Below are 54,374 nucleotides of genomic sequence, written 5' to 3' on the forward strand. Positions count from 1 at the left end.
ATTGGTCAGTCAGACATGGATTATGGATGACGCTGGTGATGCACATGTTTTTGCTAATAGTTTATTTGTTTCATTTTCTAACTTAGGCATCACGATTGGATCGGCATTTGCCGGGTGGTTTATATATAAGATTGGCATCGAAAACTTATTTATGGTGAGTTTTATGTTCACTGCTTTAGCATTAGTCAGTATTTTGATTAAAGTTAAATTATATAAATCCCCCTTAAAAGAGTTAGTTTAAACCTGTTTTTCTTAGCGATTCAGTTTTAAGATATAAATGCGTTTGTATTGAAGGATAAACTTTCAACAAATTGTAAGGCAACTAATTCCTTGTACGACTTAGTGATGGTCATTTTGATGACTTAATCAGAGTAAGTTAATAGCGTAAGCTACGACCAGAGTATGAAAATGGGTGTTAATCACTGAGCGGCAGCTAATTTGTGATGGATTAACAACGTTTTTATATACAATACTTTCGTATATCCATTGAGTGAGCTAACTATGAAATCGTCAAATAATCTGCAAGGTAAAGTGGCTTTTGTACAAGGTGGTAGCCGTGGTATCGGTGCCGCCATCGTTAAGCGTTTAGCGAGTGACGGCGCCGCGGTTGCCTTCACTTATGTGTCATCTGAAGCCCAATCACAATTGCTTGTTGACGAAGTTATCACCCATGGCGGTCAAGCCATTGCCATTAAGGCCGACAGCACTGAGCCAGAGGCGATCCGTCGTGCCATTCGCGAGACCAAAGCGCACTTCGGTGGTTTAGATATAGTGGTCAATAATGCGGGCACGCTGATTTGGGATAGCATCGAAAATCTGACGTTAGAAGACTGGGAACGAACAATTAACACTAATGTGCGCAGTGTGTTTGTGGCCAGTCAAGAAGCGGCGCTGCACATGAATGACGGCGGCCGCATCATCAATATCGGTAGCACCAACGCCGAGCGTATTCCGTTTGTAGGTGGTGCGATTTACGGCATGAGTAAATCGGCCTTAGTCGGTTTAGCCAAAGGGCTCGCGCGGGATTTAGGCCCACGTGCAATTACGGTGAACAACATTCAGCCTGGCCCTGTGGATACCGATATGAACCCTGATAACGGCGATTCATCTGAGCCCGTTAAGGCGATGGGCGCCCTAGGGCGTTTTGGTAAAGCCGAAGAGATTGCTAGTTTTGTCGCCTTTATCGCGGGTCCTGAAGCGGGCTATATCACAGGGGCGAGTCTGATGATTGATGGTGGGTTTTCTGTATAAGCTTTGTCTGTATCCATTTTTCAGGCAAGACAAATTAATTTGCTTGTTGAAGAACTATTGTTACAATCCGCCGGTCTTATCTTCAGCTATCTGTTGAAAGACACTCATTTTTATCTTTATTATCAAAGAATAAGACGAATGGAAATCCAAATTTCTAAGTTATCGACTAAGCAAACAGGCAACCTATGGGGTGTTATGGTGTTTACCATTCTGACCTTGTTCTGTTTGACTCAAAATAGTGGAATACTTAACTTGTTGCTCAAGGAGTCGAGCGCGCAAGCGATGTCGGCTGCGTCTTTTTCTGGAGCTGGTTTTAGCGCCAACTCAGTTTTAAACTCAAGTTCAGCTTTAAACAGCAGCTCAGCTTCAAGCAATATGGCGAGTCACGTCGATGCCCAAGTGGCGGGTACTGAGCTGGTCAAAAGCGAGCCTAAAAAATGTGAATTGTCTGAGAAATCGATCCGAACCTGTATCGATGCTCCGAGTTCCATTCCATTTCTTATCCTGTTGTTCCTGCTGCCATTACTTCCCCGCGCCTCCCGCGTGATAACACTGTTACCCATACAAGGTTATCAGGCTAAACCTAGGCGAATACATCTCACTCTCTGTCGCTTTCAAGAATAGAAATAATTTACTTATCAAACTGATAGGTGAGTTTATTCTGGCGCCCATTCTCTAGCTCAATAGTTGGCTTTTCTTACCCGTTTACCGGTAGAAAGGACCATTACCCAGCTGCAGAACGTCTGATTTTACACATCCTATCCCAGATCAAATTTCTTGAATTAAGCCTGCTATCACACTGATTTTTCTTAAGCCATCACGCCCTTTGTAATGGGGGCAGAGTTAAGCAGTAAAGCAAGCATTTACAGGGCATAACGAACGGTTCATGCCAATGGGGACAAAATGAGTACATTAAAATCCATGTTAACCAGATTCTGGATACTCGCCTTGATAGTGACGAGCCCGTCGCTCATGGCGGCATCGACAGGATGGTTAGTTAACGATAATCACCCGCCAGCCAAAGTACGTTTTATGCTGACGGGCGAAGTTGATCCCGCAACGAACACTTTGCCCGCTGTGCTTGAAGTACAACTTGAGGGCGATTGGAAAACCTATTGGCGCAGTCCTGGGGAAGGCGGTATCGCGCCTACCATCAAGTGGGATGGCTCTCGCAATCTACAGCAAGTGGATTGGAGATGGCCAGCGCCAGAGGAATTCTCATTATTGGGATTACAAACCTTTGGTTACAAAGGTAATACCACCTTTCCATTAACCTTGAAAGTCGATGATATCTCTGCCCCAACTCAGTTGCGTGGCAAAGTGACCTTGTCGACCTGTACCACTATCTGTGTACTAACGGATTATCAGATTAGTCTCGACTTCACGCCCAATGCGCTGCAAGCAGATACCGATGCCATGTTGGCTTACAACAAGGCCGTGTCACTTGTGCCACAAAAAGTGTTGACCCAAGAGGGCCAGAATCCTGCCATGACAATGGGTTGGGATGCCGCCAAAGGTCAACTTGAAGTCAGACTCAATGATGCCAACTGGCAGAGTCCAACCGTGATTATCGATGGCGAGCCAGATACCACATTCAAGCTAGTGAGCTTAAAACCAAACGAAAGTGATGCTAACGGCAAGCAATTGGTCGGTATTTTCACTGGTCAAAGTTGGCTGGGTGAGCCTGAAGTTTTGGGTAAATCGCTGAACATGACTGTCGCCGATAGCGAGCGAGCGTTGGAATACAGCGCCGAAGTGAAGCCTGTGGTGATTACCCAAGCAAGTACCTCGATATTTGGCATGATTTTGTTAGCGCTTATCGGTGGTTTGATCTTAAACGTCATGCCCTGCGTGTTACCCGTTCTCGGCATGAAGCTCAGTTCAGTGGTTGCTGCGCCTGATCTGAAGCGTAATCAAATCCGCCAACAGTTCATCGCATCAGCGCTGGGGATATTGGCCTCATTCTGGTTACTGGCTGGCTTTATCTTAATGCTTAAGCTCACGGGTCAAGCGATTGGTTGGGGTGTGCAGTTCCAAAACCCTTGGTTTATCGGTTTTATGGCGCTGGTGACCACAGTGTTTGCCTTCAATATGTTAGGTGTGTTTGAGATCAACTTACCCTCTAACGTGCAAACCAAGTTGGCGACAACGGGCGGCAATAATAACAGCGGTCACTTTTTACAGGGTATGTTTGCGACGCTACTGGCGACACCGTGCAGTGCACCATTTTTGGGTACCGCGGTCGCCTTCGCTTTGGGCGCCGATGTACTGAGCCTGTTTGCCATCTTTACCGCGTTGGCCGTGGGTATGGCGTTCCCTTGGTTGATTGTGGCGGCATTTCCACAAGTGGCGGGTTATTTCCCTAAACCCGGTCGCTGGATGAATACAGTCAAAGTGTTTTTCTCCGGCATGTTGCTCATCACCAGTTTGTGGCTGATTAGCCTGTTGGCCAGCTTTATTGATGTGCTCTACCTGTGGCCGTTAGCGGGTGTCATTACACTGATATTTATGGTGTTTATGGCTAAAAAGTATGGCGCGATTGCCATCGTGAGCTGCTTAGGTATCGGCATTTTACTGTCGGCGGTTATTGCATTTATGACGGCGAACCAGTGGGCTAAACCTTTACCTGCGGATCTTACTTGGACGCCATTGGATCAAGCATTGATTAATCAGCAGGTTGCCCAAGGCAAAACTGTGTTTGTTGATGTCACTGCCGATTGGTGCATTACCTGTAAGGCCAATAAAGTTGGCGTGATCTTGCAAGATCCTGTTTATAGCCTGTTGCAACAGTCGCATATTTTGTCGATGAAGGGCGATTGGACTACGCCTTCTGAGCCCATTACTCACTACCTGCAAAGCCATAATCGTTTTGGAGTGCCATTTAACGTGGTTTACGGCCCGGGTGCACCGCAGGGGATTGAGTTACCGGAAATTCTATCGACTGACCTTGTGCTTGCTGCGATTGAGCAGGCCTCTGCGTCCCCTGAAAAGTCATCCGTAGCGGCAGGGAAATAACGCTAACGACCAGCCATTCACTCGGATATGTCACTCGGCAATATCACTGGCGAGTTTCATTCAATAGCGAGTCGAGTGGCACTCAACAAATACTCAGGTCAGGAAGCTCCTGACCTGAAACAATGGAAATCGATTATGAAACAGACAATTGAAGCACAAAACATCACTGAATCAATGCGGAATACTCAAGTCATCGGAGGCACTAAAATGTCGAAATTTAGCTCTTTATTCAAACATCGCAAGTTGCAGATGTTTGCTGTCTCGGGTGTCGCCATGGCCATGCTGGTGGTTTCCTTGCCTTCGGTGAGCACCATGGCCTATGCCAAAGACAGCAGTTTATCGGCGGCGCAGCAGCAAGAGGTGCGAGCGATTCTTAAAGATGCCTTGATCAATGATCCTGACCTAATGAGAGAAGCAATTATTGCGTGGCAAGCAAGGGAGCAAGAGGGTGCAAATACAGCCATGCAAACCAGTCTTGTGACTCATCATAAAGCCATGTATGAGACCAAAAGCGATCCGTGGAAGGGCGCTGCGACACCTGAGATTGAGATGGTGTACTTCACTGATTTTAACTGCCCATACTGCAAGAAAATCGAGCCTTCGCTGAACCAGCTGATTGAAGAATTTCCGCAGTTAAAAATCATAGTCAAAATGGTGCCGCTGCAGGGCGAAGGCTCCAAAATGGCAGTCGATTTTGCCCAAACGGTTTGGTTAAACGAGCCTGAAAAGTATCTCAAGGTAAAGGATATGTTGATGTCGAGTCCGCGTGGACTCGATGCCGCCGCCATCGCTAAGGTCGCTAAACTGACGGCAACTGAGCGTTGGGTCGGCAACACAGATGAGCGCGTGGCTAAAATGGTCGATGACAATGTTAATTTAATGAATGAGTTAGGCATAGGTGGCACTCCAAGTATGATAGTGGCTGATACGCTTATTCCCGGATTAGTGCCTTACGAAGTGTTAAAAGAGCAGCTCGAAGCCGCGATTGCCGCTAAAGATAAGACGCAGAAGAGCAGTTAAGATGTCGCCAAAGGAAACTGAAAATATGAGCGCCGAACAGGTTTCGACATCTTTACCTAAACGCATATTGGGCTGGATTAAGCAGCTGGCACTTTGGCTGCTCATTGCCCTTATCGTGACCAGCGTGATGGACATCTGGCGCGGCAAAGATATCCCGCGGGATAATTTGCCACAGATCCAAGGGACGACTTTGGCTGGGGAAGCGCTTGATATTGCCAAGTTAAGCCAAGATCAGGCGGTATTAGTGTACTTCTGGGGCACTTGGTGCCCTGTGTGTAATTTTGTCAGTCCGGCGGTCAATCAAATGTCGGCCTATTACCCCGTGGTGACGGTTGCCATGAATTCGGGAGAGGATGAGAAACTGAGAAAATATCTTCAGCATCAAGGCTATGGCTTTGACACTATTAATGATAGTGACAGCAAGATTGCCCGTGATTGGTCATTGCAGGCGACGCCAACCATTATGATCTTTAAAGAGGGTGAGCTAAAACACTATACGACAGGCTTTACTAGCCTACCCGGTATGTGGTGGCGAATGATGTTCACTTAGACGTGATGCTTCAGGGGCTGTTTTAAGGGAGAAAAAAGCGCTAATTTAGGTTAGCGCTTTTTATTATCAACTTATTTCAGGACTAGGCAACTAGCTGAAAGCTTAGGATTTACTTCACTAAGGTGAGCAGTGGCGCCTGACTCACGACTTGGAAGTCGAGCGCCATAGTCACACTGAGCGCCGTAATAGTGATAATTGAAAAACCAAACACTTGGCGAGCCCAGCGGTGCATGTCGACGCCGTGGCGATAACCTTTTAATGCCATGGCAAGCCACCACAGACTAGTGGCACAGGTGACCGCCATAAAGGCGATACCTGTGTAACCCGCGAGTGGTAACAGTGCACTGACTAAGGCGAACACAGCAATATAAAGCACGATATGCAGTTTTGCCTTGGTCATGCCTTCTGCAACCGGCAGTACAGGAATATTAGCGGCCGCATAGTCATTAAAACGGAAAATCGCGATGGCATAGGAATGTGGCATCTGCCATAGACTGAACATCAACAGCAAAATAGCTGCGCCCATGTCCATTTGCCCTGTCACACTGCAATAGCCAACCACGGGCGGTACTGCACCCGAGAAGCTGCCAACCAAAGTGCCATACACTGAGTTACGTTTCATGTAGAGGCTATAAACCCCCACATAAACGATGTAACCAATAACGGCAAATAGCAGGGCTAATGCATTGGTAAACAAGGCTAAGATGCTAAAGCCTAACACACCTAAGGCGAGTCCAAACGCGAGTACGTTACCCACGGCAATTTCGCCCGTGACGGTCACGCGTTTGCAGGTTCGCTGCATCTTGGCGTCGATATCACGGTCAATACAGTTATTGATTGCGCAGCCCGAGGCTACAACTAAGGACAATCCTACTAAGCTCGCCAGCATCAAGACCAAATTTACGTCGCCTTTGGCGGCTAATAAAAAACCGCCAGCAACGGAAATCAGATTCCCGAAAATGATGCCAGGCTTAGTAACCTGCACATACCCTTTGAAGCGTGCTTTCCATTGCGGTGACATAAATCTGTCTTGTGTTTGCATAGACTGTTTCTCGTTACATCATCAAAGCGTTGGCTTCGAGTATGATCCACACCGACAGGCCGACTACCATGACAATAATCAGGGCGGTAAACAGGAAGGAGAAGGTATTTACTTTGCCTTCTTTCGAGAAATCTAAGTGCAAGAAGTACTTAAGATGTACCACTATCTGCACTATCGCCATCACTAGCACTAAGCTAAGGGTGGTCGCTTTCTCGAAGTGATGGGTCATTACAGCCCAAAACGGAATGGCGGTTAATACCACTGACAGCACAAAGCCCATTAGATATGACTTAATGCTCGCGGCCAGATCGTCAGTGCCATGGCTAGGCTTATGAGTATGACTATGTGCGCTCATTACAGTGCTCCCAATAAATACACGACCGTGAATACACAAATCCACACTATGTCGAGGAAATGCCAGAACAGGCTTAAGCAGCTCAGGCGGGTGATGCTGCGATGACCTAAACCAGTTTTCGCCACTTCAATCATCATAATCGCCATCCAAATCAGACCTGCGGTCACGTGCAAGCCGTGCATACCGACCAGAGTGAAGAAGGACGACAGGAAAGCGCTGCGCTGCGGGCCATTGCCATGTTCAATAAGGTGATGGAATTCATAGACTTCCATCCCGATAAACACACAACCGAGGGCGAAGGTGACGAGTAACCAAGCCAAGGTTGCGGCTTTGTTGTGGCGCTTAGCAAAAATCAGCGCCATGCCATAGGTAATACTACTGACGAGCAGGGCGGCAGTTTCGATCAGCACAAAGTCCAATTCGAAAATGTCTTTACCCGAAACGCCACCGTCCGTGTTCATGTAGAGCACTGCATAGGTTGCGAAAACCGAGGCAAACAAAATGCAGTCGGTCATCAGGTAAATCCAAAAACCAAACAGAGTGTTGCCACTCGTATCATGGTGTTCGTGATGATCTTCTGCGTGAGCTACTTCTAAATCTGCTGGGATTGCAATACTCATATCAGCCCCTTACTACATTGTTTAAGTGGGCATTTTCAATGCGAGCCACTTCATCGGGTTGCACGTAATAGTCGACGTCATTGTTATAAGCACGGAACAGGAACACCACGAAAGCGCCCACTAAGCCCACAATGGCTAACCACAGGATGTGCCAAATAGCGGCAAAACCAGCGGCAGTGATCCCCAGCGCCATTAAGATACCGCTTGAGGTATTTTTCGGCATATGGATTGGCTGATAGTGTTTGAGGCCTTGATAAGCCACGCCTTTTTCTTTCGCATCGGTAAAGGCATCAATATCAGCAACCTGTGGCAGCTTAGCGAAGTTATAGAACTGCGGTGGAGAAGCGGTTGACCACTCTAAAGTATGGCCATTCCATGGATCGCCCGTGGTGTCGCGGTTTTGGTCGCGGTCACGGATACTCACGTACAGTTGGATAAACTGCAGAATGATACCGACCATGATGATGCAAGCACCCACGGCGGCTAAGTAGATCCACACGTTCCACGCTGGGTTATCAATGTGGTTGATACGGCGTGTCATACCCATAAAGCCCAGTACGTACAGCGGCATAAAGGCCACATAGAAACCGATTTGCCAGCACCAGAATGACGCTTTACCTAAACGCTCATTCAAGTGGAAACCTGTCGCTTTCGGGAACCAGTAAGCAAAACCTGCTAAGTAACCAAATACCGCACCACCAATAATAGTATTATGGAAATGCGCGATTAAAAACAAACTGTTATGTAAGACGTAGTCGGCACCCGGTAAGGCTAATAACACCCCTGTCATACCGCCTATGGTGAAAGTCACCATAAAGCCTAGTGTCCACAACACAGGTACCGTTAAACGTAGGCGGCCACGGTAGATAGTGAACAACCAGTTAAACAGTTTTACCCCGGTTGGAACCGCAATCACCATAGTCATCACCCCGAAGAAGGCGTTGACGTTGGCACTTGAGCCCATGGTGAAGAAGTGGTGTAACCAAACGATGAAACCTAGAATTGAAATCGCACCACTCGCCCACACCATAGAGGTGTAACCGAACAGACGTTTAGAGGTAAAGGTTGAGATCACATCGGAGAAAATACCAAAAGCAGGCAAAATCAGGATGTAAACTTCAGGATGTCCCCACGCCCAAAACAGGTTGATATACATCATGGCGTTACCGCCACCGTCATTGGTGAAGAAGTGGAAATCCATGTAACGGTCGAGTGTCAGCAGGGCTAACACAGCGGTTAAGATTGGGAATGACGCGACGATCAATATGTTCGCCCAAGTACAAGTCCAAGTGAAGATTGGCATTTGCATCAGCTTCATGCCTGGGGCACGCATCTTCAGTACGGTGGCGATAAAGTTCACCCCGGTTAAGGTCGTCCCTATGCCCGAAATCTGCAGTGCCCAGATATAGTAATCGACCCCAACCCCCGGACTGTAAGCCAGCTCTGAGAGTGGTGGATACGCCACCCAACCTGTCTTAGCAAATTCACCTAAACCCAAAGAAATATTGATCAGCACAGCGCCCGAGGCGGTAAGCCAGAAGCTGAGGTTGTTCAAGAATGGGAAGGCAACGTCGCGGGCACCAATTTGCAGCGGCAACACTAAGTTCATTAGACCTATCATAAATGGCATCGCCATAAAGATAATCATGATCACGCCATGGGCGGTGAAGATTTGGTCGTAATGTTCAGGCGGCAGATAACCTGCGGCGCCGTTGGTGGCAAGTGCTTGCTGGGTACGCATCATAATGGCATCGGAGAAGCCACGAATGAGCATCACCAAAGCTAACACTATGTACATGATACCGAGGCGTTTATGGTCAACTGAGGTTAACCAGTCGTTCCAAAGTACGCTCCATTTTTTGTGTTTAGTGATCAAGGCTGCGATATACAAACCTACCACTGCGACGACCGCTAAGGTCACCATGATGATAGGCTCGTGATACGGAATCGCATCTAAGCTTAATTTACCGAGAAATGACATGATTACTCCGCCTCCACTTGTTGAGTGGATGAGTGCTCTAAGGATAAAGGTTCTGTGGATGAGTCCTGTGTTGATGACGGTACAGAAGGTGTTGAGCTATCCATGTCGGCCATGTTCTGTGTATTTTCCATCGCGTGCTCGCCTGCCATATGTGCCATGTCGTGCATACCTTTCATGTCTGCCATGTCAGATGTGTGCTCAGTGCCCATAGGTTCCATGCCTGCGTGCATGTCCATTCCTTCGTGACCTTTCATGCCGTCATGTGAGTCCATGTGCATGTATTGCATCACGATTTGGTCAAACATCCCTTTGCTCACTGAGCCAAAGTATTCAACCGGATTGTATTCACTCGGTTTAGCCAGTGTGGCATAGGCCGCTGAGTCCAATGTCTTGCCCTGTTGTTTTAACTTGGCAACCCATGCCTCGAAGTCGGCAGGTGTCTGAGTGGCAATCGCTTTAAACTTCATGCCCGCAAATCCGGCGCCGCTGTAGTTAGCCGAGATACCGTCGAAGGTGCCGGGCTCGTTAGCGATCAAATGTAACTTAGTGGTCATGCCCGCCATAGAGTAAATCTGGCTGCCTAACTGAGGAATGAAGAAGGAGTTCATCGCAGTGTCAGAGGTGATCTTAAAGTTCACCGGCACATTGGCTGGGAACGCCAACTCATTGACCGACGCCACGCCTTGTTCTGGATAAATGAATAACCATTTCCAGTCCAGCGACACCACTTCAACCGTGACGGGTTTAGCTTCGTGATCTAAAGGTTTGTATGGATCAAGATCATGGGTCGAACCCCAAGTGATCACACCGAGCACTATTACGATCACAATCGGCACTATCCACACTACGGTTTCAATCGCTGTTGAGTGTGCCCATTTAGGCGCATAGATTTCTTGATCACGGCCATCGCGGTATTTCCACGCGAAGTACAATGTCATGGCAATCACAGGGATAACGACAATGAGCATGAGTAGGGTGGCGACGATAATCAGGTGTTTTTCATCGATACCGATTTGGCCCTTAGGGTCCAATACTCCGCCATCACAACCCGCGAGCATGAGTGCTACTGCCGCGATTGCCGCTTTACTTAATTTTCGAATTAACAAAGGAAGATTCCTCTAACCCTAAGGTTTACAACTCTGCCAAGCGTTAACCGGCAGTCGCACTAAGCGGCGTTATCTGAGCGCAAATCCTGAGACCCAAGAGGTATGACACAAAATGTGCCGCTATCCCGAGGCCAATCGAAGATCAGCTTTCAGCGCTTAATGCTTAATTTAAATTTAAAAACAGAGGGTTAAAATGGCGGAGCGCGACAACCGTGGGCGGTATGTTCGAGGGATTTTAGCCTTGGGGGTGCTAAAAAAAGTGAAGCGTTAGTTAAATCGAGATGATTGAAAAATTTGAAGCAGCAGTCGATTAAATGCCATAACTGCAGAATAACGAAGGGATTGAGTAATAACAGGCTGAGCAAACTGGCGCCGATAAACTCGACTAAAAAGCCATTGCTGAGGCTGATGAGTTCACTAATATCAACACAACCGCCGATCAACACGGATAAAACGTCAGCAATAGGCAGCACAAACAATAACCCGAAAAACAGGGTTAGATTTGTCATGCTAAAGGTTGAAAGCCGAATAGTTAGGTTCAATCTTTCAGCAATGAATTGGCTAAGAGCTAATTTCAATTAATGAGTCCGGCTGAACGGGAAAAGGAGTCAGTTGGCAGAACAAAAAATATTCAGCATGTAACTTTTTTATGCGGCAGGAGGATACCAAGAAGCGGCTATTGAATGAAAGCGGATCCCCGTAGTAAAAGGGCTTAAGTATTAAAAAAACCTTAATTAAAACTAAATGAGATCGTTAATTTTACAAAATTAACAGTATTTAAACTGATTTTGTTCTCATAAAATAAAAAATTGTGAAGCCTCTCATTTATTCATTTTAACTAAAGTTGATTTGCTTGTGGTGTCATTGAGTTGATTATAGCTCCTATAAACATGTTAGCTTTACCCGCAAAAAGACTAAGCTTAACTTCTATGGCGGGGCTAATGTTGCCGATAGTTGTCTTGATGGGTTAGCTTGTTTGTCGCAAGATTGGGCTCGCCAAGTTTGGCTGTGTGATTAAGTGCATTTGAGATCGGCATCCCAAATAAAAACATCACGTTAAATGAGTGATTGCGTCAGTCATTTACGCTATTTACATTAGATAAACCGATTATTAAACTGTGAACTTATCTCGCCCCTGATATGTGCTTGAGATTGAGCCTGTGAGTAGGGCATGATGCTTCTCAATTCTTGAAGTGCGTCAGCATGAAGGACTACACATAAAGTCATTTATTCCATACCTCAAGGTAAACATTTTCATCGCCTTAGCTTACGTTATTGTAGGTAAAATTGGTTTGATGATTGCTTTGCCGCCTGGATATTCTGCTGCAATTTGGCCTGCCGCAGGTATTGCCATTGCCGCTTGTGTTTTATGGAAAGAATATGCGCCTTGGATTGGCGTGTTCATTGGTTCTTTGTTGATTAATCTCAACATCAGCGGACATATCCATTGGGGGTGGTTGCCCTTTGCGATTTCAATTGGCTCATCTATACAGGCAGTGCTTTCTGCCTATGTTCTTGGGCGGGTCGATCATTTATTCACCCTAGATAATCCTAACGCCGTCATTAAATCCTGCTTGAGTTTAGCTTTAACTTGTACTGTAGCGACTGTTTTTGGCAATTTCTCCTTAGTGATTAACGGTACGATTCCACAGTCCGATTTACTGGGTAGTTTAATAAATTGGTGGACTGGGGATTTGCTCGGTGCCGTGATTTTTATCCCTCTGACTATGTTGCTATTTGATAAGCGAGTTATTTGGCGTTCTCGCCGCATTCAGACGGGTGTGCCTCTGCTGGTGGGCTTTTTATTTTGCGTGGGGATTTATTACTACTCAGATATGAATCAGCGCCAACAGTTGCAGGATAAGTTTCTGGTTCAATCTAATGCGATTATTAGCAATATTGAAAGTTTTCAAGATGCGAACCTCCAACAAATTGTTGCCTTAGCAAGCTTGTTCGATAATAGCGAGCAGGTTTCTGAGGATGAGTTTGTACAGTTTGGCAAACGCAATATGTTGATGAAGGATGGCTTTAGAGCTTGGTCTTGGTCACCGCTTGTGGCGGCAGCCGATCAGCAAAGTTTTGAGGCATCCATTCGTTCTGTGGTTGGTGGTTCCTACAAAGTGACTCGTCCCGAAGGCTGGCAGGCGAATACTGATGGTTGGCTAGTCCCTGTGATGTATATTCAGCCGCAGATAGGTAACGAAGCGGCCTTGGGATTAGATCTCAATAGTGAGCCGACGCGAGCTGCAGCCATCGCAAAAGTGCGTGCGACGTTAGCACCCGTGATGACAGCCAAGATTCAATTAGCACAAGATCCCAATGGCCCTGGTGGCACCTTACTCATTGCTCCTGCTTTTGACAGATTGGGTAAGATCTCAGGGTTTTGTTCAGCTGTAATTGATTTGCAAGGCATTATTGATGATGTTGATAGTGTAAAAGGCTTGCAGTGGCAACTGACAGATATGAGTGCGGGCGGTACCTTACTTTATAGCAATACTCAAAAATCGTTTCCCGAATTTAGCAGCAAGCTCTTCAGCGATAAAACTGGGCAGTATTTTCAGGCAAACCTGATGTTAGCGGATCGTCATTGGCATATAGTGATTTATCAATCCTATGCGGTGCTGATGGGCGATACTTTTAGCTTATCGCTACTGATGCTTCTGCTCGCATTTATCACTTGTGCGGTCGTGGGCGGTATGACACTGGTTTCCTCCGGCGAGCGCCAACGTATTGCCGAAAAAGTGACAGAAAAAACCATGGCATTGTCGAAGGAAATTGCCCGCCGTCAGGCTTTTCAAGCTACCTTGGTCGAAAGTGAGCAAAAATATCGAAACCTATTTGATAAGGCCCCAGTGGGGCATGTGCTTAAACGTTTAGATGATGGTCAATTTGTGGCGATTAACCCCGCCTTTCAAGCGATTACGGGTTATTCACTCGATGAGCTTAATCAACTTGATCCTTGGGATCTTACCCCAAAGCGTTATCAATTAAGTGAAGAAGAGCAATTAGAGCGCTTAAAGCAGACGCGCCGTTACGGCCCCTATCAGAAGCATTATTTACATAAAAATGGCCAACTAGTGGCTGTGCGCCTTAATGGGGCTTTAGTTACTGGTGCCAATGGTGAACAGCTAATTTTGTTTATCGTCGAAGATATTACCGAGCAGGAGCGTACCGTTGCGCGGGTAAATCTCTTAGCGCAAGTATTTCAGCAGAGTGGTGAAGGCATCACGATTATGGATGCCAACGATATCATTGTGGATGTGAATAGCGCATTTTCTCAGATCACGGGTTATTCCCGAGAGGACATTATTGGTAAAAACTGCCGTTTTATAGAGGCTGAACGAACGGATAAAAGTATCGATTCTCAAGTCCGTGCTGCCCTCGAGCAAACGGGTTTCTGGCAAGGTGAAGTTTGGGACAGACATAAGCATGGTTACGATTTCCCGAAATGGTTGATGATGTCTGTTGTGCGGGATGATTCTGGTGCCGTGAGTCACTATATTGGCAGCTTTACCGATATCAGTGAGCGTAAAGTCAGTGAGGAACGCATTCATTTCCTTGCCCATCATGACTCTTTGACCTTATTGCCTAATCGACTGAGCTTGCAGTCGCGCCTCGAAGTGGTGTTTAAGGATGCTCTTGTATCCCACAGCCAAATAGCGGTAATGTTCATCGACATGGACCACTTTAAAAATATCAACGATACCTTGGGCCATCATGTGGGCGATCAACTGCTGCTAGAGGTGGCCCGACGTTTGAAATACATCGTTGGTGATAATGATACTGTGGCGCGTTTGGGGGGCGATGAGTTTGTGGTTGCCTTGTCCGATACGAACCATGATGAAGTGGCCAGTTTAGCCGAGGCGCTGCGCAGTGGTTTGAGTCAAACCTATGTGATTAATAATCAAGCATTACATTCATCGCCAAGTATAGGGATCAGTTTATTCCCCAATGATGGTGACAGTGTTGAAGCCTTGATGAAAAATGCCGATATGGCCATGTACCGCGCAAAAGCGGCTGGACGCAATAACTATCAATTCTTTACTGCGGCAATGAACACTTTGATCACTGAGCGCCAGCATATTGAAACTGGCCTGAGGCAAGTGTTAGCAAACGACGAATTGCGGCTGCATTATCAGCCACAAATTGATATTAGAAGCGGGCAAGTGGTCAGTGTCGAAGCGCTTGTGCGCTGGCAGCATCCCGAATTTGGCATGATAGCGCCTGACCGTTTTATTCCCATTGCCGAAGAGATTGACATGATCATCCCAATTGGCCAATGGGTGTTAGAAACGGCGATGGCGCAACTTGCTGTCTGGCGTGCTGCGGGTGCCACTGAGTTGCGAATGGCAGTGAATCTGTCAGCGCATCAACTCCGTAAGGATACGATAGTCGCCGATATTACCAATGTGCTGGTGAAGTATAAGTTGGGCAAAGGCGCGCTGGAGCTGGAGATTACCGAGAGTGTGGCGATGCAATATCCTGAGCAGAATGCGCGCCTATTAGCGGAATTGCGCCAACATGGTATCGAGCTCGCTATCGATGATTTTGGTACAGGATATTCCTCTTTATCCTATTTGAAACTCTTGCCCTTAGACAGGTTAAAGCTCGACCGATCCTTTGTGAAGGATATTGAGACCGACTCGAACGATGCAGCCATTAGCGCTGCAACTATTTCTATGTCCCATGAATTGGGGTTAACTGTGGTCGCTGAAGGGGTTGAAAACGAGGCGCAATTGGTATTATTGTCGAGCATGGGGTGCGACTTAGTGCAAGGGTTTTACTTTAGTAAACCCTTAGCGGCAGAAGAGTGTTTCCGCTTTATCCAGCGTAATTTATAACGGCAGAGTGTTGTTGTTTTTCTAATGCTGGCGCAGAGTTGGACTATACTTGAGTTCGCATTATGCATGCGTTAATCAAAATACTAAGGATGGTTTTATGCAAGTCATCTTCACTAAAGGTACTCAGCGTTATGGCCAGTTGCGCTGTGTGCGCATGGACGGTAGTGCGACCCAAACCCAAATGCCAGAACAAGGTATAGCACCTCACGATATGATCCACTATGTGGTTGAAAAACGCCTGCATATTCAAGGCGCTTTCTTCTCGCAGATCAGAGCTGGCGCCGATATCAGCTTTACCTTAGAGCATAATGAAACCTCCCGCGCCATCGCTGATAAAACGGAGGTGTGGCAAACCGAATCCATAGTTGAGACTCTGCAGTCGCTACTGTGGTCGGGTGAAACGCCAACCTATGACGGCTTTATTTATCTGTTAGAGCAAGCCTGTAGCAGTCGAGACTTAGCCGTTCCTACTGTTAACCAAACAGATTTTGATCATATTCTCAATGAGATTATGGATTTGAGTGTTGAGTGGCAGGGAATGGGTGAAGGTCAGTCCTTGACCTTGAAGTTCTGATCTATTGATTAGGGCGGTGAGTGGCTAAATACCTTCCCCTAAAAAGACTTTGGTATAGCGCGGCTGGATCCAAGCGCTATCACCTTTGTTTATGCCAAGCTGTTTAAATTGCACTTTAGATAATTCAACATGGATCAGTTGGTTATCTAGCTCAGTTAGGACTTCTAATCTCACTGCAGGGCCAACTATGGTCACTAAGTCTAAACTGACTTTAAGGGCATTTTCAGTTGGTTGTGTCAGTACTTCGATTTCGTGTGGACGAACATAGGCCAAGCCTTGTTGCTCTTCGCTAATCGTGTGTTCAGGTGAGGGAATGTGGATATTGCCTATAGTGCTATGCCCTTGTTTTACCCGGGCATGAAATAGGTTCACATTGCCAAGAAACTCGTACACAAAAGGATTGCTTGGATTATCATAAACTTCTTCTGGCGTACCTTGCTGCTCGATACGACCTTGATTCATCACCACGATTTTGTCTGCGACTTCGAGTGCTTCTTCCTGATCATGGGTCACAAATACGGTAGTGACATTAATCTCATCGTGTAAGCGTCTTAACCAGCGGCGTAATTCGGCGCGGACTTTTGCATCGAGTGCGCCAAAGGGTTCGTCTAACAGCAATACCTTAGGTTCGACCGCAAGTGCGCGGGCGAGAGCGATACGTTGTCTTTGTCCGCCAGAGAGTTGCGATGGGTAGCGATTGGCGGTCCAATCTAATTGAACAAGTTTGAGTAATGAATGCACCTTATCGGCAATGTCTGCCTTACTCGGGCGTGTCTTTCGTGGTCTGACAGTGAGTCCATAGGCGACATTTTCGAATACAGTCATATGTTTAAATAGGGCGTAATGTTGGAATACAAAACCGACACCGCGTTCACTCACATGCTGTGTGGTGATGTCTTCGCTATTAAATCTGACTATGCCACTGTCGGCCTGTTCGAGTCCGGCAATAATCCTGAGTAAAGTTGTTTTGCCTGAGCCGGATGGACCTAAAAGGGCCGTCAGCTCTCCGGTTTTGATCTCTAAATTGACCGAGTCTACGGCAACAAAATCACTAAAACGCTTATTAACTTGTTGAATGTGTATGCTCATAATGCTCTGTTCCCAAGGACGTTGCGTTTAGTTAATTTGATGTTTGCGCTCATCTTTCCACTCCACGAGGCTTTTCAGCACGATAGTGACTAGTGCTAAACCTGTGAGCAGGGATGACACGGCAAACGCGGCAGTAAACATGTATTCGTTATAAAGCACTTCTATGTGTAGCGGCATAGTATTGGTCTCACCGCGAATGCGCCCAGAGACCACTGCTACCGCACCAAACTCGCCCATAGCACGGGCATTACACAGGATCACGCCGTAGAGTAAGCCCCACTTAATATTTGGTAACGTGACGTACCAAAAGGTCTTTAAACCACTGGCACCTAGGGTGAGTGAGGCCTCTTCTTCATCTTTGCCCTGTTGCTGCATCAGTGGGATGAGTTCACGGGCAATAAAGGGTAAAGTGCCGAACATGATGACAATGACTATGCCCGGAACGGCAAAAATCACTTTTAAATCATGGGCAGCAAGCCAAGGCCCAAACCAGCCTTGGGCACCGAAGAGGATCACAAAAATCAGCCCGACCACGACGGGTGAAATAGCGAAGGGCATATCGATTATCGAGATCAGTATGGTTTTGCCTCTAAACTCAAATTTAGCAATGGCCCAAGCGATGGCGACACCAAAAATAGCATTGGTGGGTACAACAATAATTAACACTAACAAGGTGAGGCGAATGGGAGCGAGCGCATCGGGATCGGTCACGGCTTGCCACCAGACCTTGAGACCCGCTTCGAAGGCGCCGTAGAGCACAACCGCTAATGGCAAAACCAGAAACAGTGCGAGAAAGCTTAATGCGATCCCGATTAAACTCCACTTTATCCAAGGTGCCTCAGTGGTAGCTTGATAATTTACAGTCGATATTTGGCCCATAGACTTAACCTCTTTTACTCGCCCACCACTGTAGGCTATTAATTAATAACAATAAGAGGAATGCTGCTGCGAGCATGACCACGCCGATAGCCGCAGCGCCGTTATAGTCATATTGCTCAGCTTTGGACACTATCAGTAGCGGAGTAATTTCGGTGTGATAGGGCAAATTGCCCGAGATAAAAATGACGGAACCATATTCGCCTACTGCACGTGCAAAGGCTAAGGCGTAACCTGTTAATAATGCAGGTAATACCGCAGGTAGGATCACTCTTCTTATGGTGGTTAATCGATTAGCACCGAGGGATGCTGAGGCTTCTTCAAGTTCTTTCGAAAAATCAGCCAAAACCGGTTGCACTGTTCGCACGACAAAGGGCAATCCAATGTAAGTTAAGGCGATCACAACACCAATTTGACTGTAGGCGACTTTAATGCCCCATAAATGTAAATATTGACCTACCCACCCGGTCGTTGAATAAAGCGTCACGAGCGCGATACCTGCGACAGCCGTCGGTAAGGCAAAAGGCAGATCGACTAAAGCATCGACGACTTTTTTACCAAAAAATTGATAACGTACTAACACCCAAGCGACGAGAGTCCCAAAAATGGCATTAATGCTGGCGCCAATAAAAGACGCCGTAAATGACAGCTTGTATGAGGCTACAACCTGAGGATGACTAATGGCGACCCAAAAGTCAGCCCAACTCATTTGCAGCGTAAACAGAACTAATCCGGCTACAGGAATAAGAAATAGCAAACTTAAATATAAAACTGAGAAGCCTAAGGTAATACCAAATCCAGGTAGCACAGATTTTATGACAACCTTGCTCATATCATTATTCCGTCGCGAGATAAGTGAAACCAATGGGCGGTTTCGTATGAGTGAAACCGCGTAAAAGATTACTTGCTAATCTTGGTTAAAATAGAATCGAATTGACCACCATCATTAAAATGCGTTTTTTGTGCTTTGTTCCAGCCACCAAAAACTTCATCAATGGTAAAGAGCGTCAGTTGTGGAAATTTGTCTTTGTATTGCAACGCAACGTCTGGGTTTGTCGGGCGATAAAAGTGTTTTGCTGCTAGGTGTTGTGCTTCATCAGTATAGAGATGTGCTAGGTAAGCTTCTGCTAACTTACGTGTCCCTTTGCGATCGACATTTTTATCTACCACTGTCACTGGTGGCTCGGCAAGAATGCTGACACTTGGAACAATGATTTCAAATTCACCTCTTCCTAACTGCTCAACAGATAATATGGCTTCATTTTCCCAAGCGATGAACACATCGCCAATTTTACGCTGTACAAAGGTATTGGTTGCGCCACGGGCGCCTGAGTCCAGCACAGGTACGTTTTTATAAATCTGAGTGACAAACTCTAACGCTTTTTCTTCTGAGTCGTATTGCTTCAGTGCATAACCCCAAGCGGCGAGATAGTTCCAGCGCGCCCCGCCTGAACTCTTAGGATTTGGGGTAATGACCTCTACACCTTCTCGAACTAAGTCATTCCAGTCATGGATATTTTTGGGATTTCCCTTGCGAACCAATAGCACTATGGTCGAGGTATAGGGCGAGCTATTGTGTGGCAGGCGACTTTGCCAATTTTCAGGAATTAAATCCGCTTTTTGCCTTAATGCATCAACGTCATAGGCCAGTGCCAGAGTGACAACATCCGCTTCTAATCCATCTATAACTGAGCGAGCTTGCGAGCCTGAACCACCGTGAGATTGACGTATGGTTGGGGCTTTATGGCCTTGTTTTTGCCAGTATTGGCTGAAGATTTGGTTATATTCCCGATAGAATTCACGGGTTGGATCATAGGAAACATTCAATAGCGTATCTTCAGCGAGTGCGAGAAAACTAGCCGAGGCCAAAACTAAGGTGAGTGTTGCTTTTTGTAGGTGAGATAAAATATTCATACCGAAATCCTCATATTATTTAATAAGGCTTCCGGTTGACCGGTCAGCGATGTGGTCTAACTGTGTTGATTGGGTGGTAAATTTCGTTTTTATTTCGACGGCGTAACTTGGTCTAAACGAATTTTTTCTTTCTTTTCTAATTGCACTAATTTCCCATGGTGAAAGGTTAATTCCACTGTCCCAAACTCAATTCTACCCAGTAGTTTTTCTAAACTATTGACGAGCACGGGGATCACGGTTTGTAGATCTTCTTTGGTTGCCATATAAGTCCTCATGTAAGTGGTTTTTGACAACGTAATTGGAATTATAATCAAATATTGATAACTAAAAAGTTACATTTTGCGATTTGATATTCTTTTATGTAATAAGTGTGTCTTTTGTGTGTTTGAGTTTGCGAGATCGTTAGACTGGCTCAGAGTTGCACTTTCTATTTGATAGATAAGATTACCAATAAGCACATCAATGAGGGGCCACTGTCCATGTCCGGAATCGACATTAATGTGGCCACTTAACCCTAAGTTGATTGTTGGGAATCCAAATTTTTTTGCCAGTTTTGCAGCTTGATTAAAGGGCATCCAAGGATCGTTTTCACTGGCAATGACAAGTCCAGTGACACCTAAGGGGTGTTTTGGCAACAAGTGTTTGATCGTTTGAGTGCCATCGTGTTCAGGCAGAATGTGTCCATTCTCAGAAAATCGTGCTGGTGATGCTGGCGCGACTAAAATAGCTGCTGCTACCCGCTGTGGATGATGAGCGATGGCAAGGCTTGTCGCTAAACAGCCAAAACTGTGGGCGAGGATCAGGATTTCACCTTCGATTTGATCGATTGCGCGGCAAATGGCATTGGCCCAGATATGAATCTTAGGCTCCAATAGTGGTAAGTCATTGACCCATATAGCTGATTCATATTTTTGTGCAATCCAACTTTGCCAATGTAAAGGGCCGCTACCACCAAACCCTGGCACAATTAATAAGGTTGCCATATTTCATTCTCCAAGATGTGAGTTGATAAGAGAGCCAAATGACGACCGGATGAAGCCAGTTTGACTCGCACTCTGACTATATCTACAAATTTGGTTATTAAAATTGTTATTTGTAGTTCATTTTGGAATATGAGATATATTTAGGATATTAACTCTGGAGGAAGTTTCCTTTGTGAGGTGATGTTACAGATAAATAATCCATAAAAATGCCCAGTAAGAGGGTGAGTCTTCTGGGCACTCGTTTTCAGTTTATATCTTGTTATTCCCTATGACGACGTTCTTGGCTTTGAGTTGATCGACCTTGGTTATGTTCTACCGAGCGAGCGGTTTGCGCATTTTGGCGTGGCTCACTTTGTCTCACTCTCACTTCTTCGCGTTGTCTAGGCGCCGCTTGTCTTGGTTGTTCAATGCGTTGTTGCTCTGTACGTCTTGTTTCAGGCCGTGGCGTTTCAACTCTTGGGGTCATAGTTCTTGGTTTTTCTTGCCTTTGTGACTGTGCCCTTTGTTGATCGACATTACGCGGCTGTGACTCCCGAGTTTGATATTGCCTTTGCTGAGGCTCCTTTGATGGCATTGGCTTTGACTGCACGGATCTTGATTGCATGTCATTACGCTCCTTGTGGGTTGGTGTTTGTACCATAGTCGCTGCGCGACGCTCCTTTAACTCGGCTTGCGTTTTCTGATAACTCGGCGCGCGGTTATCACGTTCACGGCTGACGTTATGATAGTCTTTATTATCACGACTTTTATTGCCCTGATTACTCATATTACCCAGATTACTATGGGTATCTTGACGTTCTCTAGACTTCGAATATTGGCTATTGAAGTGCTGTTTACTGCCGCTTGAGTGTGAATCTCTGCCGCGATATTTATCATCATGGTAATAGCGTTGTTTCACCACTGGATTGTGATAACTCACACCGCGTCTATGTTCGGGTTTATGTTTCCAAGGTTGTGCGCCATGGCTAACACTGTATCTTTCCCGTGGGCGATATCGGTGTGAATGGCGATAGTCGATCACCACCACTTTATGGTTGTGCCAGTGGAACGAACTGAAGAAGTAGTTAAAGGAAATATGGATGCCCGGTGACCAGTAGAAATGGTTATGACTCGGACGATAGGGATAGCCAGCATAGCCGCCAAATTCCCAATATACGGGTGGATAAGCCACTCCCCAACGCCATGTGCCGTAAACCACGCGTGGATCGTAATAGGGGACGTAGACGATTTCTCGCTTAGCGGGTTCTATGATGATCTGATTGTTGGCGCGGGTAATTGCCATGTTATCCATGTCCGCTAAGCTATTCGCTTTATCAGCCTGTTGTCTTAGGGACTGAATGCTGTTCATCACTTGGCCTTCATCTTCTAAGAAGGCTTCACCGAGTCTTTGAGTCCATTCGAGATCTTCACTCATTTTTTGCAGCAGAGTCGGGAAGGCCAGCAAGGCTTTGACGCTCGGGTCCCAGTCCTGATCTTCGGCTTGCGACATAATTTGGTCGATCGATGATTTGGGGCGTTGGGTTAACCAACGCTGTGCCTGCACTATTTCGAGTGGATAAGTTGAGGCAATAAGTATGTGGGTCAATAAGCTATCGGGATACAGGGCAATAGGCGCCAGCATTTGTTCGAGTTCGGCTTGGCTTGCCGCTGTGCTCGATCCTTGGCTCGCAGATATGCCCGCAGCCTGTGCTGTGGTAGTGAAAGGCAAGGCCACTAATGCCGCCGTTAACACTAGCCAATTCCATCGATGTAGTCTGTTCATGGTTTGCTCCAATAATCCTGTTCGAGGATGTTATGGGCATATTAGGCGTGTGAATATGAACATAAGCTGAAAGTGTTTTGCGGTTAAATATTTATTTATAGCCAAGTTTTAAGAGAAGCAATAAATCTATCACATTGAAAATAAAGACTTAAACTGAGTGTGCAAAGCTGATGCTAAATTTGGCACCACCTAAGGTTTCTGAACGAGAGACAGAAATTCTGCCGTTATAGCTGTCGACTAAATCGCGCACGATAGCAAGCCCAATACCATTACCTTGAAGGTAGGAGTCTGCGCGAATACCACGTTCAAAGATTTGATTTTGCAGGGCTTCACTGATCCCTGGACCATCATCTTCGATACAGATTAGCAGTTGATAGGCATCGCCTGTGACCGTTAATGTCACCGTAGACTTCGCGGCTTTACAGGCGTTGTCGAGTAAATTGCCTAGAATTTCAGTCAGATCTGCTTCATCCCCCTTGAATACTGCGTGTTCTACCATCTCGCCGCTGAGATTGATTTGTGGCTCTCGATAAATTTTAGCTAATGTGCGTAATAACTTAGCGGCGACTTCATCGACACGAATACCTAAATGCCACGAGGCCGCCGCTGCGGTTTGGGCGCGTTTTAGCTGGTGGCCAATGATCCTGCTGATCACTGATACTTGCTCACTGGAGGATTCGCTTAAGTCGGCCTGACTCTTGATCACCGCCAGTGGTGTTTTGAGGCTATGGGCTAGGTCGGCCAAGGCATTACGATAGCGTTTTCGTTGGGTTTGTTCGGTATTGAGCAAAATATTAAGCTGCCGAGCAACCGCTTGTAATTCAGTGGGGTACTGGCTACTTAGCTGCATCGACTTACCTTGCTCGACGGAATGTAGCTCTTGGGTAAAGCGTGCTAAAGGCCGCAACGTCCACAGTAACCAACTCAATTGAAACACTAACATGACTAACATTAAGATCAGCAGCCAAGTCCAAAGCTGTTGATTAAACTGATCAATTTGCTGCTGAAATTCTCGCTCATCTTTAATGATGTGGATTGTCACTGGCACGTTTTGATTTTGGCTGGCAAAACTGACACTAAAGCTATAAATCAAATGGAGTTGATCGGCGAGCTCAATTTGCTCAAATGCGCTTTGACCCGTGGCTGGGATGGTAAAATGTGGCGGTGGCGTAATCCCCATAAAAGATTGCGAATGCCACACTATATCTTGTTTGCCGCTGGCGTCTTCAGTGGTTGCAATGGCATACAGCCCTGATTGAATGAGGTTAAAACGATTCTCTAACACTAACTCTGGGATGGAGATTTGTTTGTTTTCGACTTCAGTCACCGCGAGAATTGAATAGACATAGGCACTGAGTTCATTCTTGGTTGCGCTTTTAACTTGTTCAGTAAAGGCATCGTTTAAGGCAACGCCGATCAAAGGTAATAACACTAAGATAAATAATAGCGCGCTGGCAACTAAGCGTGCTTTTAGGGAGTTCAACACTTGCCACGCCATGGCGCGTTTACTCATCGGCTGCTTGCCCGGACGTTAACGCTTTTAGGCGATAACCTTGGCCGCGCAGGGTTTCAATTAAGTTGTATTGATTATCTGGGTCGAGTTTTTTGCGTAACCGGCGGATAAAGACTTCGATAACGTTAGAATCTAAATCAAAATCCTGATCGTAAATATGCTCTGTGAGTACAGTTTTTGATTTGACTTCGCCTTGATGCAACATAAAAAATTCGAATAACTTGTATTCAGAACCACTGAGATTAACCAGTTCTTCGCCTTTACGTACTTCTAGACTGCTGGTGTTAAGGCTAAAGGGGCCGTTGTAGATCAGGGGGCTGGCCTTACCGGCGGAGCGACGGATCAGGGCTTTTAGTCGTGCGATGAGTTCTTGGGGATGGAAAGGTTTCGTCAGATAGTCGTCGGCACCAGCATCGAGTCCTTCAACCTTATCTTGCCAACTGTCCCTTGCGGTTAAAATCAGGATAGGAAAGTCGCGTTTTTGTTCACGCACGCTACGGATCAAGGCGATACCATCGAGTTTAGGCAAACCGACATCGATAATTGCTGCATCATAGTTGTATTCGAGCGCTTGAAATAAGCCTTCTTCACCATCACTCGCCACATCGATACTGTAATGGGCATCGAGGAGATGTTGCTTTAAGTTAGTCTGTAGTTCTATATCATCTTCAACTAGTAACAATCGCATCGTTAGTTCCTCGAGACTCGGCCCGTTGCGGCATCTACTGAAACAGAAAATACTTGGCCATCATTATTGAGGATTTTAATACGATATCCCGATCCGCTGGATTGTACACTCAATACTTTGCCTTGAAATTGTCGTTGCGCCATTGCCACCGCTTGATCAGGGCTATTGACCGCTAGACGGCGCTGCTCATTCTTCGCACCTTGGTTACGAGGCGGATTGCGATCATCATGTCTATCATTACCTGCTATGCAACCAAAGGAGGCTAATAAGCAAGTGATTAGGGCCAAGGTCAAACCAAGTTTCATATCGGGTACCCGCAATGTTCAGCGATCTTAAGTTAATGAGTGAGATGGATAACTTATCGAGTCGACTAAGAATACCTCATCACCTTAACAAACACATAGAGATCAGCCAATTGGTTGGCACAATTCCTTCAAAATTAACTCTGGCAGTTATTTTGTTATTCGTGACAGAACTGAAGTTCTGTTGGCGAGTCTATCTCTATGCTCGCGCTTGTATCGTTTAAGTTTTGTGAGTGTTACCCATTCCAGATGAACTCGGGCTGAACGTACTTCTGACTGAGAACAGTGGGCATTGATGTTCAGCTTATGTTCACCTTCATTGCACTTTAATAGCTCCAATTTGAACGGGTTATCCATAGGATATTCAAGATGAACACACTCAATAAGCAAGATATGGCAGCCACAGTTAATGTTAAGCTGTTTATGGCAACGGCTATTGCTGCGCTGTTTTTAGCGTCATCTGTCGCTAGCGCTCAGCCCCGCGAACTGGAGTCATCGCAAAGCTTAACGCCATTTACTGCAGCCAGCGTTGGCATTGCTAAAAAAGCGGAAAATAGCGAGCAAGCTGCCGAGCAGGAACAACAAGCCTTAGCTTTGTTACAACAAGCCGCGCCCGCAAAAAATGTCACTGAAGTCGCCGCTGCGGCCGTGAAATCCTTGGCGCCAGCCTTATCATCCAAAGCGCCGACGACAAACCGAGTGCAACTTATGGGCGCCTCGCCGATGACGCGTGAGCAAGTAACAGCGAAACATGCGAGCCAAGGGATTCCGAGTTCGAGCGCGACCAGTGAAGATCCCTACCGCGCACCTGTGTATCACAGCTTTTCGATTTTTGATGCCAGCAGTCGTTTGTTTGAAGACTTTGATTACGATGGGTTTTATCAAACGTTTAGCGTGACCTTCGACGTTGATGTCAATGGTGCATATCTTAATGAAAGAGCTGATTTATTTGCCGAGCTTTATCTCAGTCGTGATGGTGGCCCTTGGGTGCATTACTACACCACAGACGTATTTACCATTTACGGCGATTCGACACAGGACGATTACGAAGTGTTGACCACGCTTTACACGGGTTATGCGACGGATCACTATGATGTGTTGATTGATGTGTATGAAGTGGGTTACAGCGATATTGTTGCGACCATTAGCGCCGATGAGACCGATAGTTTGTATGCGCTGCCATTGGAGAGTAGCGATCGAGACAGAGAGCCCGACATTATCGTTGTTGAGGAAAGTGGCGGCGCCTTCTCAGTATTAGGTTTGTTATGTCTTAGTTTGTGTGCGGGGCTGCGGTTGAATCGAACTCGAGCCTAATCGCCCTTATTTCTCTCGGTGTTTATCTGCGGTAAATAGGGCTAGTATGGATGAGTTATTTTAACTAAATGGAGAAAGACATGATTGCTCAAGGTCAAACATTACCTGCTGCCACATTAGGTCAACTGACTAAAGATGGCATGGTGAATCACCAAGTTACCGAATTGTTCGCGGGTAAAAAAGTCGTATTGTTTGCAGTGCCAGGTGCTTTTACTCCAACGTGTTCTGAAGCGCATTTACCTGGCTATGTGGTATTAGCCGATCAATTTAAAGCGAAAGGCGTGGATTTGATTGCCTGTGTTGCTGTGAACGATGCCTTTGTGATGAAAGCGTGGGGCGAAGCACAAAATGCCTCTGAATTAATGATGTTAGCCGATGGCGATGCCAGCTTTACTAAAGCCTTAGGTTTAGAGATGGATACTGCCGGTTTTGGTGGCGTGCGTTCACAACGTTACGCCATGATCATCGATAATGGTGTAGTGACTCTACTGAATGTAGAAGAGCCAAAGGCTTTTGAAGCCAGTAAAGCTGAAGTTGTTTTGGCTGCTATCTAAGCGTATTTAAGACATGAAGTTTGGATGTGACCAAAGCCAGCCATTCATTGGCTGGCTTTAACTAAATCCATTTATTGTACGATTTGAATGTTGTCTGCATCTATGGTCACTTCAGACCAATCTTTATCCACTTCACCACGAATAATGACCTGAGTCTCAGGTGTTACTGTGTTGCCGCGCCATAAATCATCATCAATTTCGACCTTAATATCACCCGTAGCGTCACGGAAAATATAATCATCGTGTCCAATGGAAGAAATGATATGGCCCGTTAACTCAATTTGGGCGTCATCACTGGCATTGAGCGCGCTTACCACATCATGAATCACTTGTCTTGCGCTCGGCCCTTGGAAGCCACCCTGTATTTGAGGTTCACCCGTTGTAGGTTGAAAGCCTGCTTGGCTGGCCATAGTCGTGAATGAAAGTGCCATTGCGAAAACGGTAAGAGTCATTTTATTCATCTGTTTGTCCTTTCTATGGTTTTATGTAACTCAGCCTCAATGGCTATTACAGTGTTGCGAGCATAGTGCCAAGACAAGCGTGAAGCGGTTGTGAAGATTGGGTTTGCAACTCAGAATTTGCTAAAACGAGGTCATTTATCCAAGCTAACTTCGGTTAATGGGTATTATCTATAAACTGAACATAAGCCTGATAGCTAGCACCATCGTTTTGGGTTGAAAATGCCCAGCCCATTCGCTCGCAAATACGTTCAATAATAATTAATCCGCAGCCATAGCCTGAAGTATCAGTACTTTGAGTACTTAGTGGATTCAGTATCCATAATTGGTTGCTTTGCATCGTAATTTCAATGTTTCCGGCACTGTAATTGAAAGCATTTTTAATTAAATTACCTATCACTATGTCAATAAAGCTCAGTGGCGCCTTGATGCTCAAGCAATCTTTAAGCGTTAAGCTGTAGGTGATTTCTTGCTTGGCAAAGTGCTGTGCCATCTCAGCTAAAATGTGTTCAAGGCGTGGTGCTAAATCAATTTGGCTGTAGTGCTGGGATTCAATGTCTTCTTTTCCGAGAAGTAAAAAGGCCTCGGTGAGCGTTTTCATTTGATGCCCTGCGTAATCAATACGTGTAATGGCTTTTTTGACCATTAATTGTTGAGCCTCGGTTGTCGCATTGGGGATTTTTTTGAGCAATTCTACCGAACCTTGGATCACCATAATGGGCGTGCGTAGTTCATGGGAGGCAAAACGGCTAAATTCTTGTTCCCGAGTGAAGTAGGCGGCAATTTTAGCTTTGTTGCTTAATAGGGTTTGCTCAATCTGGCGGGTTTCACGGTATGAAGTACTCGGTGTTGATGTTGGTCTTTTTGGTGATAGTTGATTGATTTTATTTTCAATCTCAGCAAGTGGACTGGATAGCAGACGTACAAAATACAATCCATACGCCATGATAAACAGGAGCAAACCGATCCCCATAATAGAGATCAAAATGTGCATTCTATCTTCATAGCTATCAAGGAAATCGTCCGCGTCATCCTTATAAACCACATACAACAGCCCTTGCCCAGAAGGATGAGCGGATATTAAAAAGTGTTTATCTTCGTCACCCAGTTGATGTTCGTAAAATCCGGTGTTTTCATAAGGTTGCAGCCAAGCTGGTACAAACTCTTTGCTCCAATATGTTTTCAATTCATTGATATCGGGGAGCTGTGCTTTATCACCAAACCTTTGATAATTCTTTAGATATTCGCGAGTCTCTGTGGCCAGCGTTTGCTCGAGGCTAATCTTCTCAATTTGTTCTTCGGCGATATAAATGAGGCTCCAAAAAATGGCAAACATCAAGCTAGTTAATATTAAAAAAGTGAGGCGGATTTTTTTATATAAACTCGGAAAATGCTCAGGGGATAAGTCGGTAACCTTGGCCATGGATAGTCTCTAATTTTGAGTCTGAAAAACCTTTATCGAGTGCACTGCGTAAGCTGTATATGTGGCTGCGAAGTGAGTCACTCGAAGGTGCATCATCTCCCCATACTGTATCTACCAATTGCTCTTTACTCACGATAGCGGGCGCATGTTTTAGTAACAGTGAAAGAATGGTGCGCTGAATTTTACTGAGCTTAATTTCTTTACCAGCACGGGTAACTTGATGGGTTTGCAAATTTAAACTGATATCACTGAAGCGCAAAATACCCACATCTAAACGTGGGCCACGATTATGCAGTGAATGCAGTCGTAAGCATAATTCTTCCATCGCGAAAGGTTTATTTAAAAAATCATCCCCACCTGATGTAAAAGAATCAATTTTATCCTGCAAACTATCTTTGGCGGTTAAAAATATAATCGGTGTATTACAATAAATTTCTTCACGCAGTTTTTTGACCGTATTAATACCGTCTAATTTGGGCATCATAATATCCATTATGATGACATCGTAATGGTTTTGTTGAATTAAATTGATTGCACTTTCCCCGTGATATGCACAGTCGGCAATAATACCCTCTAGGGTTAAATAATCCATGATTGTCTCAATAACATCATGATTATCATCAACAATTAATACTTTCATCGGTTAATTCATTTCTTCACATTTGCTTGACGATCTTCATACTAAGATGCCCAGCACTGATTTAACAAGACATAATAGGGAAGAAAATGAATAAACTCTTAGTCTGTATTACGGCCATTTTGCTGGCAGGTTGCGGTGGTAATGATTCATCAACTGATACCTCTAAACCCGATCCTATCGTTCCACAACCTACGTTACCCGCAAAAATTAACGGTACAGTAACAAATATCGCTTCTGACAATAATTCGATTACTGTCAACGGATATAGCGTAAATATCGCTAATGCTAAGATTCACTATGGACAACAGCCGTTAGCGGTTAATGCCATTCAAATGGGGATGAGGGTCAAAATAGATAATGAAGGCCAACAGGCTAAAAATGTCATATTAGATCCAAGCCTTGTGGGTGAAATCAGTTCCGTTAATCAAAATACTATTGCCGTTAATGGGATTAATTTAGTCGTTAAACCAGCGGACGCGACCCAGTATAAAGTAGGCGATTGGGTGGCGGTAAATGGTTATCCAACGGTAATGGGAGAATGGCAGGTTAATTCTATAAACCTTATCCCCAATTTTGTGTTTGCTGAAATCGAGGGACGTGTCTCTGGATTAAATAAGACTGCGCAACAATTCAATATCGGTTCGGCAGTGATTAATTATGCCAACGCACGTTTAGAAGGCAGCTTACAGGAAGGCGCATGGGTTGAAGTGGAAGGCCAGCAAAGTGGTGCTTCATTTTTGGCCTCTGAAGTCGAAGTGGAAGATACGGCGTCTTTTAACGATATGGAGCTAGAAGGGACTATTACTTGGGTCAACCAAGATAAAACGCAGTTTGAGCTGAATGCCCGTACTCGACTCTATGTCACTACAAATACTCAATTTGAAGATGGCAAGCAAGCTAACTTGGTTGAAGGCAAGCTAGTCGATGTAGATATTCAATCTATGCCGCAGGGTTTATGGGCCAGAGAAGTTGAATTTGAAACATCACATGATAATGGTGGAATACCTCCAACCTTAGGTAAAAAGTTCGAGCTAGAAGGTCTGGCGACACTGACTACCAATAATCAGCTACAAATTAATGGATTTACATTTGATATTGATGCCAGAACTCAATTCGATGACGGTTTAACCTCAGCGACACTTGACCAAAAATGGATTCAAATAGAAGGTGTTGAACTCGCAGACAACCAGTGGTTAGTGAAAGAAGTTGATCTTGAAGTGCAAAGCAATGAGCTTGATTTGTCGGGTTTAGTGATGCAAAAGACCTTGTGGGGCTATCAAGCGACTGATGCTTCATTAACGCCATTTGAAGGCAAATGGGTTGATGTCGAATGTCAGTTCGATGGCTCTAATATCCACAATTGTCGAATCGACGATTAAACACAAATAGAGAAATTAAGTGAATAAACGTGCGGTTTTAGGCCGCACGGTTTATTTGGCTTTGCCCAATCCCCAAGCTGGTTTCAATATCTTCTACACTCTGCTGTACTTCTTGGGCGATGACCTCACTCTGCTGTGAACTGGTTTGTGCTTGTTCTTTTAAACTATCCATAGTGCGAACAAATTCATCGAGATAATCGACTTGCTCTTTGGCATTGAGTGAGCCTTGTTTGGCGGTATTAGCCATTTCACTTGCTTGGTTTTGCACTGTTTGCGCCACTTGCCACAGGCTCTGAGCACGCAGTTTCTGGCTGCTGGTGGCCTGTGCTATGCCATCGACACTCTCACTGAGGGCATGATTTGATTGGGTCAGTTGTTGCAGAATTTTCACGATCTCATTCAAAGACACTTGGGTGCGTTGGCTTAAATTACGCACTTCATCGGCCACCACGGCAAAGCCGCGACCTTGCTCGCCAGCCCGCGCAGCTTCGATGGCAGCATTAAGGGCGAGTAAGTTAGTTTGCTCGGCAATATTGCCAATCACATCAATGATTTTCGATACATCCGTCACTGAGTTATTTAGGCTTTCAAGGGACGAATGGCACAGACCGACCGCGGTTTGTGTTTGCTCGGTCGCGCTCAATACCGCCTCTGCTTGTGCTTGACTCGACTGCATTTGGCGCATGGTTTCGGCGGCGCTGTCTTCCACGAGTGCTGAAGTGTGGCTCACCTCATTGGCGAGGCTGCGGATATGTTCGGTCTGTGTTTGCGTATCGGCCACAATCGTTTGGGTGTGCTCTGTGTGTTGTGATAGCTGAGTAATGCGCGCCACCAGTTGGCTTAATGATTGAGAAACCTTAGTGATTTGCTGGCGCTGTGCCTCGTCTTCCTGTTCAAACCTTTGTAGCAATTGGTTGAAATGGCCAGCTATTTGGCCAGTTTCGCAGCGACGATTAATGTCTAAACGCTCGCGGCTGTTCGATTCGCTTAATTTCATAAAAGCTTGGTTGAGACGTTTTAGCGGTTTGACGACACGATTTTGCTGCAGGATTAAATAACCAATCGCAAACAAGGCCATGATGGAAACCATAGTGTAGAGGATTAGCTGTAACTCATATTTCAGCTGCTGGTTCTTTGCAGCCTGAGCCTCACCTAAACCAATAAGCTGTTGTTCCACATTGCTAATCGCTTGAATGAGTTGATCTTGCATTTCTTGGTTTGTTTGCAGTAATTGGTGGGTATTGGCGACTTCTTTGTTGTATCGATTGGCGAGACTGAGCAGTTCACTGCGGTCACTCTCGCCGATTTCAATTTGTTCCGGTTCGCTTGCGCCGAGGGCAAATTCATCGGCTTCTTGCTGTTCATATACGCCGATTAACGGCAGTGCGCTTAGGGAGTCGTGCCACGTATTTAGCTCTTTGCTGGTGCTGTCTAAAATACCCTTGAGCTGCTGATTTTTACCGATCAGATAACCATCGGTCAGCTGGGAAAGTTGGTAGACGATAGAAGGTAAATCGCGGCTCAATTGCAGATATTGTTCGGCGACCGCCGCATTTGTGGCTAAGCCTTTATCGGCATAGCTGCCCAGACGACGGTTGTAGTCGAGCATTTCAGATTCGGCGTGGGCGAGCAGTTGCCTAGGATTGCCTGCGAGTTTACCCGCGGCGCGGTACTTGGTATCTAAATCTTGAATGAAGTTGCTTAGGCTGGCTTGCAAGTCATTGTCGGTAGCGCCCATGGCTGCGAGGTTAAGCTGCGTGAGCTGGTTCTTAATGGCGCTGAGTTTGGTTTTCGCTTGTTCAAGTTGGCTAGCGTTGCCGCTGGCGAGATAGCCGTCGAGATCGCGGCGTACGCCGACGAGAAAATCCTGCTGAATAGCTTGTAATGTAAGTGTTTGCTGCTCAATTTGTTGCCGCTGATCACTGCTCCACAGCACTACGGCTGCTAGCAATCCCGCGAGCAATAACAACAGGGCAGAAGCAGAAAGCGACAGCGTTGAAATTTTCATTTTGCAATCTTCATAATGGTCAGAGCCAGTAACTGTGCTGAGTTTATGAATTTAAGGTGACATTAATATGACAAGTAGCCACTTGGATGTCAGCGTTGTCATTTGATTTGCAAATATGTGATCTCGCGTTATTCCAGCGGCAGCCACACTTGGGCTCTTAAACCGCCTTCGGCGCGGTTGGAGAGGGTAATTTGCCCTTGGTGTCTATCAATAATCCGTTTGATAATGGCGAGGCCTAGGCCCGAACCAACACTACCACGGGCGATATCACCTTGGGTAAAAGGTTGAAATAGTTTGGTAATTTGCGACTCATCGATCCCTGGTCCATTATCTTCAACACTAAAACCGATACGCTTGCCATCGAACTGCGAGCTAATGCGGATCCAGCCAGAACCATAGCGAAAGGCATTTTCGACTAAGTTGCTCAGTACCCGTTTAATGGCAATCGCTTGAAATTGTGCTTCGGGGCAGTCAATTAACAGCACTTCAATTTCACCAGCGCGATTGGCTTCTGCTTGAGCGACATCTTGAATAAGTTTATTGATTTGGCCTAGCTCACGGCTGGTTTCCTGATCTTGGCGAATATACGCAATAAACTGGCTGATGATGGCGTCCATATCTTCGATATCATTGACTATGCCATCTTTAAGATATTGATCTTCCTCTACCATCATCTCAGAGGCGAGGCGAATACGGGTGAGCGGCGTGCGCAAGTCGTGGGAGATCCCCGCCATCAATAGCGCTCTGTCCTGCTCCAGTTGCTTCATGCTGTTCGCCATCTGGTTGAAAGCATTGGTAACTTCGACAATTTCACTCGAACCTTTTAGCGGCAAGGGATCGGGAAATTCACCGCGGGAGACTGAAATCGCGGCTTTTTGTAGTCGCCTAAGTGGGCGGTTTTGCTGGCGAGCAAACCACCATCCCCCAGCGACACTAAGTGCGCCAATCACCATTAAATAAAGGGTGAGTGGCGAAAGATCTGAAACATTTTGGCCGATAAGTGGCACTTTTATCCAAATCGAGGGCGCTTGTGGTGGACGGATCCAAATCTGTAATACGCTGCCATGGGTGACGCGCACTTCGGCGTCGCCGCCGAGATATTCCGACATCTGCGATGACCAGAAACCATAGTAAGTGGCTTGCTCAATCCCCGCTTCATGGGCTTGCTGTTGATTGTAGATTTTCATGCCATCGTCGTGGACTTTGGCATTAAGGGCATCGACTATGGTTAAGTGTTCGCGGCCAATATCTATACCGTCGACAAACAGTAATTTGACTTGGCGAGCGATTAACTGATTGATTTGTTGGTAACTTGGCTTAAGTACATAGACGGCGACCGTGACGTAAGACACCAGCTGATTGATCAGTAATAGGCAACCAATCAGCATCACGGTTTGACTAAATGCGCTGCGAGGAACAAACCGCCACCAAAACTTAGGTTTCATCGTGGGCTCAATAACCGCAGTAGATTAAGATGGCGGCGCGGCTCATCGACGCGCGGCACCATCGGGTACAAACACATAACCTAAACCCCAAACCGTTTGAATGTAGCGAGGATTCGCGGGATCTTTTTCGATTAAGCGGCGCAGACGTGACACTTGCACGTCGATGGAGCGTTCTAGCGCCGAATAATCGCGGCCACGGGCGAGGTTCATTAACTTATCCCGAGACAAGGGCTCGCGTGGATGGGTGACGAGCACTTTAAGTACGGCAAACTCACCGCTAGTGAGTGCGATGGATTCGTCGCCGTGGTACATCTCACGGGTCGCTAAATCCAGCGAGAACTCACCGAAGCTAATCTGTGCTTCCTGCTGAGCGGGCGCACCGGGTACATCTTGGGTTTGGCGACGCATCACGGCTTTGATCCGCGCAAGTAATTCCCGTGGATTGAAAGGTTTTGGCAGATAATCGTCAGCGCCCAACTCTAAACCAATAATGCGATCGACTTCATCGCCCTTGGCCGTCAGCATCACGATCGGAATAGGATTACCTTGCTGGCGTAAACGGCGACAGATAGACAGGCCATCTTCACCGGGTAACATCAAGTCGAGCACGAGTAAATGGAAGTTTTCGCGTTCTAATAGGCGGTCCATCTGCTCGGCATTGGCCGCGCTACGCACCTGATAACCTTGCTCCATCAGGTAACGCTCGAGTAACGCTCGCAGGCGCATATCATCATCGACGACGAGGATTTTCGAGGTTTCTTGTCCCATGGGATGTCCTTTAATTGCTCAGATTGGTGCTTATTCTACTGATGAGAAACAGTTAAGATTAACCAACTGGCTGAAATTGAAAACGAATCTGCCTAATATAGCCGCATTCAACCAAGGCGACTAGCTCACCTTAGTAACTTGAATGCGATAAATGCTGACATTGATTGCCCAATGTTAATACTAAGCAAATGAAATTGCATGGGAATACTCGCGTTTATTCACGCTATAGCTGAAATTGTAACTAAATTGGCATCAGTAAAAGAGGTGATTTAAAAGCCATTATGCACAGAGATGATTTAGTGGGTTAACTTTAGCGTCTAGTCTGAGTATCATCAGTCCAATATATTATCCCGCATCAATTGTGGTCGTTTAATCCAACGATTGAGTAATGAGTATGAAAGCGCATTTGATCACCCGTCAGGGGTGGCAAACTTTAGATAAAGAATTGAAGTATTTGTGGAAAGAATATCGGCCGCAAATCACCCTTAAAGTCCAAGAAGCGGCGGCGCAGGGCGACCGTAGTGAGAACGCGGATTTTGGGTTAGTAGCTCTTTAATTGTACTAAAATGTTTTAGTGATTGAATTCATTATATTAAAAAATAGTATTATACTTTTTTCAATGTACTATCTTTGGTGTTTTTTATCTTAATTACTCATTAAAGCCTAAAGCTGAACACTTCTTGAATGATCAACTTATAAGATGCTTTTGTCTCAGAGTAAGCTAGTGACTCACGTAAACGACAGTGGAATGTTTTGCTTGTCTTAGATTGTCTGATCATGTCCTCGTTGTCCTCCGTTTTTTAAATGCACTGTTAGGCTATTTTCATCATTTGTGGTTGGAGACTGCTGAGCTCATGGTGTACGTATTTTATGAAATTGCTTTTGATGCTTTGTCATTGCTATGTTTTGTGTATTTGACTGGCTGTACTTGCGAGAGTATTTTGATTGATTTCAAAAGCATTTTTAGGTAGGTTTTTAATGGTTACGAATATTTCCTCTCTTCCCGATTATGCAGCATTAAAAAAATTTGCATCTGCGCTTTGGCAACAAGATAGTTCCTATCATGGTGCAGCCGTTATGGTGGGTGCTGGCTTTAGTCGATGTGCAGCATCTACCGGAGACGCCACCAGAAAATTACCACTATGGAATGATTTTTCAAAAACGCTTGCTGGAGAATTACAGTCAGGGAGTATTGACCCTCTGCGCCTAGCGGAAGAGTACTGTGCATATTTCGGCCAGCAAGCACTTTACGATCTCATCAAAAAGGAAGTTAATGATGTTAGTTGGAATCCTGGTCCACTACATCGAGAATTACTTGAATTACCTTGGTCAGAAGTATTAACGACAAACTGGGATACTTTAATTGAACGAGCGTCAATTGAAGTTCATCATCCAGTTTATAGTGTTGTGTCTAAGCAGGAGGACCTTTCCTGTGCAAGATCACCTAGAATTGTCAAGTTGCATGGGACTATCGACGTAACCAAAGACTTAATTTTCACTCAAGAAGATTACCGAAAATACCCGCAACAACATGCGGCGTTTGTGAATTTTTCTCGGCAAGCATTTATTGAGAACGAATTGTGTTTATTGGGCTTCTCCGGTGATGATCCAAACTTTCTGCAGTGGACTGGGTGGGTTCGAGATCATCTGGCAAATCATTCCAGACGAATTTACCTAGTTGGAGCCTTAGGATTAAACTCCGCTAAGCGTAAATACCTCGAATCCATCAACGTTGCGCCTATAGACTTAGATGACTTGGTTGCAGACTATGATGATAAAGATATCAGGCATTTGGAAGCCACAAAGATTTTTTTTAAGGCACTTAGAGAGCTAAAGCCAAAGCAGACTTGGGAGTGGTATCCAACGAGTTTGCGTCGTGAAACGGCAACTGGTGTAGATCGCAAAAGGATTAATAAGGAGCCTGATTATGCTGCCAAGTTATTGGTAGAACAGCTTCCATCTTTAGAGAAGGATAGACTGTCTTATCCTGGGTGGTTGATTGTTCCCAATTTTCAGAGAGGTGAGTTGCGGCATCAAATATCAGAGCCTTTACCAAGCGAAAAAAATTTGTCTGCAATGACCGCAAATTGTAAAGCAAAGCTATTGTATGAAATATCTTGGCGTCACCAAGTTACCTTTGAAGCTGTTCCACCTTGGTTAGCGAAAGAACTACTTACCATGTGCGACACTGAACAAACATGCACATTGACAAAAAAGCAGCAGTTGGAAATAGCTCTTTTACTGCTTAAAAATACGCGCTGGATGAGCCCATCTGAAGCTGAATCGATTTCCCAAACGACTAGTGCGTTACTGGAGAAAGGCGAAAAATACTGGGCTGAAAGCGTTAATTAGCTTGCATACCATAACGCCATAGTGGCGCGAGATAGGTTCGATTACGCCATCTTAGAACAATGTGTCGAAAAAATCACCAATTCCAACCCAATCTGGAAATTAAGAAAGGCGTCTCTACTTGCCGAGCTTGGGCATTTTGATAAAGGTGAGAGGCTAGTGACTGAGGCATACAAGGAGCTTCTTCTACAGTACCGTAATGACCGTAATTCAATTCATGTACTTTCTCGCTTAGCATGGGCGCATAGGTTAATGCGCGGTATAGATCTGTCTTCATTTAATGAAGAGTTTAAAGTTTTCCCATTTAGCTATCGAGATTCTAAGTGTGATCCATGGGATCATATTGAGCATATTAGAGATAAAATTTCGAAGGCATTAGATAAACAGCAAAAACAACAAGCGATTGAACCATTATTCGAACCTGGACGTTATAAAAATAATGGCTACACAATAAATTTTAGCAATGAACTGCATCCGTTGCTTCTGTTGGAAGGGGTTTCGAATACTGTAGGTATGCCATTACGATGGGATTATGTTGGCTTTCTTGTTGAACAGGCATCTAGGCTCGCTGAGCTTGAGGATATTGATAATATTCACCGTTTTGCATTTGCTATCCGTGCAGCCAATAGCGGTACGTCTGATATTTTGAACAAAGTGTTTTCAAGAGTTCAGATCGCACGACTTCCTGAAGATGGCATAATTTTTTTACTGAATCAGTGCAAGCAGGCAATTAATTATTGGACTGTAAAGTTTACAGATAAATCTGAAAGTTATGCTATAGAACGTTTGGGGATTTTTATCGAAGTGTTGGCTCGTGTATCCGTGCGTGCAACGCCGGAGCAAGCCATGGAGTTATTCCGTATGGCAGTATCTCTTGGTAAGAAGCCTGAGTTTCATCATTTCTGGCTTTTTGATTCAATTAAGCATTTGATCGAATTTGCTTTAAAGAGTATTCCCGAGTTACAGCAACAGGATGTCTTAGTGGATGCCTTATCGTTCCCACTTCAAGTTGAGTTAACCATTAAAGAGCGTACTAAGTGGGTTAATCCAGTGATCAGAAACCCTGGAGAAAGGAAAAAAAATCCGGTTCTAGATCGTCGAGTAGATGAAATAATAGAGTGCATAGCACCATGCTCCACTCAAAGTGCACCAGCTCTCATACGCCTTTTTCCTTTAATTAAGAATAGTTTTTTGACGGTTAAGGAGCTTAATAAAATTACAGAGAAAGTGTGGGGTGACAATATCAGCCAGCAAACTATTCCTGAAACGGGTTTGCTCCACCATGCACTGCTTGAGTTGCCTTCACAAAACCCTTCGAGTGTGAAAGCTCTTGTCAGGAGTTATTTGTTTGACGCAACAGAAGCAAAACTGATTAATGTGGATCTACTGTTAGATATAGTAAATGCAGCTCTAGCTGAAGATGTAAAGGAATTTCCATCTGGAGAGCAAGCTATCAAATATTTCGAACAACTGGTTGCTTGGAGACCGCAAAGAAATGATAACGATAGGCTTAATTTTGCCAAACAAGAAAATGAACAAACCGCTGACTTAATCGGTGCAGTATTGGCTCGATCTGTTGTTCCATCTTTGCATTCTAGCGCATTGACAGAAGAAAATTTCAAAAAATTATTTGCTTTTTATACCGAAGTTGAAACATCGCAGGTCTTGATAGCTTTTTCCTACTTTGCTGCCGCAAGCGAAATATTTATCGGACGGGTAGAAAAACTGATTAGACAAGGATTTCAATCTGAAGATGTGGATAAATTAGCATATGCAGCCTACACGCTTTTAGATTGGCGAAATCAGAAGGCTTCTCCTGCAATCGATAAATTGATTTTGAGACTGGTTTACCTTATTGGGTCAAATCGGATTGTCGGTTTACCAGCACTACTTTGGACAGCTAATCAGATGTACTGCCGAGAGTATTTATCCCCCGATAATATTGAAGTATTAACGGAGATTCTACCTGTCATATTTGATAGCGCAGAATACTGCAATATTTCCCCTTCCAGTAGAGAGTCAGTGAGTATTTCATTTGTTCGAGCCGCTTGCGTTAAGTTAGCAAGAGATATTCTGAATAAAAGCAAAAATGACGATATTGAATTAAATCGAATACTGGCGGAAGCTAAACTTGATGCACTTCCAGAAGTTAGATTTGCTGAATCGGAAATGTTTTAACCTAAATTGTAAACTATTTTGTATTATGTGTCGCTGTCTGCAAATGGAGCAGATGTAATCGACTAGTAATACTAGCCAGTAGTCATTTTAAATCAAATATCTGATTGGCTGCAAAATGTTGTCAGTGTAGTTATTTATACGTGCTTCATATAGCTTGTTAAATCATTTTAAGTTTTATGACTTCATCATAAAACTTAAAATTCTGAGAAAAGTGGTGGCACCATAATTTTGACATTTTAATTTAAAACGGAGAGTCAAAAGTTGAGACAACTTTTTCTCTAAAGCCACCTAAGAGTTCGAATGATAGTGATGTTGAGGTGCCAAAATTTTCCGCCAAGAAAATCTCTGCAGAATCAGATTTTGTCTGTTTATCGAGGTATTGCCTGCCAATATTGAGAATATTACAGCTAGTCGGTGGAATCATTTTCAGTGTCATATCATGGTGTTCGGATAACTCTTGTTTGAGCTTTATCTCAATTGGCTCGCTGAATATCACTGGGATATCAGGTATTTCTTCTGCTATACGACTTGCAAATTCTACAAGTTTTGGTTCAGCAAAGGTGTATAACCAAGCTTGCTGATTAAGCGAATCATTAGTTCGTAAAATACGACCTAAAACCTGTCTAAAGTAAAGCTCAGTTTTTACTCGACTAAGGTGGCAACAAACCTGCAGGCGAGGGATATCAGTCCCCTCACTTATCATGCCGACACTCACGATCCAGTTAGTTGTGCTGTTTCTGAATCCATTTATCTTGGCAGATGGATCATCCTCTTTGTAGGTAACTATCTGAGCTGTTTCATTAAACTCATTTTTGAGTGTGTTTAAGATATCTGCTGCGTGTGATACAGATGATGCGACAATAAGTCCGGCTGCATTAGGGTTGGACTGTTTTATGGCTTTTAACTTATTTGTTGCTAACGTTAAGATATATTGAATCGCCTCATGATTCTCGATGATAGACTGATAAGAGATTGATGAGCTTTTCAGTAGCTCATCCAAAGAGCGATAAGTCTTTGTTTCGTTTTCTTCGTCTGTAACTGAAATTTTGTCATTATCGATTAGCACAATGTGAGGGCTACGGCATACACTTTCTGCAACGGCTTCCTTAAGGCCATAGACATAGTCACATTGAATTTGGTTATCTGGATCTGTGTATCGAGATAAGACAATGGGTGCTTGGTCAGAGCGCCAAGGCGTGCCCGTTAACGCTAGGGTGTACTGCGCTTGGGCCTGTATGTTGAGTAGGATTTCTTCCCCCCATGCGTTTGCATCTTCAAGAGATCTCCCTGCACAATGATGGATCTCATCAAAGACAACGAGAACTCTATTCCTTCTCAGTAATTGCCAGAAATCCTCTTTAAAAGCCAACATCCCCTGGTAAGTATAAGAGCAACCGACTGAACCTATCACGCCATCAAATCGGCACTCCAGACGAGTGGAAAATGTCTGTTTCATCCCTTGAGAGATATTTACTGATGGAGAGAAGCACAACACAAAATCGATTAGACCATCCTCAAATAGTTTCGCAGCAACTTCGGCGGCCATAATTGATTTGCCTGCACCAGGTGTTGCTAAGCAAAGGAAATGTTTGTGAGTACCATGAAAGTGCCTTAGAGCGCGTTTGACGCACTCAGATTGCCATTGTCTAAGTTGCATGGAGTTACTTTTGCTGATGGGTAATAGCTGATTTAATCGCTTTGATTTGACCTAGCAGTTTTGAGCTCGTTTCACGAGCCAACAAATACTGTGATTCGAGATGAGCTTTCATTTCAGGAAAGGATTGGTATAAGCGCATATACTCTTCCGACTCACCTATGCTCGTAAGTAAATCGATTTCTGACTGCTTGAGCCGCTCTTCTAATTGTTTAATAGTATTATGCTTTTCCCTATTTGTAGGTGTTACCTCTACGGCTTCGGATTTTTTTGCGCTTTGCAGGATGAAATTCGCTTGGAAAAAATTCGTTGTCTTTTGATAAGTCGTTTCTTTCGACAGTGGGTCTACATTTTTATCTAAGAGCCCTTTTTTCACGAGTCTGTGGATCTGCTGATAAATGAAATTGTAAGTTTTACTGACAGTTAAACTGCTAGTTGAAACAGCAAGATAAGCATCGCGTAAACTCATAACTTGAAAATTGTTGAAGCTCTCGTCCTGGAGAATGGTATGTAAAGTCGGGCATATTTTGATTGAGGCTTTAGACATGACGTTCTCGCTAGAGGCTGTTTAGTGCTCCCACTAGGCATTAGAAGAGCATTGCTTGCATAAATGCGGATTATAATCCGTGGCATTATAAGCCGCAACTTTGGATAGTCTTTCTCTTTAACGAGATGAAAAATGAAAGACTTAGCAATCCAATTTGGGGCTAAATTACGGGAAGAGCGTAAACGGCATGGTATTTCCCAAGAAAAAGTTGCGTTATTGACTGAGATAGACCGCAGTTATATGGGACGAATTGAGCGTGGGGAAGTAAACATCACGCTCGAGAAGGCTTATCAGTTGGCGGAAGCCTTAGGTTGTGACATAAGGGCACTCTTGCCATAGAGGCATCTTAATTAAACTTGCCAAGTGATATTTGCCGCCTCAGTTCTGCTTGCACTCTGGTGTGCCTAGTTAACTGTCGAGCTAGTGTAGTGGTCTGTAGCGTTCAAGAAACTGGCCACAGCTTTATAGCTTCTATCAAGTTGACGTAGTAGTAAAATAGTGCGTTTGCTGGGACAGATTCCGAGTGATTCAAAATCGGGCGATCTATGCTGGCTCAGATGTTATAGCTCGGATTTGCCTCAAAACGTTTCAGCAATGATCTAGGATGAGCTTTGTTTCCAAATCGGATTTACTAACAAGTCCAAAAATTGTTCAAATATCAAATTATGTTCTGAGTTTCAGGCATACAAAGCCCTTTAAGTTTGTACAAACTGATGTGCATAGCTTTCAATCGAAAGCTACAGGAATATTTCTAGCCTCTATGTCCTTATGTAATATATTGCTCCAAAAGAGATAGGAGTATGAGAATACAGATAGAGATTGATTATATAAGGCAATTAACACTTGCACCCTTTAGCTTTACGATTGATGTTTGTGTGTACTTCAATCAAAATATTTTAGGGTGCAAGTTAATCTTAATATTTTATATGCTCAGTAAATAACTGAACGTGGCTACATATTCTTTGCTATGACGGGATAACCGATTGCCATCAAATCGCAAATAACTTTATTTACTAAAATTGGAGGAGCAACATCAGGATGACCACAGTTAAACGGTGGATCTGGATTATATTCCAGTAGTAATTGAGTTTCTTGTGCTTTATCGATACCAATAATACGTGATATAATAGCAAGACCAAAGTCAATTCCAGCAGTAACACCGCCACCTGTTACACGATTACGATCAATCACATAGCGGCCTTTTGTATAGACAGCACCAAATGAATGAAGCATATCGACCATTGTCCAATGTGTCGTTGCTTTATAGCCTTCCAATAATCCTGCTGCACCAAGAATAAGTGCACCTGTACATACGCTCGTAATCCAAGATGATTTATCTGCGGTACGATTTAAAAAATCTAAAACTTCTTGATCTTGCATTGCTTCAAATGCACCAAGTTTTCCTCCTGGAACAAAAAGTATATCAACTCTCGGCAGAGCATCAATTTCATCAAAGGTGCAAGTTGGCAATAAATATGCGCTAGTATCAGTCTCTATTTGCTCACGATTTTTCCAAACTAGTTGAATATTAACATCATTTATTAATGACCAAGCTTGTAATGGCCCAAATAAATCTAAAGGCGTTATACCAGGGTAAAGTAACATCACAATATTCATAAAAACTCCAAATTTAAAAAATTATTTCATGCTTGATTTAAATTCATCAATCTTAAATGAACCATAAAAATTACTTACTCTGTGTCCAGAGTTAACCCATGAAAATAGCCCATCCTTTAGATTGTAAACATTGGTATACCCAAATTTATTAAGGGTATCAGTAACGATTGTGCTTCTAATGCCATGGGAACACATAACAACAATATGTTGATTCTTATTTGGGATCAACCTCTGAACATTAAATTCCACCGTTCCCCTAGGGATGTTTATCTTATTATTTATATCTATATTTACAGCAATAATTTCTTCAGGCTCTCTAACATCTAAAAGAATAAAATCTTTCTTGGTTTCTATCCATTTATTAAGTGTTTCAGCTTCAATTGAGCTAATCTTATTGATTAGCAGCTGATGCTGATTCCTGATAATTTTTTCAGCTGAAATTATTTCACTAGCAGTAACTGGTATACTAAAAGCAACCGAAAACAAAAAAACTAAGCTAAATTTCATAAACAACCCTCTCATAAAACAAAAGTTAATGTCGAGTCATAATGATAAATGCTTTAAGATTTGCAAAATATAGACAAATTATATATATTGTCCATACTTAGACGAATATGATTTGTTGGCTATAATGTGAGATACTAAGCTATGGAACGTGGAGAGCGAGAACGTTGCCGAACTAAAAGTGCAATTAAGAATGCACTTATACTAATAGTAAAGAACAAAAACTATAATGACATTACTGTAAAAGACATTGTCGAAGAGGCTAATGTTGGCCGCAGTACACTTTATAAGCATTATCCATCTAAAGCACACATTATGCTTGAAATTCATGAGGATATGTTTAACCTGTTATTCGATGATCTTACAACATCTGAAAACTGGCTGCAGACTGAGCCACAACCTCACTTAGTATCGTTTTTGAATCGGTCACGTCAATTAGGAAACAATCGATTTTTTATGAGTTATAAATTGGGGAATGATCTTGATTTTTTATTAACAAATGTGAATATGCTTATGAGCAAAATTCTACAGGAAAAATTAAATCAGGCTTTTCCTACAATAAGTTTTAATATTCCCAGTCAAATTATTTCTATATCTATAGCGAGTATTTATAAAGATTTATTATTGGCTTGGTTCACTAAGTTCTCAGCGACGCCTCCAAACGAGTATGCTCATTATATTTCACAGTTGCGTAGTCACTTAATAAAGTCACATATGAAGTAGATCTAAGTCACCCGATTCAATACATCGCGCGCTATTTTTACAGTACATGGATTTTTAACTTTCTATTTAATCATGCTAAGATACTAAGTGCTTGTAAATAAGGCTAAATATAGGTCATAGAATAATAGGATGCTCGCTAGTTGATGCTTAGGATTAAAAATGAATATTGGTATAGATAACACACGCTTAATCATTAGTGCGGAATTTATGATAATTTACTGAAAATATAACTATTATGCATTTTTGAACTTGCAGTTTGCATAAAATCATATCTTTCTTAATCCAAAAAAAGAATAAATTACGGTTGATAAAAGATAACTTGCACTGTTTCCAGTTGATTATTTTATAATGATATTTTAGAGCTGAAAATAGATAGTACTGTGGAAGATACAGAACAAGCTTATCAGGTTTAATTAAAAATTAGAACCAATCCATATAATTTAAAAATCCAGATGCAAAGTGAAAGTAAAAGATGCATTTATCTTATTGATTTATTTTTTAACCCATTCTGTAATGTTATGATATCTAGTTGATAACATATTTTATTTATTAAGCCGCAGATACTAGAGCTTTTGGGGGCGAAGTTGTTTGCCCAGATATTTGCCAATGTGAATATGAGCCTTTCACATTGGCTAAGTTCGTTATCTTGCAATGCTTTTATAAATAGTAACTGGCAGCTAATAAACAAACAGTTTAAAACATGTTCTTCTGATATTTTGTTTAAGTTAACTTTTCTGGGCAACCAATCTGGTTTACCTTCATTGTATACCAGTGCAGCAATCATACATGTCACAGAATTTAAACTGGTTGCACCCGTAATAAATTGATTTATTTGACTGTAGTTTCTAAACTTTTGATTTAGCGCATCGCTTAAATGAGATTTTTCCCATTGTTGGTTTATTGAATTTAATAAGGTCATTATTTGATACCTAACGATAAATATTTATAACTTTAACTTTTAAGTTGAATGTTTTAATTAAATATTCAAAGAACTCTAATCCTAAATTTGAAAATCCTTTATAATAGTCTGATTCAGAATTTTCATAAGCTAACTGCAAACACCGATTTCCCCACGGTAGAAAATGGGTCTCTAATAGCTCTGTAAGAACTAATCTATAATCATCGTTACTAGGGTTTTCTATCATTTTTCCTAGTAAAAAATTAATAACAGCCATAATTAAGCCGATGTGATCAATAGGTTCATTGCTTTCGGCTTTAACATTTATTCCGTGTTTGGCGTAAAAATGTTTTAACTCAATAGTGCTGCTGTCATTTAATAGCTGTGAAGGTGATAAATAGGTTGACCCCCAAGGTGTTGCTTTGGGAGTGTTTGGACCATAAAAAACCGTTCCGTAATCTAATTTAAGCTTAATGAGTGCATCATTGTTATCACTCCATTGTGTTAGAAATCGGGACAATTCATCTAAAGCTTGAGATTCTCTTTTGGAATTAGTTAATCTTGGCCAATCTTTGGCTAGGTTTTGCTCTTTGAATTGATTTAGTAATTCTGCCTCAGGGTATATCATTAATACTGAATGAAAAATATTTGATATAGCTTTCAATTCGTTGAGTGTTGCGAGATTATTTCTTTTCATGATGGTTGAATTATCTTTTTATATTTTAAAAAGGTGCAATTTTCATTGCACCTTAACTTAAATGGTCATTAAACTTCGCGTATATTCAATACTTTACCGCTACCATTGCCTGTTGATTTTGAGTTTCGTGAGGCTTTTACAATCAAGTTTGGAGACGTTATTGACTGCGAAGGTAAGGGAGCAAAATGCTCATCTCCATCGCCATATTTTGCTCGTAGATTTTCCATCGTATCAAAATCTAATGCCCGCAAAGGACAGCTTTCGACACAAATAGGTTTTTTACCTTCGGCAAGACGATCGTAGCAACCATCACATTTAGTCATGACTTTTCGGTCTCTATCAATTTGCGGAGCATCGTAAGGACATGCTCTAGAACAACTTTGACAACCAATGCAAAGTGATTCTTCAACTAACACAAGACCATCTTCCTTGCGTTTGTGCATCGCTCCGGTTGGGCAAGCTTTGACGCAAACAGGTTCAGAACAATGATTGCAACTTAGCGAGGTATAGTAAGCAAATACATCTTGTTCAAAGCTATTATCGCTATTCTGGTTCCATGTTCCGCCACCGTATTCATACACTCGACGCCATAACATGCCAGGTAGAGAAGCTACGCCATTTAAGGCTACGTCATCTTTGTTTCGAATTTTTCCAACCATACGGTCTTTACAAGCAATGTGACAAGTCTTACAGCCTGTACACTTGCTACTATCGAAATAGAATCCAAATTGAGTTTTTTCTGTCATTTTGATTACCCTTAAGCTTTTACTACCTGAACACGATTGGTATGTTGTGGATTCCCCTTTGTAATGGGCGAAGGATGGTATTTGGTTAATGTGTTAATACAACCACCAATATCAATCACATGACCAGATGGACCAATTCGACCATTGCTATCTGGTTTGTACCATGCACCTTGCCCTAAGGAGCAAACTCCTGGTGTTACTCTAGGTGTTAATTTGACTGGAATCTCTATCGTACCTCTGTCATTGAAAATATGGACTTTATCTCCATCGGCTAAACCGCGTTGAGTTGCATCAATGGGATTCATCCACACCGCATCTTCAACCGCTTCACGTAACCAAGCGACATTGTGATAACTTGAATGGACTCTACCTTTTGTGTGATAGCCACAAAGTTGTAATGGATAACCAGCATTAATCGCATCAGCATCTTCATACCCGTCCCAAGTGACAACATACTGTGGCAGGGCAGTAATTTTGTCTCCTGGAGGCAATGTCCAAGTTGCCGCTTTACGAGCAAGGGAAATGGAGAATATTTCAAACTTTCCTGAAATCGTTGGTCGTGGATTTGCTGTTGGGTTTTGAATAAATGATTGATACGCTACAAATGAAGCTGGCATATATTTGCGGAATACCCCAATTTTTTGAGCCTCTTCATAGGTATTGGGCATCGCAACGTCTGGATTCATCGCTTTTGTTTCACTGTAGAGTTTTTCACACCATTGTTGGCCAGTTAGCCCATTGGTATATTCAGACTCTTTACCCATTGCCTTGGCTATGCCAGTACACATTTCATACATTGATTGAGCTTGGCCAAGAGGAGTTAGTGATGTACTCATGAAGGTTGCATAGGCCATCTGCCCTGATGCATAAGAGTCATTTGCATAGTCATCAGATTCAAGCCAAGTACTATCAGGTAACAGATAGTCTGCAAATTTTGCAGAAGCTGTCATCCAACAATCACTTACGATCACTAATTCACAAAGTGTCTCGTCTTGTAATATCTCTGCTGTACCATTAATGTCAGAATGTTGGTTTACCAGTGTGTTACCCGCACAGTTGATTATGGCTTTGATGTTGGTTGTTAATTTAGCAGGGTTGTTATCTACTAGTTCTTGGCTGCCACTCTTCTTGTATCGAACACCATCTGTGGTACCTGTAAATTCCTTGCCTCGAACAATAGCATCTGACCATGTAAAGACTGGGATTGTTACTTCAACAGGATTATTACCTGCCGGCATTCCTGATACCCCAAAGCTATAACTGCTCGGCATTGCACCGCTATTTACCCCTGAACGGCCAATCTTACCTGTCATTATCGCTAGGGTATAAACAGCTCGGGTTGCTTGATCACCGTTAGCATGTCGACCAATACTTGCTCCAGCAGAAATATATGGCGCTTCAGCAGCCATAATTGCAGTAGCTAATTGTTTGATCTTATTTTCAGATACACCACAAATAGCTGCCGCCCAACTTGGAGTTTTAGCTCCGTTAGCGGAATAAATGCCTTGCCCCATGATGTAATCAAAATAGTTTTCATCTGGGTTTACATACTGTGCATGTGATGCAATGAATGGATCTGAATGTAACGCGATAGATGCTTTGGCATTAACTAAAGAATTCCTGTCATAACCTACAACATACTTATCTAAAAATGACTTCGCATTTGAGTCTACCCAGCCAGAATTAATCATCTGATAAATAACAGCTTCGATTAATGCTGCGTCTGTTCCTGGGCGAATAGCAAGCCATTCATTTTCGTTCCCACGCATAGAATCAGTGTAACGAGGTTCGATCATCCAAACTTTAATTCCCTTTTGGTTTTTTTCAAGGGCTTTCACAAAGTCATAACCTTCACCACTACCACTCATGCGAATTTCATTAGGGTTAAATCCAAAACCAATAAATAGGTCAGAATTTTCAATTTCGCTTAGAGATGAACCACTAATACTGTCCCATTGACTTCCGTATGTCGCCATACATGCCGCGTAGACACCAGCCCAAGAATAATCCCAGTGGTAGTCTAGAAAGCCGCCGTTTAAGTTTAATAGGCGTCCCCAAGTGGCTGTATTGGATGAAAAGCCATAATATGCTCCTGAACCATGATGCATATATATAGATTCTGGACCATAAGCTTCTTTAATCGCTTGTAATTTCGTAGCTATTTCAGAATAAGCTTGTTCCCATGTTATCGGGACAAATTGAGCGTCACCACGCTTACCTACACGCTTCATTGGTGAGCGAAGTCTGTCGGTAGCGTAAGTTCGTTGCCTTAATGACCGGCCTCTGGGGCAAGCTCTTGCTTGATGATTAACGCCATACTCATCAGTGGTTTCATGATCTGTTTCGATACGAGTGATCACCCCATCCTTACTGAACACTTTTATGGGGCAGTTTGAGCCACAGTTAACCAAACAAGCGGACCAATTAATGACTTCATCTGTGGGCGTTATCGGCGGTGGTACAACATTGGTTTCACTCGCACTTTTATTGCATCCAGAAATTGTCGCTGCAGCGGTCACCGCGGCACTCATCTTTAAAAAACTTCTACGTTCCATTCTCTTCACCTCTTTTAAATCAAGGCAGCATGTAGCTGAAGGTCAACATCAGCAGATGCGCGTTGTAGTTATGATTAAGCTCACTCAAGGTCACTAATCCCGGAACGGCATGGAGGCTGACTTCGGCATAGTCAGTATCGTAGTAACGTTCGTACTGATAGCTCAGTTTCAGTCCCATACTGTTGTTCAGTGCATAACGGCCATACAGCTCAAAGTTGTGGCTGTAGGAGTAGTAATCGCCGTAAGGCTGGTTAGTGGTCGTGGTGATTAGGGTGTCACTCGCTGAGTTAGCAAATTGGTAATTGCCCCCAATGCTTAAGCGGTCATCCATCAGCCCGTCGTAGGTGAAACCGATATTGAGGTCGATAAACTCATCGTCGACATTGGTGTACCAATCTGGGGTGGAATAGGCTTGGCTACCTGCCATGTCAGATTCAATCCATTGTTGCCCTGCGCTAGCAAAAACGTTGAATCTGTTGGAGAGCTGCGCACTGAGTTGTACGTTGTAACCGTAGTCCTGCACCTCAGTTAAACCAATGAGGGTGTCATCGTAGTCGTCATTGTTGTAATGGGCATCGAAGTCAAGAGTTAACCATTGCAGGGGAGTATGATTAACGCTGAGTTCGAGCCCATTACGGTTTCTGTCTGCAAGGTAAAACTTGCGTAACAACGGATTTTCCTCGATGGACGTGGCTTCAAGGCTGTCGTAAGTTGAGCCATCACGGGTTTCATAACTGGCTTTAAGGTCAACCACTGTTTTAGGGATGACACGGATATTCAGCTTGGCCCACAGCGCACTGTCTTCTGTTTCTTCACGCTCGGTATAGTTACGTTCCACCGCTTTATAATCAAAACCGCCGAGTAAACGATAGTCGCTGTTGAAACGGTAGCTACTCTGCAGTTTGAAGTTGGTGCGCTGAATATCCATCGCAACGTTTTGCTTAAAAGCACCGCTGACATTGTCCACTTCAAATTGGGCAAAATCCCAGGTAGAGCTTTTATTATCGCGGTCGCTGTAATCCAGCTGACTGTTTAGGCGCCAACGGGGACTCAGCATACTGCTAAAGCCGATACGCGCGTCTAAGGTCTCCACTTCACCGTCCCAGCTTTGCAGGGGATTGCCGCTGACTTGGATAAGATTGTCATCCTGAATCATTCGGCCAGTAGCGAGGCGACCGTTAATCACGTTCGTGCCGAGTAGGTATTGGCCCGTTAACGAGACTTGATGGGCATCGTTATCTGGGGTAGCAGCATACACATTGTCGGCATAGGGTAGACTTAAGTGATTAATGTGATTTCGGTAATAACTGCCGTTATAGGCCAGTTCGCTCTGCCATTGGTGTTGGTCGATGCTAATACCCGCATTGATATTTTGGGTAGTTGCATCGACGGGCAAGGCAAAGTTCATTGGGCCTGAGTTGGCTAGTAAACTGCTGCGACGATTGCCCGTTTTATCCTCTTGGTCATAGTTGATATAGCCCTTGAGGCCGTTAAGCAGCGCATCTAACTCACCCTCAAGGCCGATGCCGACTTTTTCACGCTGTAATTCAAGGTCAAGGTAGCGGGTGTGACTGTCGGGTAGCAGCAACCCATTGTTATGCCATAATTGGGTTTGGGCAGTGGCGTCATAACGAGTCATCATGCTGTAATCGAGTTGGATGCCGCCCAGATTGTTCTTGGCGGCTTCGAGGTGCAGATAACCGTTGTCCGAACCGAGTTCATCGGCTTTCATCACTGCCTGGTATTCACCTTGTCGATAACTCACATCACCACCGACACTGCCACGCCAACCCGTATCACTGTCGCCAAAGCTGTTACCTGAGTGGATATCGTCGCTGCTTGCCCAGCCAACATTGGTGTTCACTTCGCCTTGGTAGCCCTGTTTCACTGTGCAAGCCTTACATTGATAGGCGCTAGTGTTGACCTTGCTGGTATTGGCTTGCTTTACCGAAAAGTCTGCGGCGTTAACGCTTGCAGAAGCGGCAAGCAGTCCAATGGTGATTAAATTTAATTTAAACTTCATCTTAGACTCCTTAATCAACGCGCAAAATTGCTGCCGGCAGGGTGGTTGGAACCGTGGATTTGGCTATGGCAATTCAAGCAACCCATGCCAGCGCCAAAGGCATTGGTACTCGGCTGGCTCACGACGCGACTAGCATGACCGTCATCGGCATGGCACTGCTGGCATAACTGTGGTACGCGTTGCTTCACCAGTGCCTCATTCACACTGCCGTGTGGGTTGTGACAGGTTGAACAGTTTTCGGTTACGGGCGCATGCTCCCATAGGAAGGGGCCGCGTTTTTCGGCATGGCAGCTATAGCAAGTGTCATTTACTGTGGCTTTTTTGAGGGCGCTCTCATTTGATGAACCGTGAGGTGCATGACAATCGATGCACGTCATCTGATCCCACTTTAAGGGATGGGATGAACGTTTACTCATATCCGCTTTTTCGCGGGTATGACATGAAGTACAAGCTTGGTTAACCTGTTGTTTATCTAAGATAGGGTCTTTAGCCACATGTACCTGGTGGCAGGATGCACAGGCGATTTCCTCCAGATTATGCAAACTATTATGCCAACCTGCTTTGGCGGTATTTTGGTGACAACCCAAGCACACAGTATTTTGAGTCGGGGCGGATAACTTGCTGTCCTGACCAAAGGTGATCATTGGCTCTTTGCCACCTTTGTTATGGTTACCTAGAGGGCCGTGACAAGACTCACACTGCAATCCCGCCATGGGGGAATTGGAATGGCTCATGTCACCATGCTTGCCATCGAAAATAGCCATCACTTTGTCATTTTTCTTATGACACACTAGGCAAGAATCTGCACCTTTAGGCGAATATTTACCTGCGGTAAACTTATCTTCAAGGGTCGACTCAACCTGCTCAGTTGTTAGGCCATCCCAAGGTGTAGAATATGCTAAAGGAATGAAAAGAATTAGTTTAATCAACAGTATTGCTGATAATAAGTGTTTCATTATTAAGCCTCGTACCACATTTTGCAAACCATTAACCTTAAGCACTTAAGCTCATTATTTTTATCCGTATTTAATAACTGCAAATGTGATCAATTTAAGTATGCAAAAAGCACATCAGCATTTATTTAACGAATGTCTTTGACGCTTTAAGATTTAAGCATAATTTAGTTAGAAATATGTATATACGCATATAGAAGTTATATGATAAATGATGATACTAGTCACAAATCCAATTAATTGATTTTTTTGATTGTCATCACGCATTTTTACCAAGTGTCGATTGCGTCACGATTTCATAAATATAAAATTGATAAGTGGTATGTTTAAAGCGTGTATTAATTATTATGATTAATACACGTGGTAACTATTAGATGGCTTTATCATGAACGCAGTAGATCTAAACGCAAGAATGAGGGAACAGTCGACAATATTTTTCCCCGAAAAAGTTGAAAAATGCATTGTGGATTTTATATATGAAAATGGTGTAACAAAGACTTTACCCAAAGGAAGCCCGATAAGTAAGCAGTTGTTGTTAAACAATTTTATATATTTAGACGATGGACTTATTTTATATGCCAAACGGACTAACGATTACACTAGACCAAAATTTGTAAATGCAATAATCCCAGGTAGGCTGACTGATTATCATTTGCTCTTAGAGGATAAATGTACTTGTTGCAAACAAATAATAGTTGCGAGGGATAGTAAAGTAACGTTTATAGATAAAAGATTAATCAACAATTTATCTCACACAAATATTAATCTTTTTACTAAGTTTATGTTTAGTTCAAACTATTTCTTGGAAAGACAAACGGCTTTGGCAATTTTTTTACTAACGTCCTCTCCTGACGAAAAGTTAGTAAAGTTAGTTTTTGACTTGTTAACAGTGTTCGACTGTAACTTTAAGGATGAATGGCTTAAAGTTGATGTCAAGCTAACTAGAGAGGAAATATCGGACATTTTACATATAAGTATAATTAAGTTAGATATTATGCTGGCCAAGCTTCGTAAAAATGGATTGTTAAAAAAGGAATGTAACTATATGTTTTTTAACTCAAAGTTAATAAAAAACTTATCACCTTGTCCATTAGGTAGAGAGGACGCTAGTGGGTGCAAATCGAATAACATGCTAAAATTTAAAGTAAATAATATGATTGCCATTAATAATGGTTGAGTTCGACTCTCTGAGAACAAGGCCGTACTTAGCACTGAAGGATCCCCTCATAAATCAGCCATAGCATAGCCATATTTGAGCAACTGATTGGCGAATAATACCCAGGCCGCCAGCAATTCTTTCTCCGTGATTTGATAATCAGGCCGCCTGAGTACCTCCAATCCCAAGCGAATCGTTGAGAGTACCGTTCGATGCCCAATGGTATTGGCCTGAAAATGCTTATCCCAGCCCTGTTGCTGTGCGTGTAAACCAACTAGCCACAACAGGCATTGAACCATCAAC

General features: G+C 43.8%; 48 protein-coding genes and 2 pseudogenes (1 of these 50 only partly in view). 17 read left to right on the plus strand and 33 right to left on the minus strand.

All coding sequences use genetic code 11. The features are described from left to right. From L5M29_RS11900 to L5M29_RS11925, 6 genes are all read left to right on the plus strand, one after another. Nucleotides 1-241: the 3' portion of an MFS transporter gene (locus L5M29_RS11900; RefSeq protein ID WP_263167962.1), read on the plus strand. 929 nt of this gene lie to the left of the window's left edge; only the last 241 of its 1,170 coding nucleotides appear in the window; the start codon falls outside the window, past its left edge; its stop codon occupies nt 239-241. Between the two features lie 260 nt (nt 242-501). Further along, nucleotides 502-1,251, plus strand: a complete 750-nt coding sequence (locus L5M29_RS11905; RefSeq protein WP_263167963.1) for a 3-oxoacyl-ACP reductase family protein — start codon at nt 502-504, stop codon at nt 1,249-1,251. A gap of 195 nt (nt 1,252-1,446) precedes the next feature. Continuing rightward, nucleotides 1,447-1,875 (plus strand): hypothetical protein, encoded by a 429-nt coding sequence (locus L5M29_RS11910; protein ID WP_317630244.1) that lies wholly within the window; start codon nt 1,447-1,449, stop codon nt 1,873-1,875. 279 nt (nt 1,876-2,154) lie between these two features. Beyond that, nucleotides 2,155-4,266: a protein-disulfide reductase DsbD family protein gene (locus tag L5M29_RS11915; RefSeq protein ID WP_263167965.1), complete on the plus strand. Its 2,112-nt coding sequence runs from the start codon at nt 2,155-2,157 to the stop codon at nt 4,264-4,266. Nucleotides 4,267-4,401: 135 nt separating this feature from the next. Next, entirely contained in the window at nt 4,402-5,286 is an 885-nt protein-coding gene (locus L5M29_RS11920; RefSeq protein WP_263167966.1) for a thioredoxin domain-containing protein, read from the plus strand. Nucleotides 5,287-5,311: 25 nt separating this feature from the next. After that, on the plus strand, nt 5,312-5,836 hold the full coding sequence (locus L5M29_RS11925) for a protein disulfide oxidoreductase (RefSeq protein ID WP_263167974.1): 525 nt from the start codon (nt 5,312-5,314) through the stop codon (nt 5,834-5,836). Between the two features lie 109 nt (nt 5,837-5,945). Here L5M29_RS11925 and cyoE read toward each other — a convergent pair whose 3' ends face one another. The 6 genes from cyoE to L5M29_RS11955 form a co-directional block, all read right to left on the minus strand. Beyond that, a complete protein-coding gene (cyoE, locus tag L5M29_RS11930; RefSeq protein ID WP_219235637.1) occupies nt 5,946-6,878 on the minus strand; it encodes a heme o synthase in 933 nt (310 codons plus the stop codon). Nucleotides 6,879-6,891: 13 nt separating this feature from the next. Further along, nucleotides 6,892-7,233, minus strand: coding sequence for a cytochrome o ubiquinol oxidase subunit IV (cyoD, locus tag L5M29_RS11935; protein ID WP_006084647.1), 342 nt, complete (start codon nt 7,231-7,233; stop codon nt 6,892-6,894). Then, on the minus strand, nt 7,233-7,853 hold the full coding sequence (cyoC, locus tag L5M29_RS11940) for a cytochrome o ubiquinol oxidase subunit III (RefSeq protein ID WP_011787513.1): 621 nt from the start codon (nt 7,851-7,853) through the stop codon (nt 7,233-7,235). The genes cyoD and cyoC overlap by 1 nt, the downstream gene beginning before the upstream one ends. A 1-nt stretch (nt 7,854) precedes the next feature. Continuing rightward, nucleotides 7,855-9,834, minus strand: coding sequence for a cytochrome o ubiquinol oxidase subunit I (gene cyoB / locus L5M29_RS11945; protein ID WP_263167977.1), 1,980 nt, complete (start codon nt 9,832-9,834; stop codon nt 7,855-7,857). A 2-nt stretch (nt 9,835-9,836) separates the two neighbouring features. Continuing rightward, the gene (gene cyoA / locus L5M29_RS11950) at nt 9,837-10,940 is read right to left on the minus strand and encodes a ubiquinol oxidase subunit II (protein ID WP_263167978.1); all 1,104 of its coding nucleotides are present in this window, start codon (nt 10,938-10,940) and stop codon (nt 9,837-9,839) included. A 188-nt stretch (nt 10,941-11,128) separates the two neighbouring features. Next, nucleotides 11,129-11,518 (minus strand): hypothetical protein, encoded by a 390-nt coding sequence (locus L5M29_RS11955; RefSeq protein ID WP_263167979.1) that lies wholly within the window; start codon nt 11,516-11,518, stop codon nt 11,129-11,131. A gap of 615 nt (nt 11,519-12,133) precedes the next feature. On the opposite strand from L5M29_RS11955, the gene L5M29_RS11960 reads away from it, so the two are divergent. Both L5M29_RS11960 and L5M29_RS11965 read left to right on the plus strand, forming a co-directional pair. Then, entirely contained in the window at nt 12,134-15,781 is a 3,648-nt protein-coding gene (locus tag L5M29_RS11960) for an EAL domain-containing protein (RefSeq protein WP_263167981.1), read from the plus strand. Nucleotides 15,782-15,878: 97 nt separating this feature from the next. Further along, nucleotides 15,879-16,355, plus strand: a complete 477-nt coding sequence (locus L5M29_RS11965; protein ID WP_113940220.1) for a cytoplasmic protein — start codon at nt 15,879-15,881, stop codon at nt 16,353-16,355. 24 nt (nt 16,356-16,379) lie between these two features. Here the strand turns inward: L5M29_RS11965 and L5M29_RS11970 are convergent, their stop codons facing one another. The 10 genes from L5M29_RS11970 to L5M29_RS12015 form a co-directional block, all read right to left on the minus strand. Further along, entirely contained in the window at nt 16,380-17,444 is a 1,065-nt protein-coding gene (locus L5M29_RS11970) for a sulfate/molybdate ABC transporter ATP-binding protein (protein ID WP_263167982.1), read from the minus strand. 27 nt (nt 17,445-17,471) lie between these two features. Further along, nucleotides 17,472-18,323 carry a sulfate ABC transporter permease subunit CysW gene (cysW, locus tag L5M29_RS11975; RefSeq protein WP_263167983.1) on the minus strand — a complete coding sequence of 284 codons (852 nt, stop codon included), beginning with the start codon at nt 18,321-18,323 and terminating at the stop codon, nt 17,472-17,474. A gap of 4 nt (nt 18,324-18,327) precedes the next feature. Further along, complete coding sequence (gene cysT, locus L5M29_RS11980; protein ID WP_263167984.1) at nt 18,328-19,152, minus strand: sulfate ABC transporter permease subunit CysT; 825 nt, start codon at nt 19,150-19,152, stop codon at nt 18,328-18,330. Between the two features lie 68 nt (nt 19,153-19,220). Then, entirely contained in the window at nt 19,221-20,234 is a 1,014-nt protein-coding gene (locus L5M29_RS11985; protein ID WP_263167985.1) for a sulfate ABC transporter substrate-binding protein, read from the minus strand. 89 nt (nt 20,235-20,323) lie between these two features. Further along, nucleotides 20,324-20,497, minus strand: a complete 174-nt coding sequence (locus L5M29_RS11990; RefSeq protein ID WP_105250676.1) for a YezD family protein — start codon at nt 20,495-20,497, stop codon at nt 20,324-20,326. 69 nt (nt 20,498-20,566) lie between these two features. Further along, nucleotides 20,567-21,217: an alpha/beta hydrolase gene (locus L5M29_RS11995; RefSeq protein ID WP_263167986.1), complete on the minus strand. Its 651-nt coding sequence runs from the start codon at nt 21,215-21,217 to the stop codon at nt 20,567-20,569. A 259-nt stretch (nt 21,218-21,476) separates the two neighbouring features. After that, nucleotides 21,477-22,979 (minus strand): DUF3300 domain-containing protein, encoded by a 1,503-nt coding sequence (locus tag L5M29_RS12000; protein WP_263167987.1) that lies wholly within the window; start codon nt 22,977-22,979, stop codon nt 21,477-21,479. A gap of 148 nt (nt 22,980-23,127) precedes the next feature. Beyond that, nucleotides 23,128-24,492: an ATP-binding protein gene (locus tag L5M29_RS12005; RefSeq protein ID WP_105250673.1), complete on the minus strand. Its 1,365-nt coding sequence runs from the start codon at nt 24,490-24,492 to the stop codon at nt 23,128-23,130. Continuing rightward, entirely contained in the window at nt 24,485-25,180 is a 696-nt protein-coding gene (locus L5M29_RS12010) for a response regulator transcription factor (RefSeq protein WP_105250672.1), read from the minus strand. Before L5M29_RS12010 ends, L5M29_RS12005 begins: the two co-directional genes overlap by 8 nt. Nucleotides 25,181-25,182: 2 nt before the next feature. After that, nucleotides 25,183-25,485 carry a PepSY domain-containing protein gene (locus L5M29_RS12015; RefSeq protein WP_263167988.1) on the minus strand — a complete coding sequence of 101 codons (303 nt, stop codon included), beginning with the start codon at nt 25,483-25,485 and terminating at the stop codon, nt 25,183-25,185. A gap of 366 nt (nt 25,486-25,851) precedes the next feature. Between L5M29_RS12015 and L5M29_RS12020 the strand changes: the two genes are divergently transcribed. Together L5M29_RS12020 and L5M29_RS12025 are read left to right on the plus strand one after the other, a co-directional pair. Beyond that, nucleotides 25,852-26,796: a choice-of-anchor H family protein gene (locus L5M29_RS12020; protein WP_263167989.1), complete on the plus strand. Its 945-nt coding sequence runs from the start codon at nt 25,852-25,854 to the stop codon at nt 26,794-26,796. A gap of 80 nt (nt 26,797-26,876) precedes the next feature. Continuing rightward, nucleotides 26,877-27,350, plus strand: coding sequence for a peroxiredoxin (locus L5M29_RS12025; protein ID WP_113940228.1), 474 nt, complete (start codon nt 26,877-26,879; stop codon nt 27,348-27,350). 71 nt (nt 27,351-27,421) lie between these two features. Here the strand turns inward: L5M29_RS12025 and L5M29_RS12030 are convergent, their stop codons facing one another. From L5M29_RS12030 to L5M29_RS12040, 3 genes are all read right to left on the minus strand, one after another. Further along, entirely contained in the window at nt 27,422-27,811 is a 390-nt protein-coding gene (locus L5M29_RS12030) for a YgiW/YdeI family stress tolerance OB fold protein (protein ID WP_113940229.1), read from the minus strand. 154 nt (nt 27,812-27,965) lie between these two features. Then, nucleotides 27,966-29,231 (minus strand): sensor histidine kinase, encoded by a 1,266-nt coding sequence (locus L5M29_RS12035; RefSeq protein WP_263167990.1) that lies wholly within the window; start codon nt 29,229-29,231, stop codon nt 27,966-27,968. After that, nucleotides 29,203-29,871, minus strand: a complete 669-nt coding sequence (locus L5M29_RS12040; protein WP_131525518.1) for a response regulator transcription factor — start codon at nt 29,869-29,871, stop codon at nt 29,203-29,205. The genes L5M29_RS12035 and L5M29_RS12040 overlap by 29 nt, the downstream gene beginning before the upstream one ends. An 86-nt stretch (nt 29,872-29,957) precedes the next feature. Between L5M29_RS12040 and L5M29_RS12045 the strand changes: the two genes are divergently transcribed. After that, on the plus strand, nt 29,958-31,250 hold the full coding sequence (locus tag L5M29_RS12045; protein WP_263167991.1) for a DUF5666 domain-containing protein: 1,293 nt from the start codon (nt 29,958-29,960) through the stop codon (nt 31,248-31,250). 37 nt (nt 31,251-31,287) lie between these two features. Here the strand turns inward: L5M29_RS12045 and L5M29_RS12050 are convergent, their stop codons facing one another. From L5M29_RS12050 to ompR, 3 genes are all read right to left on the minus strand, one after another. After that, nucleotides 31,288-33,258 (minus strand): methyl-accepting chemotaxis protein, encoded by a 1,971-nt coding sequence (locus L5M29_RS12050; RefSeq protein ID WP_263167992.1) that lies wholly within the window; start codon nt 33,256-33,258, stop codon nt 31,288-31,290. Nucleotides 33,259-33,386: 128 nt separating this feature from the next. After that, nucleotides 33,387-34,703 (minus strand): two-component system sensor histidine kinase EnvZ, encoded by a 1,317-nt coding sequence (gene envZ, locus L5M29_RS12055; protein ID WP_263167993.1) that lies wholly within the window; start codon nt 34,701-34,703, stop codon nt 33,387-33,389. 42 nt (nt 34,704-34,745) lie between these two features. Further along, the gene (ompR, locus tag L5M29_RS12060; RefSeq protein ID WP_006079507.1) at nt 34,746-35,471 is read right to left on the minus strand and encodes a two-component system response regulator OmpR; all 726 of its coding nucleotides are present in this window, start codon (nt 35,469-35,471) and stop codon (nt 34,746-34,748) included. A 394-nt stretch (nt 35,472-35,865) separates the two neighbouring features. On the opposite strand from ompR, the pseudogene L5M29_RS12065 reads away from it, so the two are divergent. The 3 genes and pseudogenes from L5M29_RS12065 to L5M29_RS12075 all read left to right on the plus strand — a co-directional run. Beyond that, nucleotides 35,866-36,009, plus strand: a pseudogene (locus tag L5M29_RS12065) (transcription elongation factor GreB); the annotation flags it as partial. A gap of 407 nt (nt 36,010-36,416) precedes the next feature. Beyond that, the gene (locus L5M29_RS12070) at nt 36,417-37,823 is read left to right on the plus strand and encodes an SIR2 family NAD-dependent protein deacylase (RefSeq protein ID WP_263167994.1); all 1,407 of its coding nucleotides are present in this window, start codon (nt 36,417-36,419) and stop codon (nt 37,821-37,823) included. 156 nt (nt 37,824-37,979) lie between these two features. Beyond that, entirely contained in the window at nt 37,980-39,998 is a 2,019-nt protein-coding gene (locus L5M29_RS12075; RefSeq protein WP_263167995.1) for a hypothetical protein, read from the plus strand. A 241-nt stretch (nt 39,999-40,239) separates the two neighbouring features. Here L5M29_RS12075 and L5M29_RS12080 read toward each other — a convergent pair whose 3' ends face one another. Both L5M29_RS12080 and L5M29_RS12085 read right to left on the minus strand, forming a co-directional pair. Next, a complete protein-coding gene (locus tag L5M29_RS12080) occupies nt 40,240-41,655 on the minus strand; it encodes a DEAD/DEAH box helicase (RefSeq protein ID WP_263167996.1) in 1,416 nt (471 codons plus the stop codon). Nucleotides 41,656-41,659: 4 nt separating this feature from the next. After that, nucleotides 41,660-42,199, minus strand: coding sequence for a response regulator (locus L5M29_RS12085; protein WP_263167997.1), 540 nt, complete (start codon nt 42,197-42,199; stop codon nt 41,660-41,662). A 132-nt stretch (nt 42,200-42,331) separates the two neighbouring features. On the opposite strand from L5M29_RS12085, the gene L5M29_RS12090 reads away from it, so the two are divergent. Then, complete coding sequence (locus L5M29_RS12090; RefSeq protein WP_263167998.1) at nt 42,332-42,538, plus strand: helix-turn-helix domain-containing protein; 207 nt, start codon at nt 42,332-42,334, stop codon at nt 42,536-42,538. Between the two features lie 612 nt (nt 42,539-43,150). Here the strand turns inward: L5M29_RS12090 and L5M29_RS12095 are convergent. Both L5M29_RS12095 and L5M29_RS12100 read right to left on the minus strand, forming a co-directional pair. Beyond that, nucleotides 43,151-43,816, minus strand: a complete 666-nt coding sequence (locus L5M29_RS12095; RefSeq protein ID WP_263167999.1) for a DJ-1/PfpI family protein — start codon at nt 43,814-43,816, stop codon at nt 43,151-43,153. Nucleotides 43,817-43,837: 21 nt separating this feature from the next. Next, complete coding sequence (locus L5M29_RS12100; protein ID WP_263168000.1) at nt 43,838-44,323, minus strand: rhodanese-like domain-containing protein; 486 nt, start codon at nt 44,321-44,323, stop codon at nt 43,838-43,840. A gap of 141 nt (nt 44,324-44,464) precedes the next feature. Between L5M29_RS12100 and L5M29_RS12105 the strand changes: the two genes are divergently transcribed. Then, a complete protein-coding gene (locus L5M29_RS12105; protein WP_263168001.1) occupies nt 44,465-45,043 on the plus strand; it encodes a TetR/AcrR family transcriptional regulator in 579 nt (192 codons plus the stop codon). 478 nt (nt 45,044-45,521) lie between these two features. Here the strand turns inward: L5M29_RS12105 and L5M29_RS12110 are convergent, their stop codons facing one another. From L5M29_RS12110 to L5M29_RS12135, 6 genes are all read right to left on the minus strand, one after another. After that, nucleotides 45,522-45,962 (minus strand): hypothetical protein, encoded by a 441-nt coding sequence (locus tag L5M29_RS12110; protein ID WP_263168002.1) that lies wholly within the window; start codon nt 45,960-45,962, stop codon nt 45,522-45,524. A gap of 10 nt (nt 45,963-45,972) precedes the next feature. After that, a complete protein-coding gene (locus L5M29_RS12115; protein WP_263168003.1) occupies nt 45,973-46,638 on the minus strand; it encodes a molecular chaperone in 666 nt (221 codons plus the stop codon). A 68-nt stretch (nt 46,639-46,706) separates the two neighbouring features. Further along, nucleotides 46,707-47,384: a DMSO/selenate family reductase complex B subunit gene (locus L5M29_RS12120; protein ID WP_172591570.1), complete on the minus strand. Its 678-nt coding sequence runs from the start codon at nt 47,382-47,384 to the stop codon at nt 46,707-46,709. An 11-nt stretch (nt 47,385-47,395) separates the two neighbouring features. Continuing rightward, entirely contained in the window at nt 47,396-49,939 is a 2,544-nt protein-coding gene (locus L5M29_RS12125; RefSeq protein WP_263168004.1) for a DMSO/selenate family reductase complex A subunit, read from the minus strand. 19 nt (nt 49,940-49,958) lie between these two features. Continuing rightward, entirely contained in the window at nt 49,959-51,962 is a 2,004-nt protein-coding gene (locus tag L5M29_RS12130) for an MtrB/PioB family decaheme-associated outer membrane protein (protein ID WP_263168006.1), read from the minus strand. 14 nt (nt 51,963-51,976) lie between these two features. Next, nucleotides 51,977-52,918, minus strand: coding sequence for a DmsE family decaheme c-type cytochrome (locus L5M29_RS12135; RefSeq protein ID WP_263168009.1), 942 nt, complete (start codon nt 52,916-52,918; stop codon nt 51,977-51,979). Between the two features lie 382 nt (nt 52,919-53,300). On the opposite strand from L5M29_RS12135, the gene L5M29_RS12140 reads away from it, so the two are divergent. Next, a complete protein-coding gene (locus L5M29_RS12140) occupies nt 53,301-54,092 on the plus strand; it encodes a Crp/Fnr family transcriptional regulator (RefSeq protein WP_263168011.1) in 792 nt (263 codons plus the stop codon). Between the two features lie 47 nt (nt 54,093-54,139). Here the strand turns inward: L5M29_RS12140 and L5M29_RS12145 are convergent. Then, nucleotides 54,140-54,374: pseudogene (locus L5M29_RS12145) on the minus strand (IS4 family transposase); the annotation flags it as partial.

It is taken from the genome of Shewanella sp. SM95 (genome assembly GCF_025653595.1).
Classification (GTDB): Bacteria; Pseudomonadota; Gammaproteobacteria; order Enterobacterales; family Shewanellaceae; genus Shewanella; species Shewanella oncorhynchi.

Excerpts from the sequence above, each read along its gene's own strand:
- L5M29_RS11905 (WP_263167963.1), top strand. The coding sequence starts at position 502 with ATGAAATCGTCAAATAATCTGCAAGGTAAAGTGGCTTTTGTACAAGGT.
- L5M29_RS11910 (WP_317630244.1), top strand. The coding sequence starts at position 1,447 with ATGGTGTTTACCATTCTGACCTTGTTCTGTTTGACTCAAAATAGTGGA.
- L5M29_RS11915 (WP_263167965.1), top strand. The coding sequence starts at position 2,155 with ATGAGTACATTAAAATCCATGTTAACCAGATTCTGGATACTCGCCTTG.
- L5M29_RS11920 (WP_263167966.1), top strand. The coding sequence starts at position 4,402 with ATGAAACAGACAATTGAAGCACAAAACATCACTGAATCAATGCGGAAT.
- L5M29_RS11925 (WP_263167974.1), top strand. The coding sequence starts at position 5,312 with ATGAGCGCCGAACAGGTTTCGACATCTTTACCTAAACGCATATTGGGC.
- cyoE (WP_219235637.1), bottom strand. The coding sequence starts at position 6,878 with ATGCAAACACAAGACAGATTTATGTCACCGCAATGGAAAGCACGCTTC.
- cyoD (WP_006084647.1), bottom strand. The coding sequence starts at position 7,233 with ATGAGCGCACATAGTCATACTCATAAGCCTAGCCATGGCACTGACGAT.
- cyoC (WP_011787513.1), bottom strand. The coding sequence starts at position 7,853 with ATGAGTATTGCAATCCCAGCAGATTTAGAAGTAGCTCACGCAGAAGAT.
- cyoB (WP_263167977.1), bottom strand. The coding sequence starts at position 9,834 with ATGTCATTTCTCGGTAAATTAAGCTTAGATGCGATTCCGTATCACGAG.
- L5M29_RS11965 (WP_113940220.1), top strand. The coding sequence starts at position 15,879 with ATGCAAGTCATCTTCACTAAAGGTACTCAGCGTTATGGCCAGTTGCGC.
- L5M29_RS11970 (WP_263167982.1), bottom strand. The coding sequence starts at position 17,444 with ATGAGCATACACATTCAACAAGTTAATAAGCGTTTTAGTGATTTTGTT.
- cysW (WP_263167983.1), bottom strand. The coding sequence starts at position 18,323 with ATGGGCCAAATATCGACTGTAAATTATCAAGCTACCACTGAGGCACCT.
- cysT (WP_263167984.1), bottom strand. The coding sequence starts at position 19,152 with ATGAGCAAGGTTGTCATAAAATCTGTGCTACCTGGATTTGGTATTACC.
- L5M29_RS11985 (WP_263167985.1), bottom strand. The coding sequence starts at position 20,234 with ATGAATATTTTATCTCACCTACAAAAAGCAACACTCACCTTAGTTTTG.
- L5M29_RS11990 (WP_105250676.1), bottom strand. The coding sequence starts at position 20,497 with ATGGCAACCAAAGAAGATCTACAAACCGTGATCCCCGTGCTCGTCAAT.
- L5M29_RS11995 (WP_263167986.1), bottom strand. The coding sequence starts at position 21,217 with ATGGCAACCTTATTAATTGTGCCAGGGTTTGGTGGTAGCGGCCCTTTA.
- L5M29_RS12000 (WP_263167987.1), bottom strand. The coding sequence starts at position 22,979 with ATGAACAGACTACATCGATGGAATTGGCTAGTGTTAACGGCGGCATTA.
- L5M29_RS12005 (WP_105250673.1), bottom strand. The coding sequence starts at position 24,492 with ATGAGTAAACGCGCCATGGCGTGGCAAGTGTTGAACTCCCTAAAAGCA.
- L5M29_RS12010 (WP_105250672.1), bottom strand. The coding sequence starts at position 25,180 with ATGCGATTGTTACTAGTTGAAGATGATATAGAACTACAGACTAACTTA.
- L5M29_RS12015 (WP_263167988.1), bottom strand. The coding sequence starts at position 25,485 with ATGAAACTTGGTTTGACCTTGGCCCTAATCACTTGCTTATTAGCCTCC.
- L5M29_RS12020 (WP_263167989.1), top strand. The coding sequence starts at position 25,852 with ATGAACACACTCAATAAGCAAGATATGGCAGCCACAGTTAATGTTAAG.
- L5M29_RS12025 (WP_113940228.1), top strand. The coding sequence starts at position 26,877 with ATGATTGCTCAAGGTCAAACATTACCTGCTGCCACATTAGGTCAACTG.
- L5M29_RS12030 (WP_113940229.1), bottom strand. The coding sequence starts at position 27,811 with ATGAATAAAATGACTCTTACCGTTTTCGCAATGGCACTTTCATTCACG.
- L5M29_RS12035 (WP_263167990.1), bottom strand. The coding sequence starts at position 29,231 with ATGGCCAAGGTTACCGACTTATCCCCTGAGCATTTTCCGAGTTTATAT.
- L5M29_RS12040 (WP_131525518.1), bottom strand. The coding sequence starts at position 29,871 with ATGAAAGTATTAATTGTTGATGATAATCATGATGTTATTGAGACAATC.
- L5M29_RS12045 (WP_263167991.1), top strand. The coding sequence starts at position 29,958 with ATGAATAAACTCTTAGTCTGTATTACGGCCATTTTGCTGGCAGGTTGC.
- L5M29_RS12050 (WP_263167992.1), bottom strand. The coding sequence starts at position 33,258 with ATGAAAATTTCAACGCTGTCGCTTTCTGCTTCTGCCCTGTTGTTATTG.
- envZ (WP_263167993.1), bottom strand. The coding sequence starts at position 34,703 with ATGAAACCTAAGTTTTGGTGGCGGTTTGTTCCTCGCAGCGCATTTAGT.
- ompR (WP_006079507.1), bottom strand. The coding sequence starts at position 35,471 with ATGGGACAAGAAACCTCGAAAATCCTCGTCGTCGATGATGATATGCGC.
- L5M29_RS12080 (WP_263167996.1), bottom strand. The coding sequence starts at position 41,655 with ATGCAACTTAGACAATGGCAATCTGAGTGCGTCAAACGCGCTCTAAGG.
- L5M29_RS12085 (WP_263167997.1), bottom strand. The coding sequence starts at position 42,199 with ATGTCTAAAGCCTCAATCAAAATATGCCCGACTTTACATACCATTCTC.
- L5M29_RS12090 (WP_263167998.1), top strand. The coding sequence starts at position 42,332 with ATGAAAGACTTAGCAATCCAATTTGGGGCTAAATTACGGGAAGAGCGT.
- L5M29_RS12095 (WP_263167999.1), bottom strand. The coding sequence starts at position 43,816 with ATGAATATTGTGATGTTACTTTACCCTGGTATAACGCCTTTAGATTTA.
- L5M29_RS12100 (WP_263168000.1), bottom strand. The coding sequence starts at position 44,323 with ATGAAATTTAGCTTAGTTTTTTTGTTTTCGGTTGCTTTTAGTATACCA.
- L5M29_RS12105 (WP_263168001.1), top strand. The coding sequence starts at position 44,465 with ATGGAACGTGGAGAGCGAGAACGTTGCCGAACTAAAAGTGCAATTAAG.
- L5M29_RS12110 (WP_263168002.1), bottom strand. The coding sequence starts at position 45,962 with ATGACCTTATTAAATTCAATAAACCAACAATGGGAAAAATCTCATTTA.
- L5M29_RS12115 (WP_263168003.1), bottom strand. The coding sequence starts at position 46,638 with ATGAAAAGAAATAATCTCGCAACACTCAACGAATTGAAAGCTATATCA.
- L5M29_RS12120 (WP_172591570.1), bottom strand. The coding sequence starts at position 47,384 with ATGACAGAAAAAACTCAATTTGGATTCTATTTCGATAGTAGCAAGTGT.
- L5M29_RS12125 (WP_263168004.1), bottom strand. The coding sequence starts at position 49,939 with ATGGAACGTAGAAGTTTTTTAAAGATGAGTGCCGCGGTGACCGCTGCA.
- L5M29_RS12130 (WP_263168006.1), bottom strand. The coding sequence starts at position 51,962 with ATGAAGTTTAAATTAAATTTAATCACCATTGGACTGCTTGCCGCTTCT.
- L5M29_RS12135 (WP_263168009.1), bottom strand. The coding sequence starts at position 52,918 with ATGAAACACTTATTATCAGCAATACTGTTGATTAAACTAATTCTTTTC.
- L5M29_RS12140 (WP_263168011.1), top strand. The coding sequence starts at position 53,301 with ATGAACGCAGTAGATCTAAACGCAAGAATGAGGGAACAGTCGACAATA.